This is a genomic window from Maribacter sp. 4G9, assembly GCF_002742265.1.
Classification (GTDB): Bacteria; Bacteroidota; Bacteroidia; order Flavobacteriales; family Flavobacteriaceae; genus Maribacter.
Genome location: NZ_MDGL01000065.1, coordinates 1 through 57671 on the forward strand (window position 1 = coordinate 1; position 57671 = coordinate 57671).

At 42.1% G+C, this 57671-nt stretch carries 47 protein-coding genes and 1 pseudogene (1 of these 48 running past the window's edge); 13 read left to right on the top strand and 35 right to left on the bottom strand.

Annotation, left to right across the window (positions count from 1 at the left end; all coding sequences use genetic code 11):
• The 3 genes and pseudogenes from BFP75_RS08990 to BFP75_RS09000 all read left to right on the top strand — a co-directional run.
• Positions 1-173 (top strand): annotated as a pseudogene (locus BFP75_RS08990) (IS5 family transposase); the annotation flags it as partial.
• A 304-nt stretch (positions 174-477) separates the two neighbouring features.
• Positions 478-2352 (top strand): thrombospondin type 3 repeat-containing protein, encoded by a 1875-nt coding sequence (locus BFP75_RS08995; protein ID WP_099544907.1) that lies wholly within the window; start codon positions 478-480, stop codon positions 2350-2352.
• A 121-nt stretch (positions 2353-2473) separates the two neighbouring features.
• Positions 2474-3340, top strand: a complete 867-nt coding sequence (locus BFP75_RS09000) for a DUF808 domain-containing protein (RefSeq protein ID WP_099544908.1) — start codon at positions 2474-2476, stop codon at positions 3338-3340.
• A gap of 12 nt (positions 3341-3352) precedes the next feature.
• Here BFP75_RS09000 and BFP75_RS09005 read toward each other — a convergent pair whose 3' ends face one another.
• The 10 genes from BFP75_RS09005 to BFP75_RS09050 all read right to left on the bottom strand — a co-directional run bounded on the left by BFP75_RS09005 (position 3353) and on the right by BFP75_RS09050 (position 16657).
• The gene (locus BFP75_RS09005; protein WP_099544909.1) at positions 3353-4198 is read right to left on the bottom strand and encodes an MORN repeat-containing protein; all 846 of its coding nucleotides are present in this window, start codon (positions 4196-4198) and stop codon (positions 3353-3355) included.
• A 33-nt stretch (positions 4199-4231) separates the two neighbouring features.
• Positions 4232-5062 carry a DUF2490 domain-containing protein gene (locus BFP75_RS09010; protein ID WP_099544910.1) on the bottom strand — a complete coding sequence of 277 codons (831 nt, stop codon included), beginning with the start codon at positions 5060-5062 and terminating at the stop codon, positions 4232-4234.
• Between the two features lie 2 nt (positions 5063-5064).
• A complete protein-coding gene (locus BFP75_RS09015) occupies positions 5065-6978 on the bottom strand; it encodes a hypothetical protein (protein WP_099544911.1) in 1914 nt (637 codons plus the stop codon).
• Between the two features lie 94 nt (positions 6979-7072).
• Complete coding sequence (locus BFP75_RS09020; protein ID WP_099544912.1) at positions 7073-8347, bottom strand: aminotransferase class V-fold PLP-dependent enzyme; 1275 nt, start codon at positions 8345-8347, stop codon at positions 7073-7075.
• Between the two features lie 31 nt (positions 8348-8378).
• Positions 8379-11372, bottom strand: a complete 2994-nt coding sequence (locus BFP75_RS09025) for a WD40/YVTN/BNR-like repeat-containing protein (protein WP_099544913.1) — start codon at positions 11370-11372, stop codon at positions 8379-8381.
• Between the two features lie 149 nt (positions 11373-11521).
• Complete coding sequence (locus BFP75_RS09030; protein WP_099544914.1) at positions 11522-12805, bottom strand: prolyl oligopeptidase family serine peptidase; 1284 nt, start codon at positions 12803-12805, stop codon at positions 11522-11524.
• Between the two features lie 84 nt (positions 12806-12889).
• Positions 12890-13738 (bottom strand): aminotransferase class IV, encoded by an 849-nt coding sequence (locus BFP75_RS09035; RefSeq protein ID WP_099544915.1) that lies wholly within the window; start codon positions 13736-13738, stop codon positions 12890-12892.
• A 4-nt stretch (positions 13739-13742) separates the two neighbouring features.
• A complete protein-coding gene (locus BFP75_RS09040) occupies positions 13743-14930 on the bottom strand; it encodes a PQQ-dependent sugar dehydrogenase (protein ID WP_099544916.1) in 1188 nt (395 codons plus the stop codon).
• Positions 14931-15204: 274 nt separating this feature from the next.
• On the bottom strand, positions 15205-15876 hold the full coding sequence (locus tag BFP75_RS09045; protein ID WP_099544917.1) for an FAD-binding oxidoreductase: 672 nt from the start codon (positions 15874-15876) through the stop codon (positions 15205-15207).
• Positions 15877-16027: 151 nt separating this feature from the next.
• Complete coding sequence (locus tag BFP75_RS09050; protein ID WP_099545027.1) at positions 16028-16657, bottom strand: SDR family oxidoreductase; 630 nt, start codon at positions 16655-16657, stop codon at positions 16028-16030.
• A gap of 204 nt (positions 16658-16861) precedes the next feature.
• Here BFP75_RS09050 and BFP75_RS09055 point away from each other — a divergent pair, with 204 nt between their 5' ends.
• On the top strand, positions 16862-17146 hold the full coding sequence (locus BFP75_RS09055; protein ID WP_099544918.1) for a hypothetical protein: 285 nt from the start codon (positions 16862-16864) through the stop codon (positions 17144-17146).
• A 69-nt stretch (positions 17147-17215) separates the two neighbouring features.
• Here the strand turns inward: BFP75_RS09055 and BFP75_RS09060 are convergent, their stop codons facing one another.
• Positions 17216-17632, bottom strand: a complete 417-nt coding sequence (locus BFP75_RS09060) for an OsmC family peroxiredoxin (protein ID WP_099544919.1) — start codon at positions 17630-17632, stop codon at positions 17216-17218.
• A 37-nt stretch (positions 17633-17669) separates the two neighbouring features.
• On the bottom strand, positions 17670-18785 hold the full coding sequence (locus BFP75_RS09065; protein ID WP_099544920.1) for an alkene reductase: 1116 nt from the start codon (positions 18783-18785) through the stop codon (positions 17670-17672).
• A gap of 274 nt (positions 18786-19059) precedes the next feature.
• On the opposite strand from BFP75_RS09065, the gene BFP75_RS09070 reads away from it, so the two are divergent.
• Entirely contained in the window at positions 19060-21237 is a 2178-nt protein-coding gene (locus tag BFP75_RS09070; RefSeq protein ID WP_099544921.1) for a DUF5916 domain-containing protein, read from the top strand.
• A 3-nt stretch (positions 21238-21240) separates the two neighbouring features.
• Here the strand turns inward: BFP75_RS09070 and BFP75_RS09075 are convergent, their stop codons facing one another.
• Complete coding sequence (locus BFP75_RS09075; protein ID WP_099544922.1) at positions 21241-22488, bottom strand: NAD(P)/FAD-dependent oxidoreductase; 1248 nt, start codon at positions 22486-22488, stop codon at positions 21241-21243.
• A gap of 63 nt (positions 22489-22551) precedes the next feature.
• The gene (locus tag BFP75_RS09080; RefSeq protein WP_099544923.1) at positions 22552-24105 is read right to left on the bottom strand and encodes a DEAD/DEAH box helicase; all 1554 of its coding nucleotides are present in this window, start codon (positions 24103-24105) and stop codon (positions 22552-22554) included.
• Between the two features lie 210 nt (positions 24106-24315).
• Between BFP75_RS09080 and BFP75_RS09085 the strand changes: the two genes are divergently transcribed.
• The gene (locus BFP75_RS09085; RefSeq protein ID WP_099544924.1) at positions 24316-24924 is read left to right on the top strand and encodes a pseudouridine synthase; all 609 of its coding nucleotides are present in this window, start codon (positions 24316-24318) and stop codon (positions 24922-24924) included.
• Here BFP75_RS09085 and BFP75_RS09090 read toward each other — a convergent pair.
• The 3 genes from BFP75_RS09090 to BFP75_RS09100 all read right to left on the bottom strand — a co-directional run bounded on the left by BFP75_RS09090 (position 24895) and on the right by BFP75_RS09100 (position 28147).
• Positions 24895-25821 carry an EamA family transporter gene (locus BFP75_RS09090; RefSeq protein WP_099544925.1) on the bottom strand — a complete coding sequence of 309 codons (927 nt, stop codon included), beginning with the start codon at positions 25819-25821 and terminating at the stop codon, positions 24895-24897. The genes BFP75_RS09085 and BFP75_RS09090 overlap by 30 nt on opposite strands.
• An 18-nt stretch (positions 25822-25839) precedes the next feature.
• A complete protein-coding gene (locus tag BFP75_RS09095) occupies positions 25840-26298 on the bottom strand; it encodes a cold-shock protein (protein ID WP_099544926.1) in 459 nt (152 codons plus the stop codon).
• Between the two features lie 1057 nt (positions 26299-27355).
• Positions 27356-28147 (bottom strand): hypothetical protein, encoded by a 792-nt coding sequence (locus BFP75_RS09100; protein WP_099544927.1) that lies wholly within the window; start codon positions 28145-28147, stop codon positions 27356-27358.
• A gap of 163 nt (positions 28148-28310) precedes the next feature.
• Here BFP75_RS09100 and BFP75_RS09105 point away from each other — a divergent pair, with 163 nt between their 5' ends.
• A complete protein-coding gene (locus BFP75_RS09105; RefSeq protein ID WP_099544928.1) occupies positions 28311-28940 on the top strand; it encodes a GntR family transcriptional regulator in 630 nt (209 codons plus the stop codon).
• A 97-nt stretch (positions 28941-29037) separates the two neighbouring features.
• Here the strand turns inward: BFP75_RS09105 and BFP75_RS09110 are convergent, their stop codons facing one another.
• Positions 29038-29640, bottom strand: coding sequence for a hypothetical protein (locus BFP75_RS09110; RefSeq protein ID WP_099544929.1), 603 nt, complete (start codon positions 29638-29640; stop codon positions 29038-29040).
• 4 nt (positions 29641-29644) lie between these two features.
• The gene (locus BFP75_RS09115) at positions 29645-30133 is read right to left on the bottom strand and encodes an RNA polymerase sigma factor (protein WP_099544930.1); all 489 of its coding nucleotides are present in this window, start codon (positions 30131-30133) and stop codon (positions 29645-29647) included.
• A 140-nt stretch (positions 30134-30273) separates the two neighbouring features.
• On the opposite strand from BFP75_RS09115, the gene BFP75_RS21785 reads away from it, so the two are divergent.
• Positions 30274-30411 (top strand): hypothetical protein, encoded by a 138-nt coding sequence (locus BFP75_RS21785; RefSeq protein ID WP_165776564.1) that lies wholly within the window; start codon positions 30274-30276, stop codon positions 30409-30411.
• 5 nt (positions 30412-30416) lie between these two features.
• Here the strand turns inward: BFP75_RS21785 and BFP75_RS09120 are convergent, their stop codons facing one another.
• From BFP75_RS09120 to BFP75_RS09130, 3 genes are read right to left on the bottom strand one after another with little or no spacing between them, the layout of a single operon-like run.
• Positions 30417-31553 (bottom strand): amidohydrolase family protein, encoded by a 1137-nt coding sequence (locus BFP75_RS09120; protein WP_240531749.1) that lies wholly within the window; start codon positions 31551-31553, stop codon positions 30417-30419.
• The gene (locus tag BFP75_RS09125) at positions 31519-32136 is read right to left on the bottom strand and encodes an NTP transferase domain-containing protein (RefSeq protein WP_123803368.1); all 618 of its coding nucleotides are present in this window, start codon (positions 32134-32136) and stop codon (positions 31519-31521) included. The genes BFP75_RS09120 and BFP75_RS09125 overlap by 35 nt, the downstream gene beginning before the upstream one ends.
• A complete protein-coding gene (locus BFP75_RS09130) occupies positions 32133-33140 on the bottom strand; it encodes an XdhC family protein (RefSeq protein WP_099544932.1) in 1008 nt (335 codons plus the stop codon). Before BFP75_RS09130 ends, BFP75_RS09125 begins: the two co-directional genes overlap by 4 nt.
• A gap of 175 nt (positions 33141-33315) precedes the next feature.
• Here BFP75_RS09130 and BFP75_RS09135 point away from each other — a divergent pair, with 175 nt between their 5' ends.
• Positions 33316-34407: a vWA domain-containing protein gene (locus tag BFP75_RS09135; RefSeq protein WP_099544933.1), complete on the top strand. Its 1092-nt coding sequence runs from the start codon at positions 33316-33318 to the stop codon at positions 34405-34407.
• Positions 34408-34609: 202 nt separating this feature from the next.
• Positions 34610-35446, top strand: a complete 837-nt coding sequence (locus tag BFP75_RS09140; RefSeq protein ID WP_099545031.1) for a flagellar motor protein MotB — start codon at positions 34610-34612, stop codon at positions 35444-35446.
• Between the two features lie 345 nt (positions 35447-35791).
• Here BFP75_RS09140 and BFP75_RS09145 read toward each other — a convergent pair whose 3' ends face one another.
• From BFP75_RS09145 to BFP75_RS09155, 3 genes are all read right to left on the bottom strand, one after another.
• Positions 35792-37258, bottom strand: coding sequence for a M14 metallopeptidase family protein (locus BFP75_RS09145; protein WP_099545033.1), 1467 nt, complete (start codon positions 37256-37258; stop codon positions 35792-35794).
• Positions 37259-37437: 179 nt separating this feature from the next.
• Positions 37438-38091: an N-acetylmuramoyl-L-alanine amidase gene (locus tag BFP75_RS09150; protein WP_099544934.1), complete on the bottom strand. Its 654-nt coding sequence runs from the start codon at positions 38089-38091 to the stop codon at positions 37438-37440.
• Positions 38088-38519, bottom strand: coding sequence for a 3D domain-containing protein (locus BFP75_RS09155; protein WP_099544935.1), 432 nt, complete (start codon positions 38517-38519; stop codon positions 38088-38090). The genes BFP75_RS09150 and BFP75_RS09155 overlap by 4 nt, the downstream gene beginning before the upstream one ends.
• A gap of 97 nt (positions 38520-38616) precedes the next feature.
• Between BFP75_RS09155 and BFP75_RS09160 the strand changes: the two genes are divergently transcribed.
• The gene (locus BFP75_RS09160; RefSeq protein ID WP_099545035.1) at positions 38617-39951 is read left to right on the top strand and encodes a serine hydrolase domain-containing protein; all 1335 of its coding nucleotides are present in this window, start codon (positions 38617-38619) and stop codon (positions 39949-39951) included.
• Between the two features lie 238 nt (positions 39952-40189).
• Here the strand turns inward: BFP75_RS09160 and BFP75_RS09165 are convergent, their stop codons facing one another.
• Positions 40190-41032: a 1,4-dihydroxy-2-naphthoyl-CoA synthase gene (locus BFP75_RS09165; RefSeq protein ID WP_099544936.1), complete on the bottom strand. Its 843-nt coding sequence runs from the start codon at positions 41030-41032 to the stop codon at positions 40190-40192.
• A gap of 147 nt (positions 41033-41179) precedes the next feature.
• On the opposite strand from BFP75_RS09165, the gene BFP75_RS09170 reads away from it, so the two are divergent.
• Complete coding sequence (locus tag BFP75_RS09170; RefSeq protein WP_099544937.1) at positions 41180-41908, top strand: phosphatase PAP2 family protein; 729 nt, start codon at positions 41180-41182, stop codon at positions 41906-41908.
• On the opposite strand, the gene BFP75_RS09175 is transcribed toward BFP75_RS09170, so the two are convergent.
• The 5 genes from BFP75_RS09175 to BFP75_RS09195 form a co-directional block, all read right to left on the bottom strand.
• Positions 41905-43155, bottom strand: a complete 1251-nt coding sequence (locus tag BFP75_RS09175; protein ID WP_099544938.1) for a glycosyltransferase — start codon at positions 43153-43155, stop codon at positions 41905-41907. The genes BFP75_RS09170 and BFP75_RS09175 overlap by 4 nt on opposite strands.
• Positions 43156-43177: 22 nt before the next feature.
• The gene (locus tag BFP75_RS09180; RefSeq protein ID WP_099544939.1) at positions 43178-45379 is read right to left on the bottom strand and encodes a hypothetical protein; all 2202 of its coding nucleotides are present in this window, start codon (positions 45377-45379) and stop codon (positions 43178-43180) included.
• 244 nt (positions 45380-45623) lie between these two features.
• A complete protein-coding gene (locus tag BFP75_RS09185; protein ID WP_099544940.1) occupies positions 45624-47135 on the bottom strand; it encodes a DEAD/DEAH box helicase in 1512 nt (503 codons plus the stop codon).
• Positions 47136-47260: 125 nt separating this feature from the next.
• Positions 47261-48190 carry a 2-hydroxyacid dehydrogenase gene (locus BFP75_RS09190; protein ID WP_099544942.1) on the bottom strand — a complete coding sequence of 310 codons (930 nt, stop codon included), beginning with the start codon at positions 48188-48190 and terminating at the stop codon, positions 47261-47263.
• Between the two features lie 11 nt (positions 48191-48201).
• Positions 48202-48711, bottom strand: a complete 510-nt coding sequence (locus BFP75_RS09195; RefSeq protein ID WP_099544944.1) for a DUF6155 family protein — start codon at positions 48709-48711, stop codon at positions 48202-48204.
• 174 nt (positions 48712-48885) lie between these two features.
• On the opposite strand from BFP75_RS09195, the gene BFP75_RS09200 reads away from it, so the two are divergent.
• Complete coding sequence (locus BFP75_RS09200) at positions 48886-49749, top strand: RNA polymerase sigma factor RpoD/SigA (RefSeq protein WP_099544945.1); 864 nt, start codon at positions 48886-48888, stop codon at positions 49747-49749.
• A 620-nt stretch (positions 49750-50369) separates the two neighbouring features.
• On the opposite strand, the gene BFP75_RS09205 is transcribed toward BFP75_RS09200, so the two are convergent.
• The 4 genes in view from BFP75_RS09205 to BFP75_RS09220 are tightly spaced (at most 2 nt apart) and all read right to left on the bottom strand, a layout consistent with a single transcriptional unit that may run on beyond the window.
• Positions 50370-51587, bottom strand: a complete 1218-nt coding sequence (locus BFP75_RS09205; protein ID WP_099544947.1) for a YaiO family outer membrane beta-barrel protein — start codon at positions 51585-51587, stop codon at positions 50370-50372.
• Positions 51584-53968 (bottom strand): sulfatase-like hydrolase/transferase, encoded by a 2385-nt coding sequence (locus BFP75_RS09210; protein WP_099544949.1) that lies wholly within the window; start codon positions 53966-53968, stop codon positions 51584-51586. Before BFP75_RS09210 ends, BFP75_RS09205 begins: the two co-directional genes overlap by 4 nt.
• A 2-nt stretch (positions 53969-53970) precedes the next feature.
• Positions 53971-55401: a glycosyltransferase family 2 protein gene (locus tag BFP75_RS09215; RefSeq protein WP_099544951.1), complete on the bottom strand. Its 1431-nt coding sequence runs from the start codon at positions 55399-55401 to the stop codon at positions 53971-53973.
• On the bottom strand, positions 55394-57671 hold the 3' portion of the coding sequence (locus tag BFP75_RS09220) for a HEAT repeat domain-containing protein (RefSeq protein ID WP_099544952.1). It continues 209 nt past the right edge of the window; the window shows 2278 of its 2487 coding nt (coding positions 210-2487); the start codon falls outside the window, past its right edge — the gene reads right to left on this strand; its stop codon occupies positions 55394-55396. The genes BFP75_RS09215 and BFP75_RS09220 overlap by 8 nt, the downstream gene beginning before the upstream one ends.

The window sequence follows — 57671 nt, forward strand, 5'->3', positions numbered from 1 at the left end:
ACCTATACGATGAAAGATATGCCGTGGAAAGGGCGAATGCATGGATGGACAGCTACCGTTCCCTGCTCAACAGGTTCGATACGACCACCGAAAGCTGGAAAGGATTCAACTATTTGGCATTCATTGCGATAGCGTTGAAAAAATTCAAGAAAAAGAAAAAAATAAAAGTTTAAACCACTTCATTACATACTTTAGTTCATACACTTTATTGGCTTGCCATACCCAAAAGTTTTCTAAAGTAGCCAAAATTATTCGATGGCTGAACGGCAAAACTTGGTAGTTTTACTTTTGAGTATACATTAGGAAATTACTTTAACAATTTTGTTATCTAGGCCGTCTTAAAAGAATTACTTTCTAAATTGAATGGGAACCTTAAACCACAGTTCTGGCCTTACTCACTTCCCTTTTGAAGTACTTACCAACATTATTTTTGCTATACCCCTTTCATTTTGGAACTTTAGGGTCGAAAGTACATGCATGCGGAAAATTTTATTAAAAAAGAAACATGATAATCCAAGTAAGCAAAGACATATTTTGTTTTTTGCAAGCTTCCTATTGTTCTTAGGCCAGATAATGGCCCAAACGACCTTTGCAGATAATTTTTCATCTATATCCTACTCCAACAGTGATGGAAATACCCCTTGGGCGACCGATTGGACCGAATCAGGCGACAGTAATCTTGGTCCAACGGCACAATATATCCGTATTCAGAGTCAACAACTCTATATGTATTGGCTTTGGACCGAAGAAATTCGGAGAACGGTTAATCTTACGGGAGCTACCTCCGCAATACTGAGCTTTGATTACACCAGCAATAGTTTGGGAGGAACCAGACAACTTGGCGTCTATATTTCCAGTACAGGCGGTGCCCCTTACACCCAAATAGGAACGCTTTCTGGCAATGGTACATTTACCCAAGATATATCGGCCTATATTTCGGCAAATACCGTCATTCGCTTTGCAAAATCTAATGCCAACTGGAATTCCGATGACAACGCCAGTATTGACAATGTTCTGATAAGTGCTATAATACCTGTGGATACGGACGGTGATGGTATAGAGGATGTGGCCGATCTTGATAATGACAATGATGGTATTTTGGATTGGGACGAATGTACGTTTGTAGCGACCACCACGCAGAATTTTACAGCTTCGGGTGGGACTTCCGTTACCAATACCGCCACCTCCGGATTCGGTAGTATGTACATAGATTTTATCTCCATTGATAATTCCTTTAACCTTACCGTAAACGGAACCAATATTGCCACGGAATTTCAGTTTCAGCCTGGGGCTCCCGGTAATTTTGCCCGGTTCGATACGGGTTTTACCTACGGGCAAGCAGGTGTCCCGCAGCTTTGGTCCATGACCGGTACATTAGCCAACCCCATGTTGCGGGTCATTGTGGATGCCGATGGCAACTTGAAGCTTTTTGGGGCGCAATCTCCGGGAGGTACATTGCTACCCTTGACCTTGGACACCCCACCAGTAACCGTTCCTTGGAATCCTTCAGGAACGAATACGATTACCATTGGACAGTTGGTAACCGGTCCTACGAATATGAACGGTCAACTCAGGTTTAGTGGGGAATGTGATACGGATGGCGATGGTATTTTTAACCGATTTGACTTGGATAGCGATAACGATGGTATCTACGACGCGGTGGAAGCTGGACATGGGCAGGCCCATACTAACGGAGTGGTCAATGGTGCCATTGGTACGGACGGGATTCCCAACTTGGTTCAGACCGATCCCAACGGAGGAAGTGTTAATTACACCTATAGCGATAGTGATGGCGATGGAATTTTGGACTCCATAGCATTGGATTCCGATAACGATGGCTGTAACGATGTCCTGGAAGCCGGATTTACGGATGATAATACGGACGGGCTATTAGGTCCCAATCCCGTTACTACAGATGTTAATGGTGTGGTAACATCAGGAACGGACGGTTATACGGTTCCAGCGGATGGTAACTCGGATGCCGTTTTTGATTATAGGCAGGCCGGAGCACCACCCAGTATAACCACACAACCTACGAATACCATAATTTGTCCCGGATGTAGCGGTAGTTTATCGGTATCGGCCACAAATGCCGACCTCTATCAATGGCAACGATTTATAGGAGGTGTTTGGACGGATATTAGCGATAATGCCATGTTCAGTGGGGCAAATTCGGCGACCTTAAACATTTCCAACCCTACTCCTTCGCAAAACGGGGAACAATACCGTGTGGTCATGGACAACTTGGCGTATACATGTGCACAGACCACTAGTACTATAGCCAACCTACAAATTCAGGTAAATACCATCATTACCAACAGACGCATAACCTACAGGGTTCAAAAGAACTGATCAAGTTAATACCGAACTATCTCGATTTAAATCGCCCTTCTAAGAACTATCCGTTCATTTTTTCACCTATTACAGCCCAAAAAGTCAACTTCTTCATCTATTTTTGCCCAAAAATTAACGTATGGCATCTGGATTTTTTGCAGTATTGGATGATGTAGCTACCCTATTGGATGACGTAGCATCTATGAGTAAAATAGCGACCAAGAAGACTGCGGGAATTTTAGGGGACGATTTGGCCGTAAATGCTGAAAAGGCTTCAGGATTTGTATCCAAGCGAGAAATACCTGTACTGTGGGCCATTACGAAGGGTTCCCTGCTCAACAAAATTATCATCCTCCCCATAGCCTTCTTGCTAAGTGCCTTTTTGCCCGTAGCCGTTACGATTATCCTGATACTTGGAGGGCTTTATTTGGCCTACGAAGGTGCCGAGAAAATATATGAGTTCTTTTTTCCGCATACACATGATGTACCTACCCTAAAAGAGGAGGCACCAAGTAAAAAAGATATCCTGGAGTTGGAAAAGGAGAAAATAAAGTCCGCCATATTAACGGATTTTATTTTGTCCGTAGAGATAGTCATTATCGCCTTGGGCACGGTCATCAAAGAGCCGCTTACCACGCAGATTATAGTTGTTTCCGTTGTTGCGCTTTTAGCTACTGTGGGGGTTTACGGAATCGTAGCCTTGATCGTACGTATGGATGAGTTTGGGGTGCGACTTATCAATTTGAATGAACAGGACAATAGTTTTTCCGATAAAGTAGGTAGGTTTTTTGTAAACGCCCTTCCAGTAGTCATCAAGTCGCTCGCGGTCATTGGAACGATTGCGCTTTTATTGGTTTCCGGTGGAATCTTTGTGCATAACGTCCCTTTTTTACACGACGTGCTGCCCAATGTTCCATCCATATTGTTAGAATTCGCTATGGGACTTGTCGTTGGTTTTATAGTATTGCTACTGGTCAATGCAATAAAGAAACTTTTTAAAAAGTAGGTTTATTGCCGCTTACCTATCGTTGATTTCCACCAACTTATCCTCATTCCACTCCCCGCTGGCCACCACATCGCCTTCAGAATCGAAAAATTTACCGGAACCACTTCGTTTGTCCTCCTTCCACTGACCCGCATATTTTTCTCCATTCGGCCAAAAATAGGTGCCAAAACCGCTACGAAAATCGTTCTCGAACTCGCCGGAATAATATTCACCGTCTGGCCAATAAAAAGTACCCTGTCCATGGCGCTGATTGTTCTTCCAATTTCCCTCATACCTGCTACCGGTATCCAATAGCGCAATACCATAACCTTGGGCCTTTCCGTCCTTTACCTGACCAATGTAATGTAACTGGTTTCCCTTCCTGCTCTTAAAGGTTAGGTATTCACCAAAGGATTTTTGCTGGAGCTGCCTTTTGACACGCTCCAGTTGAAGCTTGGTCTTTTGAAGATCAAAGCTGAGGGAATCGAATTGTCGTATTTGGGCTTCTTCGGATAGGATATCGGTTTTTAGACTGTCGGTATTTAGTTGGCTACTATCCTTTAATAAATTGGGGTTCTTGTTTTGATTGAGCAGCTTTTCCGCTAGTGCGATACGCAAGGGAATGCCCATTTTAATTTCCTTGTTCCTATTGATGGAATCGCTATAGGATTTAATGGCAGACTCATAATCTCCCTGCAACAACAAGGAATCCATTTGGGCCAAGCGCTCAAAATCCTCCAGATTGTCCATAATGACTTCCTTTTCTTCCTGTAATTGGCTGATTTGATTATGTAGTTGGACCGATTTATAGAGCAACAGCATAAAACCCAAAAGTGGAAGGGCCATGGCCACGAAAAAGAGTACTTTTTTAGACTTCATAGTCAATTCGTTTGGTATAAAAGTACTTACGTTCTAATCCGTCATATGGATTTCGGGAAGTTTGTTTTTTATACGTCTGAAATCCGGGGAAAAGTACATATGGAACCGCAAGGTCCAACCTTGTTTATAATCACCGGCGTTTATGCGGTCCTGTCCCTGGGAATACATGAGTCCGGCCGCAAAAGTAAGCCTTGGCGTGGCAATGTAGCCCAAGGTAGTGGTCAATCGCAGGTCTTCCATGGGGCTGGCCACAACGGCCTTACCACTTTGCATGATGAGTTCCGCTTCTGGGGAAATGTAATAGGTCTTGGGTTTTAATTTTGTATCGTTCAAGGGAATTTTAGCACGGAACATATAACGCCATCGATTCCTGAAAATATAGTCGCTATTTTCCGAAAACCCTTGGGTCCATCGATGCTCGATCCGTATCCTGTGGTACAGCATCGCCGAATATAAGGGCATGGCAAACTGATATTGATGCCAAATACGCCACTCGGGAACTACATTTCTGTCCGTGGATTCCTCATCGGTATTGAAATTGATGCGCACTACCCCACCCAAACTAAAATTGGTTTTCTTATCATAGATATAGCCGATGGCGTGTCGGTTATAAATTTGTGCCATCTGCCCAATGAAAGGCGTATTCACAGTTTCCTCAAACCTGAAATGGGTCTGTGCGTCCCAGAAAAAACGCTTGCCGATCCTAATGTTCCCGTAGGTGTTGAACCACACCTTGGATACGGGCTCCTTATATTTTGACGCTTCGGGAAGTACAACGGGTTCCGATTCCTGTCCGTAGGCAAAGGAAAACATCGCCAAGACAAAAACAAAATATCCCAAAAAAAAGAAATTACCTTGCCTCATGCCTATTCTACTATGGGGATTTGTTGTTGGAACAACTTCAAGACCTCTTGCGCGGTGCGTGCCCTTTTAAGTTTTCGTTCCAATTTTCGGGTTTCCTCGTTTCTCAAATCGACCAATCTGTTATGGGTGTAGATAATTTGTTCCCGTATCACAACAAACTGTTCACAATCCTCTGTTTCCGATAAACTCTTGATAAAATGGGGGATTAAAATGCCCGTATAGGCCTCCACGATGCGCTTTTTAACCTCTTCCTCCATGACCGTCGCCATGAAAGGATTCCAGATATCATCCGTATAGAGCGATTTAACTTCTTCCATCTTATCTGGAAAGTTGGACACAAGGGTAATCAGGGAGTTTAGGTCTTCAAGGCAGGATTTTAGATTTTGGCCAAAATCCAATTTTTCACTTGGGTTGGAGATTTCTGCATAGGTGGCCAGTTTCCGATTGGCGATTTCACCCAAATTTTTGTAGGCCTCCCCATAATCTACCAGAAGCATGGGCGATAGGGTGTCGATTTGTGCTTCGATACCGGTATTTATGGAAATAAGGTCGTTTTCCAATTCTTTTAAAGATTGTATCTGGACATCATCCGATAACTTATCGGATAGTTGGGACATGATATATTCCATACTTTCATAAGCGTAAAGACTTATTTGCTCCAGGGTCGTAAGACTACTCCCCGCAAAGTTGAAACCATCCGCATCGGGTAGTTGAAATGGTTCTTTGTAGCCCATTACTTGTATGCTTTTATCCGGTTTACCACCCGGAAAAATTCGGCCTTCCAAAGTGGTTGGCTCAACAAACTCAAAAATTTGATTTTGGTAGAGTTTCGCATAAATTTTCATCGGATCAAGGAATTCCGATTCAATTTTCTCGGAAACGGAATACAAATAATTTGCATCTGTATCCGTTCTTCTTATAATATTGAGGTGATTATTGGAACGTATGGTTTTTGATAGTTCAGAGGCCTTTTTTAAATGTATGGATGTCCTTTCCAAGGTCCTTTTTTGTAGGCTGTCCAAGGCAAATAATGGAACCTTCACCTTTATATTCGTACCAAAGGAGTGAGAACCCAGATTGGTAAGTATGCCATTGATTTTTTGGTATTCTTCCCTGTTTTTGGACAACAAGCTTATGGTGTTGCCCTGACCCACCTTATCCTGTAAGTTATATCGTAAAAGCAATAGGAATCGGTCGTCCAGGGGAATTGTTTCGTACTGGGTTGCTTCCGTATCAAAGACCAGGATTTGTTCACCCGTGGTATCAATATCAATTTTTTTCAAAAACCCTTCTTCAAAATGCCAAACTTCATCCACTTCCAAGGCATTGCTTCCATAGCTAGTCCATGCGTCGTGCGCAAGGCCATTTCTTAAAAACCTACCCACCAGGGCACTACTATCGCTTTCAATCTTGAAGCTTTGTTGGGGAACACCCTTTTCAAAATTGAATTCACTTATAAAGCGGATCTTTGTTACTTCAGAATTTTCCACTTCCTGAATGCTTATCTCCCAAGCCCCATTGGGCACACCTTCCAATAAAACGCCACTGGCGGTTTCCTGGGTTCCACTGACCAATATCCGGTATTCAAAGTCCACGACCTCGCTCTTACTGTCCGAAGTGTATTTGCCAAATTGAAATTGCCACGGCCCATGCGCCAAAGCTTTATTAAAACTGCCCCGGATCGTAAAGGAAGAGTCTTGCTCTTTCAATAAGGTCTCCAAATTGGACTTTTGAAATAAAAAGGCGCCGTCCAAGACAGTATCCGTTTCCAAAACAGCATATTGATAACGTGCATTGCCCGTATATCTCCCTATTTGAAACGGGCCTTCATATTCGCTTCTTTCCTGTGCAAACAGCACCAACTGAAAAAATAATACGAAAAGGAATGTGAACCCTTTGAATCTAAACCTATACATGCGGCAAAAATAGCATTTAAGAAAGACTTACGGATTATAAAAAGGTATTGGGTTCAAATTGAGCCTTTTGGGGTCAAAAAATCGTGCGAAAGGATTAGCCTAGGCTTTCCAAAACCTGTAATGCACGGTCTATTTCTTCTTTGGAATTATAGATATGGACGGAATGGCGGATCATTTTTTCACCGACCGACCTAGGTTGTAACCGTTCCTGTTCCCACATGGTTTTTTGCAAATCTGGCCCTGATATTCCAGCAACGCCGTAGGTAGTGATGCCTGCGGCCATTTCTTCGTTGGTAGAGGAATAAATCGTCACATGGGATAGTTGTTTTAATCCATCACGTAAGTACATGCCCAATTCCTTGATACGCCCCAACCAATTTTCCGCACCAATGGTATTGAAGAAATCGACCGCTGCCTCATAGCCGGCTAGAAGTCCGGCGTTACCCGTTCCGTTTTGCATCAATCGGAAGCCATGGTCCTCTTGATTGTCCCAGTTGTAACTGGCAATGGTAGACCAAATATTTTCGGCCACCTCCTTGTTTATATATAAAAGCCCACTACCAGCAGGGGCCAGCATCCATTTGTGCAAACTGGAATAATAGGCGTCGCAACCAATGTCCTTGACATCCACGGGAATTTGCCCCACACATTGGGCTCCATCCAAAACCGTGAAAATGCCCCTGTTTTTAGCTTCTTGGCATATATCCTTTACGGGCATGACCGTACCGAATCCAGATACCATATGGGGAATAGCAATTACCTTGGTTTTTTTGGTTACATGTTTGAATATAGCGTCCACAATTTCTTGTGGGTCGTTTGCAGGTTCGGGCAAGGTGGCTTGTTTGTAGACACAGCCCTTGCGCTTTGCCAGCAATTGCCAAGCTCCAAAGCCTCCACCGTGTTCCTGATTGGTATTTATGAGCTCATCCCCTTTTTTGAGGTGTAGCCCCATACCCACGTAGTTCATGCCAAAGGTTGCATTCTGTATCAATGAAATTTCCTTGAATTCACAATGGATGATCTGCGCCAGTTTGGTTCTCAATTCCTCGTAAGGAAAATAGCCGCTCAAAAGCTTGGGACCGGAATTGTTTTTATAATCGATGGTAGCAGCCTCCACATTATAGTGCAACATGTGATGCATCATTTTATCCAAAACGTAACCCGGTGTTGGACCCATGGTACCGTTATTGAAATAGGTCTGACCTTCCTTTAGCGGGAATTGTTTTCGAATCGATTTCCAATAGGCCTCATCATAAAAATCCGTTTTTAAAACATCAAGTGACCATTCCTTTTTGGAGTCGAACGACATTAGTGGAGCCGAAAGAACGGCCATGGCCCCCTGCCTGAGAAATTTTCTTCGATGCGACATAAAACTTCGGTTGGTTAGTTTTGGTATTCCATTATAAATCGACTTGGCGTTTGGTCTGATTGAATAGCTCCTGCAATTCCTTAAATCGTTCTATTTCCTCGTTACCGGGTTTTTTATCGGACCCGCCGATGATATTGGAGAGGTAGGAAATTTGCGCTACCATCATTTGCTGGGGATAGGCTCCTTCATCATTTTTGATTGTTTTCAGTACATTTTCCAATTTTTCCTTTTCTTCCTTGTTCTTGGTTTCCTTTATTTTCTTCTCTAAGTCCGACTGAAATTTTCTGGCCTCGGATAAAAGCTGATTGACCTGGTTTTGAAGTGCCAATTGTTCCTTTATGGTTTCCAAGGAAATACCTTCTTGTTCTAATCTTGGATCCATCAGGATTTGAAAAGGCTGTTCTAAGGTTTTCCCATCAACGGTCAATTTAGCCGTATAGGAACCAGGGGGAACCATAGGACCGTTTTTGTAGCTACGGCTCTTGTTGCTGCTCCATGCGCCTTTTTCCCGCAAGTCCCATTCGAAACGGTTGATGCCCTTTTTCGTTTCCAACTTGGTATCCACATACACAAATACCATACTTAGCCCCATATCTTCCACCTGTTCCTTGGTCGATTTTAATTGGGTGGAATCGCTGACAATCTTAGAAACCGATTTCCCTTCGGCATTGAAAATCTCCAAGGAAACCCCACTTTTAAGTTCCTTGGGCAAATAATAGTCGATGCTTACGCTTGTTGAAGGATAATTTGGAAAATCCCCAGAACCCCAAGGCGTTCTATATCTATAGGTATTTTCTGGTTTAAAAAGTACTGGTTCCTCGGCTAAAGCGTTTATTTTTGAATCCCTGAGGGCACTTATATTGTCCAAAATCCAGAATCCACGTCCCATGGTACTTAAAACCAAATCGCCCCGGTTTATAATAATATCCGTTATTGGGGTCACAGGTAAGTTCTGCTGAAACGCCTTCCAAGTTTCGCCGTCGTTGAAGGATATGAACATGCCAAATTCGGTTCCGGCATACAGTAATCCTTCCGTTTTTGGGTCCTCCCTAAGGACCCTTGCGCTATAATCCGATGGTATTCCGTTACTTTCCGTACTGATCAAGGTCCAATTTTTACCATAATCATCGGTTTTATATATGTAAGGCGTAGTATCGCCCAATAGATGTCGGTCTACCGTAATATAGGCTTTGGCCGGGTCAAATTGCGAAGGTTCTACAGATTCCACCCTACCCCCTTTGGGCATTTTTTTTGGAGTGACATTGGCCCAGGTCTGTCCGCCATCTTGGGTGACGGAAATAACACCATCATTGGACCCTGTCCAAATAAGACCGGGTTTGATTTTTGATTCCCTTATAGAATAGAGTGTGCTATAATACTCTTCCCCTGTGATATCACGGGTAATGGGACTACCTGAAATCACTTGCTTATCATCTTCGTTGGCCGTTAGATCTGGGGAAATGGTTTGCCATATTTGACCGTTGTTCCTTGTTTTATATAGGTACTGGGAACCCATGTAGACTACGTCCGGATCATGGGGAGAGACGTGAATGGGCGCTACCCGTTGAAACCTGTATTTTAAGTCTTTGGGATTGTGCCCGTAAATGTTTGAGGCCCCAATGGAATACTCCCGATCCGTTCCAGTAATCTTATTAAATACGCTAAACCGACCTTTACAGTTGTTATATACCACATTAGGGTCACCCGGTTTTGGGATGGCAGGACCGGTTTCACAGCCGCCCACATCCATCATGATCTGTGTACCTTGCGGACCACTGGCTGTCGGTGCCGAACTCGGGATAGCTATGGTGGTGTTATCCTGCTGCGCCCCATAGACCCAATAGGGATATTGGTCGTCTACGGCCACTTGATAGATTTCCGCCGTGGGCTGATTGAACTGTGTTGACCAAGTCTTTCCACCATTGTGTGATATATTGGCTCCTCCGTCATTACATTGTATGAGCAAATCCGGATTATTGGGATTCAGCCAAATGTCATGGTTATCACCGTGTGGTACGCTCATGCGTTTCCATGTCTTACCGCCATCCGTCGATTTTAACAAGGGATTGGCGTTGGAATAAACAATATCCGGATTGGTTGGATCCAATTCTATATTGGTATAGTAAAAGGGCCTATTGACCAAGCCTTCATTACTGGAAGTTTGGGTGAAGGTTTTTCCTTGGTCTACCGATTTATAGACGCCACCTTCCTTTCCAGGTGCTTCAATAACAGCGTACAGAATACTGGAGTCCGTAGGGGAAACGGCCAAGTCTATTTTTCCTATGAGGCCTTTGGGCAACCCGTCTTTCAATTTAACCCAATCCTTGCCGCCGTTGACAGATTTGTAAATACCTCCTTCTTTATTTTCACCTCCGGAGATAATTGTCCAAGGTGTTCTTTGCGCCTTCCATGCGGCCGCATAGACCACATTGGGATTACCGGGTAAAAGCTCCAAATCGGCAAAACCTGTTTCATTGGAAATAAAAAGCACCTTTTCCCAAGTGTTTCCACCATCCATAGTTTTATAAATACCACGTTCTTCATTGGGCTTAAAGGCATTGCCTATCGCCGCGACCCATACAATGTTACTGTTGGCGGGGTCTATTTCAACGGCTCCAATCTGACCTACATTTTCCAACCCGATATGCGTCCAGGTTTTTCCAGCATCGATGGACTTGTAGACACCTTTTCCACTGATGATATTGCTTCGGATACCATCGGAACCTGTTCCAACATACACAATATTGGGATCGTTGGAAGCCACCTCTATGGCTCCAATGGAGGGTGTTTTAAAATATCCGTCTGACACATTGTTCCAAGTAGTACCGTAATCATCGGTTTTCCAGACACCGGCCCCGGAAGCACCAAGATAAAAAGTACCCGGAAGTAAAGGTGTTCCAGTGACAGTTGTTACCCTTCCGCCCCTGTTGGGACCAATGGTACGGTACTGAAACGCATCAAAGTCTTGACCTAAAACTGAAAAACCCAGAAGTAGATATATGGTGGATATGAGTAGTTTTTTCATGAATATTGATAAATGAATGTTGGTTTCTCTAAAATTAAGCAATACCATAGTTTTACCCATTACCCAAGGCCTATTTTTTGCATTATCGTAATTCTTGGGGTATTGTGATGTAAAGGTCAGGGTAATCTACCCTGATTTCCATTATAGTGCTATTTATGCTGCTGGGCCAGCCATTCCATAATGGTTAACGGCCTATCATTAATTAATACTGGCCTTCCATTATAATCAAAATCGGCATCATTGTCATGGGAATAAATCCAGGACCAATGTCCCGGAAAATGATAATCCTCTCCTCCATACATCCCATTCAAGTCAATGACATGGTTGTAAAGAGAAAGATGAACGTTGGGGGCTCCTACTTCAATTAGTCTTTCGTATAACGGAATTACCGTTTCTTCAGGAATGGTGGTGGTGTCATCTTTGGAATGTACGAACCATATGGGAATATTTTTAATGCTGTTCAACTGTTCATCGGATATATATTCATTGTGATAGGCCAGAGCACTGATATATCCGGCGGCAAAATAATCGGGATGGTTCAATAGGAGTTTAAGGCTCATGTATCCTCCGTTGGAACAGCCTCCAATATATAATCTATCGGAATCTATTTTCGGATTGTTCTTTACAAATTCCTTGATCAAGGCCATCAAGGCTTCGTTATAAATATCATTGGTGTCCCCCCGTGTATATTCCCCGGATGCACTTTGCATCCAAAAGGTTGGTGTCTGTGGAGCCAATACATAAGCTCCCTTGAAAATCTCCTGGATTTCTTTGGAGGCATAATTGGTCGCTTTATTGGCAATTAGTGGAATACTTGGGTCAGTACCTCCTTCGCCGCCACCATGTAGCCAAATGATCAAGGGAAAACTTCCATCTCCTTCCGGCGTAAAGCTTGCATAGGTTAGATCTATGTTTTTATGGCTGAAGCTTCCGTTTAATTCGAAAATATCCAAATCGGGGATTATTCTTCTTCCTTCTTTGTTCCATGTAGTTCCCGAAGGCACATAGGTAACATTTAATTCATAGTCTATCCATTGGTTGCTGGACCTTCCATTACTGCTACGATAGTATTTAATAGGTGAACTTAATGCATCATTGGGCGCCACCAATAAAACAAGGGTGGTAAATAATCCATTTTCATCGCGGTCCCCATCTGCATTTGATGGATAGGCATAGAGTACCTTTCTTATTCCTTCGGCCTCACCAGATCGCATTTCTACATTTTCCTTACTGCGTTCGACCTTTACCTCAAAATCGTTATGGCTCAGCCTATCTTCAGTGTTCGGTTTTGGTACAATAACCTTATTGACACCGGGCCCCCAATCATAGGCGTCTATAACTACGGTATAGGTACCATCCGCAGTACTTTGTGCAGACGTTGATAAAAATGGTACAATCAGCAGGGCAAAGAGAATAAAGTAAAGTCGTTTCATACTAAAGTTGGTTTGATCGTTCAAAGTAATCGATTCTCTCGAATATACAAAACCATTTTGCCAAGCGATCATTGAACGCTTAATTCAATTCCCTTTTAAGCGATGAAAAGCTTCCTGTAACTTTTTGGTAACGGGACCAACAGTATAATCAGAATAATAAAAATGATCATTGATCTGCTGTATGGAAGCAATTTGGGTGCTGGTACCTGTGAGAAAGGCCTCGTCCATATTGTAAATTTCATGCTCGGGTATAGCCTCTTCCTTTAGTTCCAAGCCTAGTTCTCCACAAAGTTGAATTGCTACCAATCTCGTAATGCCATTTAAAATGAACTCGTTCGCGGGATGTGTATAGACCACATTATCCTTCACAAAAAAAACATTACAATGCGACGCTTCCGTAATCACACCGTTACGACATAGCACCGTTTCATAACACGCATGCTGCATGGCCTCCTCATTGAGCATAACGTTTCCCAAAAGCGAGGTCATCTTGATATCGCATCGGGACCACCTAAAATCTTCTCGGGTAATTACCTTGGCATGTATCTTATTAATATCTGGTAGCACCTTGGGCAAGGCATACATGAAAACCGTAGGTTGAATGTCCTTTGGAAATGAATGTTGCCTGGGAGCTACCCCACGCGTGATTTGGATATATAGGAAACAATCCTTTCCTATTAATCCGGTAGCCTGTAAAAGGTGATTGATTTCCTTTGGAATCTGACTGACGGTATACCGAATTCCGATTTTGGTAAGTCCCTCTTCAAGCCGACTCAGATGCGCCTCTTGATAGAAAAAGGATCCATTTATTTGTGCCATGGCCTCATAGATACCATCACCAAAAATAAACCCTCTGTCAAAGACCGAAACTTGGGCTTTTTCAGAGGGTAAAATTTCTCCGTTCAGATAGACTTTATCAGGATAATTCGACATTTTTTTACTTTGAGGCTACTTGAGTATCGGAATAGGTCACCCTATAGATGGCGTCACCATAGTCATCAGATATCAACAAAGACCCATCTTTCATCCAAAGCAGGTCTACCGGTCTGCCTGTTACTTTCTGGGTCTCGTCATTCAACCAGCCATCAATGAAGGGCTCCGTACTCTTTACTTCGCCATTTTCTATATCGGCCAGCATTATTCTATAACCTACTTTTTTACTTCGGTTCCATGAACCGTGCTCGGCGATAAATGCTTTTCCATTATAGGTGGAAGGAAACATATTTCCCGATTTAAATTTAACGGCCAAAGGTGCTACATGTGCTCCCAAAGCTTTTGCCGGTGGCACAAAATCCGAACAAGGACGTTGATCTCCGAATTCAGGGTCCTTTACGGTTCCTCCATGGCAGAAAGGATAACCAAAATGCTGACCGGCCTCAGTAATATGGTTCAATTCACAAGGAGGAATATCGTCGCCCAACATATCCCTACCATTGTCCGTAAACCACATTTCGCCATTGTCGTCCCATGTAAAGCCTACTGAATTACGTACGCCGTGGGCATAAATTTCGCGATTGCTGCCATCTGGATCCATTCTGGTAATCGTTGCAAAACGTTCATCTTGCGTAGGATTACAAATGTTGCATGGTGCACCTACAGGTACATATAATTTCTCATCAGGTCCAAAAGCAATATATTTCCATCCGTGATGAAATTCCGTTGGGTAATCGTCGTACACCAATTCCTTGTTTAGTGAATCCCCTAACTGACCTTCTATATTCGGGTATTTCCATAGACTTCCTACTTGGGCAACATACAGGTCACCGTTCCGCATGGCGATTCCGTTTGGAACTTCCATCGTATCAAGCACCATGACTGTTTCTGCATTATAATCCCCATCTTTGTCCTGTATGGCGTACACGGTGTTCTCATTTCTTGTGCCCACGAAAAGTGTTCCACTATCTCCCATGGCCATGGAACGTGCATCATCCACTCCCCTAGCATATACCTTTATGTCAAAACCATCAGGTAGGTTAAGATCCAATAAGGCCAAGTCCGTACTATCCATGGGTACTTCCTCTTTGACATCAACAGTTTCCTCCTTCTTGGTTTCCTTACAGGAAAATATACTGAGTACGAATATAACAGCACAGGTAATCTTTAAAATTGATATTTTGTTTTTCATTGTTTTTCAGTTTGCAGCTAAGATACTGAAGCATCCTTACAAATTGAAAAATTTTCATCCATTGACATTGAACTGGAAAAGGAATTAGCTTTCCGGTAAGGGTTTAAAAACCAAAAGCTAAAACCTGTATGGATTTTAGCTTTTAGTATTTGTTTTATGAAATGGCTAAACCTTCAAATTGCCTAATTCAAAAAATTATTCATTCTCACCGGTTACTGTTTCCACATGCTATTATTAAAACATGAATTGTTTTTCCGATGCGATTATCCTGCTTTTAATCAAAATCTTCTGTAATAATATCCTTTTTTGGAACATCCAATTCCAACAAGGCATTATATACACTATCCATCATGGGAGGTGGTCCACAGAGGTAAAACTTTTTATCAAGATTCTCGGTATGGTTTTTTATAAATTCCTTGTCAATATTCCCATGGGGAAACTTGCCGCTATGCTCATCGGAAAGTATATTGATAAAATCTTTTCCCAGCCACCTTTCAAAATCTGATTGAAGGATAATGTCCCGTTCACGTTGATTACCAAAAATCAATCTATTGCCCTCTAAATTTCCTTTTTTGGCCAAATCCTTAATAATCGCAATAAATGGCGTAACTCCTGCCCCACCGGCCAAGAAAACTCCAGGTCCTTGATAGGAAATAGCTCCCCATGAATCACTTATCAAAAGTGTGTCCCCTTGTTCTAAAGTTTGTAATTGATCGGTCACCCCATCGTGATTTGGATATACTTTAATGGTGAACTGTAAGAACCCATCATCCGGTAAACTGGTAAAGGTAAACGGTCTTTTCTCTTCCTTCCATTTGGGTTGGTCAATAGACATTTCGCAAGCTTGACCTGGGGTAAAATCATAGTCCGAGGGCCTGTCCGTTTGTATTTGAAGTACATTATGTCTTATGAATCCTATATCTTGAATTTTTATTTTATGTGCCATTTCATATTGTCTTTTTCTGTTTGTTCTATTTTTTTTTATTCTATAAATGAAACCCTCATCGAGGGACTTGTTATGGTAAATTAAATACCTTTACCAGAGGAAATGTCTAAAAATCAAACTATTGACCTAATTTTAAACGTATAAAAATCATTTAAGAAACGGAATCCAAAGCCTTTCCAATCAAGGTCTCACCTTCCAAAATTTCAAACGTTTCGTTAGTTCCTGCATCTTCATGTAAGGAATGAACTAGGGTTTGGGCAACGTCATCACGGGTAATGGAACCCTGTTCTTCAAAATGCTTTTTTAAGTTGATTTTACCTGTGCCTTTTTCATTTGTCAATGACCCAGGCCGAACGATCATATACTTTAAATCGCTCTGTTTGAGGTATTCATCCGCATTGTGTTTTGCTTGTAGATACTCTTTTAGGTCTTCGGCTGCCTCCGGATTGTCAGCTCCCATAGAACTTAGCATCACAAATCTTTTTACGTTCGCTTTTTTGGAAACATCGATTAAGCTTTTAGCGCCCTCTTGATCCACAGCGACCACTTTTTTTCCACCTGATCCTGCAGCAAATATCACCTTATCAATGTTCTTGACAGTATGCGAAAGATCTTCTTCCAAATCGCCTAAAACGGTATCTATTCCTTCATTTTCAAATTGCGCCAATTGTTCTTCCTTTCGAACCATCGCAACGGGATTAAAATATTGAGATGATTTTAATAAGTGAATCACCTTTTTTCCCGTGGTACCATTAGCGCCTGCTACTAAAATATTTTCCATAATGTATATCTTTTTCATTTGTAGTAAGATAGTTGGAAAGAAGGACGAACCTTACCCTATATAGAGTAATTATTAGCTCTAATCCCAATACAATTTAATGCATGCCAGTATTTTGAATACAGCCTATTTATGTTGGATTTAGGTCAATCCTAGGAGTATAAAACCGCTACCTTATCGGAGCATTATTAATCTAAAATTTAGAATATGAGTAATCAGAAAGAGAAAACCTATAATTCAGCTATTACAAAAGAGGATTTAAACGCTTTGGGAGAAAAAACAAAAAATTCGAGAACCGATCAAGGTGATGACCAACAATTACAGGAAAGAGAAAAAGATGTGGATTTTGCAGGTTCGGATTTGGATGTTCCGGGACGGAATCTACCAAAAGACAAAACCAAGAAAACGGTTAAGGACGAAGAAAATCAATTGTATAGCCAAGGAGGTTCAGGTAATGAGGATTTAGAACGGAACAGGGACCATATTAAATAGGCTTTTGAATTTACCATATAAAAAAGCAGCCATCTAGGCTGCTTTTTCTCTATAATGTGTTTTTTATTTCTACGCTAAACTGGCATTTAGTTCAATTTCTGTATCCAAAAGTTTGGAAATGGGACAAATATCCTTTGCCTTTGTAGCAATCTCTATAAATTCCGAAGCTTCAATTTCCGGTACATCACCCTTTAAGTCCAAGGTCACTTTTACAATCTCACCATCCTTAAAAGATACCTTTGCACTAACGTCAAGCGTATTGGGCGTATAATCCGCTTCCCCGAGCAAAAAACTCAATTGCATGGCAAAGCATCCGGCGTGTGCCGCTCCAATAAGTTCTTCCGGATTAGTACCTTTTCCATCCTCAAATCTCGTATTGAAGGAATATTGGGTATTTTCCAATACGGTACTATCCGTCGTTAATGTTCCGTGTCCTTCTTTTCCACTTCCTTTCCATTGTGCTTTCGCATTTCGTGTAAAATTCATTCTATCTTTTTTTTATTATCACTAATTAATTAAATCTTTACTGAACCGACTCTTCTTGCTTGTGGATTTCATAGTCTATATAACCCGTTTTACCCGGTGTGTAAAAAGTGTCTGCATCCCAGTCGGCCAGTTCCCAATCATTTTTAAACCGTTCGACTAAATCGGGGTTGGATACATACAATTTCCCAAAAGAGACCAAGTCTGCATTTCCACTTTCTATGACTTTATTTCCCGATTCCTGGTCAAAACCGCCGTTTATCATTAAAGTGCCATTATACAATGGTCTAAAATGTTCCGCTATGTTCTCAATTGCATATGGAATTTCTGAAACATCGGTAAAGGGTTCGGAGAGATGTATATAAGCAAGGTCATATTCATCATCCAATTTTTTAATGATATACTCAAAAGTTGGAATGGTTTCCTCATCCATGGTCATTCCAAACATTCCATTTAACGACGGGTTAAAACGTGCGCCAATCTTGGATTCGGGAATAACCTTTTTGACTTCATCCAATAATTCAAAAAAGAATCGCGCCCTTTTCTCGATACTGCCGCCATATTCATCCGTTCTCGTGTTGGAGGTTGCATTAAAAAATTGATGAAAAAGATACCCGTTTGACGAGTGAATTTCAATTCCATCGAATCCTGCCTTTACAGCATTTTGGGCAGCATTTTTAAAATCCTGGATTGTTCTGGCAATATCTTCTTTGGTCATGGCCTTAGGGGTTACCGTATCCTTAAAACCTTCAGGAGTATAGGATTGTGCTTCTGGGTTAATTGCCGAAGGCGCCAGTGGCAAATCTCCATCATGAAAATCAGGATGGGACATTCTACCCACATGCCACAACTGAATGAAGATGGTACCATTTTTTTCATGAACGGCCCGGGTTACCTGTTTCCAACCCTCTACCTGAGCTTCAGTGTGTATTCCGGGTGTATTTATGTAGCCTACCGCTTCTTCGGAGACTTGTGATCCTTCGGTAATTATGAGTCCGGACGAAGCTCTTTGCTTATAATAAATATTGTGAAGTCCCTTTTCAGGTTTTTTATTTTCATTGGCGGCCCGGCTACGGGTCATTGGTGCCATTACTACCCTGTTTCTCAAGGATAGATTTCTTTCTTTATAGGGCTCTAATAGCGCTTGTTTTTTCATACATTTTTTTTGTTTTAACAAAGTTCCATGGAATAGCGGAATATCCTTAGCTCTTATGGCTAAAATAGTATCTGTAACAAAATCGGTTTTGGGGAATTTCTAGGAAAGACATTTTCTTTGCGCAGTAGGTATCACCTATTCAAATCTACTATGCTTGTTTCAAAGCTACTTGTAATCACTTGGGAGAAGTTTACATGAATTTTAGCTTATTTTTTGTCCAATGGAAAAGTATCCTTTAAAAATTTAAGTAAGTTGCAGCTCCAACTTAAACTCAATGAATATTAACATATGCGCTATTGTGTGCTTTCTTTTATGTGCCCATATTTTGCAAGCACAAAAAAAGAACGGTAATTACCGTTTGCACATTAAAAAGACGAATTTTCCCGTAGAAATTAATGGAATTGGAGATGACAGGGCCTGGCAGGATGCCGAAGTCGCCAAGGATTTCTACAGGGTGCTCCCCATGGACGATGGTTTGGCCAATGAACAATCTGCCATAAAAATGACCTATGACGACAAGCATCTATACCTTTTGGCCACTTTTTACAATGCCACGGAAGCCAAATATTTTGTAGAATCCCTTCGCAGGGATTTTTCCTTTGGGAGGAACGATAACTTTTTGCTCTTTTTGGATCCGTTCAACAATCAGACGACAGGGTTTTCATTTGGGTCCAATGCCTATGGCGCACAATGGGACGGCACCATGTTCGATGGTTCCAGAATCGATTTGAACTGGGACAGCAAATGGATATCCGAGGTCACCCGTGATGACGACAAATGGGTTTTTGAAATGGCGGTTCCCTTTAAATCCATTCGCTATGAAGCGGGCGTTACCGAGTGGGGCATTAATTTTAGTCGGTTAGATCTAAAATCAAGCGAAAAGTCGAGCTGGACCCCTATTCCAAGACAATTTCCCACAGCGGCCCTTGCCTATACGGGAACCTTGGTTTGGGATGCCCCACCTCCTGCCCCGGGCACCAACTTTTCCATTATACCCTATGTATTGGGAGAGGTTAATAGAGATTTGGAGGCCAATGAAGATAGCAAGACCAATGGTAAATTTGGAGGCGATGTAAAGTTTAGCCTCACATCTTCCCTGAATCTAGACCTTACCGTAAATCCCGATTTTTCACAGGTCGAGGTAGACCGACAGGTGACCAACTTGGACCGATTTGAGCTTTTCTTCCCCGAAAGACGACAGTTTTTTCTGGAGAACGGCGACCTTTTTGCAAATTTTGGGTATGAGACCATACGTCCCTTCTTTTCCCGAAGAATCGGACTAGGAGTGCCCATACAGGCCGGGGCCCGTGTCAGCGGTAACCTAAATGAAAAATGGCGGATGGGGCTCATGGATATGCAGACCGCATCCGTGGATGAAACCGGTTTGCCCAGTCAGAATTTTGGAGTACTTTCCTTACAGCGCAAAGTCTTTGGACGAAGTAATATAGGGCTTATGGTCGTAAACAAGCAGTCTATTAATTATCCGTCGGAAAACGACTCCATCAATCAGCAATTTGCAAAATACAATCGGAACTTGGGCATGGAGTACAACTTGGCGTCCTCCAATAACATTTGGAACGGAAAGGCCTTTATCCTAAAGTCCCTTGCCCCAGATGAAAGTGGTAGAGGGATTGCCCAAGGGGCCCACCTACAATATAGTAGCAGAAAATGGCTCTGGAGGGTGCAGCAGGAATGGGTAAGTAACGATTATACGGCAGAGGTTGGATTTGTACCGAGGACAAACTATGTGAATTTTTCCGGTAAACTGGGACACTTGTTCTTTGCAAAAGGCGGACCCTTAGTAAGCCATGGACCGGAATTGAACGTCACGTGGTTTTTTAATGAAGCATTCAGGGAAACGGACCACCTTGCCTATGTGCTATATCGTTTTGATTTTAGGAACCGAAGCAATGCCTTCTTCTTTATATCCGATGATTATGTAGAACTATTGGATCCCTTTGACCCCACCCGATTGGGCATTGCAGAATTGGCGCTGGGCACTGAACACCAATGGAACGCCTTTGGTTGGGAATACCAATCCAAACCCCAGAGCCTATTTACCTATTCCTTGGGCGGACGTTTGGGGGGCTATTATCAGGATGGTAATCGCACCAGCTTAACTAGCGAACTTGGATACCGGTTTCAACCTTATGTGAGTTTAAGCGCGAATCTGAACTACAATCACATCGACCTCCCCGCACCTTGGAACACCAATGAATTTTGGTTGATCGGAGCTGAAGCGGACATCACTTTTACCAATAAAATCTTTTTTGCAAATTTGGTCCAGTACAATGAACAGACCGGCAATATGAACTTGAATTCCAGGTTTCAGTGGCGCTATAGTCCGGCTTCAGATTTATTCTTGGTATATACGAACAACTATTTTGTAACCCCTTTTGAAACAAGGAACTGGGGATTAACACTAAAGTTTACATACTGGTTGAACAACTGATGCCTATCGCCTTTCAATAACTTCCAAAACACCTTTAGCCGCCATTTCCCCAGAAATCATAGCGGCGTTCAAGGAGCCATTTAATAGATAGTCACCCGCTAAAAAGATGTTTTCCGTTATTCGGGTTTCAGAAGGCATTAATGAATACCTAATATCCGCTAACTTAGGTAAAGCCTTCTTAATTCTATAGTGTTTTAGATAGCGATCGGTAGTAATTCCACAGAATTTTTCCAAGTCCTCCTTTACCCGCTGTACCAATTGATATTCGGTTAAATCATGCTCTTTTACAACGGTAACGGAAAGTAGTTCCGCTACTCCATTTTGGGCCGTTTCCAGCGCCGTATGGTAAAAGATATTATTTATCAATGCCTCTTGGTCTGCAATCAAACCAATGAGTGGTTTATTGATTTTTCTGTGCTTTGTCGTGAAGTATAACGTATCCGATGTATGCCAATCCAAATGCTGCTTGCGTAAATTTGGCACCAGCGGCGAAGCATCGGTAGCGATAATCTTATAATCGAAAAATGCCGTTTTACCATCGGATAAGGTGATTTTTTCATCCGTACAACTTTCTACGGGACAATCAAAAATGAATTTTGTGGCCTTTAATTTTTGTTGCAATTGATTGGGTATGGCACCAATACCTGCCTTGGGCAATACGGCCAGTCCTGCACCGAACATTTTATAAACGAACTGAAACATCCTTGAGGAGGTAGCCAAATGAGGTTCCAAAAAGATACCGGAAAAAAAAGGTTTGAAAAATTGGTTGATTATTTCTTCGGAAAAATTAAGGGATTTTAGATACTCAATTGTAGAAGTTTCCGGTTCCTCAAAAATTCCCTCCACCGTTTTTTCCTTTAACAATGCATTTAATTTCAACACTTTTAGCTTATCTCCAAAAGTACCGATACCGGAGGCCAGTGTAGGGAACAATAGAATAAGGTTGCGAAGTGGATCACCTATAATGGCACTTTTACCCTTATGGAACACTTGGGCTCCCGGCAAAAATTTTTGTAATTCCAGCTGTCCATAATCCAAATACTTTTGGGCCATTGGGTAGGCATCCAACAACACCTGAAAACCGTGGTCTAACTGATATCCTTCCAGAATATCCGTTTTTACGCGTCCGCCAATACTATCCGATGCCTCAAAAATTGTAGGAGCAAATCCCTCCTTTTCCAAGGTAATGGCTGCAACCAAACCGCTGATTCCTGCACCAATTATGGCGATTTTAGTAAATTTCTTTTCCATAGGGTAAAGATAGGAAACGAAAAGTGCCTACTTAAGAAGCTTATTATAAAAATATATCGATGATTAATCCTCAGGCGGATGCCCGTAAATATCCTCGTAAACGGAATCAAAATTTTCCCGTAAATAAGCATTCAATTTCTTTTGATAATCGTCCTTTAACCAGCTTAGGAAATTATGGGTGCTTTTACTGATACACTTCGCATACACATGAATGCGGTTGTCTATATCCTCCTTCAACAATTTGGCCAAGGCAAGGGCATCGTAAACATCCTCACTATTTTCAATACAGATATAAGCATGCTGCTCAATCGACCTTTCCAAAACAACCTTTGAAGATTCACCCGCAAACGTTGCCTGTTCATAGGTCTCCCTGATATCGAAATAGGTTTCCTTGGAGTTTTTGAACTCCTCCTTGAGGTCGTCTGACAGGTCATGCTTAAAATCCGCCTCGATGTCCTCATCATCACGGATCCTGTCCATATAATAATTGGGCGATTTAAAAATCGCCTCCCAATCCAAGTCGGCACCCCAAGGTCCAAATCGGTATATATTGTTACCTAAATCAATGACCGTAAATTTCGATTTGTTGTTCAAAACCCTAGAACCCCTACCGATCATCTGATAATATAGGGTCAAGGATTTGGTGGCCCGGTTAAGGATAATACTTTCAATGGTGGGTTCGTCAAAACCGGTGGTTAAAATACTTACCGATGTCAATATGGCGTTAGGTGTTTCCTTGAACCATTTTAGGATTTGTTTCCGCTGTTTTTTTGTGGCCGTATTATCCAAATGCATGATGGGCAACCCGGCATTCCTGAAGGTATAATATACCTGAATGGAAGTTTCGATACCATTATTGAAAATCAGTGTTTTTTTATCTTTTGAGTGCTTGGTATAAGCTTCCAAAAGCTTGTTGAGCATGGCAGGACTCGTATAGAGGTCTGCCGAGGATTTTACGGTATAATCCCCATTGGATCCGACTTCCAATGAGGTTAGGCCCATATCATATTGATAGGTTTCGGCCTTGGCCAAAAAGTCGTTTTCAATAAGGTTTTCAATGGATTCCCCCGGGATGAGCTCATCATAATTCCCGTTCATTGGGGTTTCCTTGTTGGAGCTCAGAGGTGTCGCAGTTACTCCAAGGATAAAGGAACTTTCAAAAAACTTGAATAACTTGGTAAAGGAATTGTAGTGGGCCTCATCGATAATCACCAGCCCCACATCGGAAATATCCAATTTATCATCATTAAGCCTATTGTTCAAGGTTTCCACCATGGCCACATAACAGCTGTACTTTTCCTGATCGTCTAGATTGGCCTTGCTGTTCACTACTTTGTTCACCACCCCAAAACTGGTAAGCATGTCCGAAGTTTGGTTGCAAAGCTCCACCCTATGGGTCATGACCAAAACCTTTTTAGTATGGTTCTTTAGGTACTGACGAACAATTTCGGAGAAAATGACGGTCTTACCGCCTCCTGTAGGTAATTGATATAATAAGTGGTAATCGTCACGTTCGTTATCAAACTTTTCAAAAATCTGTTGGATGGCACCCTGTTGATAACTATAAAGCTCTTTATCTGTCTTTTTTTCCTGCAGTTCGTATACGGTCTCTTGCATGTAATCCTTTTTCCTTGAAGGGTGCAAAGGTAACACCTTCAAGGGCCTAATACTAATTCATGCGATAAAAAGGGTATCTTTCCGACCAATGAAACCCTCATAGAGGATATTTGTTAGGCAATCTAAAGGCTTCCATAAAAGTGAATTTTCAAATAAAGGACAATTGACCTTAAATTTAATGAATGAACTTATGAAGCTATCGCATCCCTAATGAAAAACCATACACATTTTAAAATCTTCAAACCTTTTGGAATACTTAGTCAGATGACCTCTGGTGAAGAAAGGCAATTGCGAAAAAAAAGATTCCTGACAGAACTTTATGACTTTCCCCAAGAAATCATGCCCATTGGTCGTTTGGATGAAAAATCGGAAGGATTGCTTTTGATGACTACCGATGGCAAATTGACCGATTATATCAACAATGCGGGGATTGAAAAGGAATATTGGGTACAGCTGGACGGTATCATTGACCAAAAAGCTTTAGAAAAACTTGAAGCCGGCGTTACTATCGGAATTTTTGGGAAGAATTATATGGCCAAACCCTATATAATCGAAAAAATGGAAGAGGCCCCTACCCTGCCCGAAGCGAGTCCCAAACTTCGCATCGGACTTCATAGACCAACTTCATGGATCAAGATTGTTTTAACCGAGGGCAAATTTCGACAGATACGCAAAATGACCGCAGCCGTTGGATATCCTACGGTTAGATTGGTACGGGTGCGTGTTGGCCCTATTGCAATAAAGGGGTTAAAAGAAGGCTCCGTACAAGAGCTACCTGATTTACCTACTCTATTGTTTGGAGGTGAATCTAGAAAATAGTGTCAGCCTTTTCTTCGTATTGATAAAATACACGCCCGTGAGCAGCACCAGAGCGGCAATAGCGGATTGAAAGGTTATTTGCTCGTTTAAAAAATACCATCCTAAAACCATGGCGATTACGGGATTTACATAGGAAGAGGTAGCTACCTTTTCTGGGGATACCACTTTTAGCAAATAATTAAATGCAGTGAAGGCGACAATACTCCCAAATAAGACCAAAAGTATCATGGACCATAGTACGGGCACCGTCCAATTTAAGGGCGAAATCCACTCCTCGCCTATAACAGCACTGATTACAAAAAGTAAAATACCCCCGGTAACCATCTGATACCCCGTATTTACGAAGTAATTGGGCGGTAAGTCCGCCTTGCCAACGAAAAGACTTCCATAGGCCCAACTGAGCATGCAAAAGAAAATAAGGACCATTCCAAGAAATGCTCCTTCTTGGGAAATAATCTGTTTCTGACTCACCAAAAGATAGATTCCTATCATACCCAGTCCCACACCTACCAAGGACATGGGTTGTATGCGCTTACCTTGAAGTATCCTCATTAGTAGTAGTACCACAAGGGGTTGTGCTGAAATTTCAAGTGCGGCAAATCCACTATCAACGTATTTTAGAGCCCATACCACCACGCCATTTCCAAATGTAAGAAAGAGAAAACCGGCTATTACGGCGTTGAAAAGCTGTTTTCTGGTAACTCTAAGGGGTATTTTTAAAAATTTGGCAATCAAGAAAATAAGACAACCCGCAGTAACAAACCGAATACCGGCCAACATAAAAGCCGGCAACTCGGTTACCGCAATCTTGTTTAATAAATAGGTAGAACCCCAGATGACATAGATAGAGAAGAACGCCAATAGTATGAGAAGTGTATTACGTTTTGCCAAGGTCATCTGAAGAAATAAGCCATATTAAAGCCTCTTGACCCTTACTGCGTTCATTCCCTTCATTCCCTTTTCAAGCTCGAAGGAAACCTTATCGTTTTCAAAAATCTCATCGATCAGCCCGCTTACATGCACGAAGTACTTCTCATTATTTTCGGAATCAATGATAAATCCAAACCCTTTTGAAGAATCAAAGAAAGAAACCTTACCATTTCTAACGGGATCAAATTCCTCTTCATCGCCTTCCTCTTTTTTGGGAATTCCCAATATAATGTCCTCTACCTCAATTTCCACCTTCATTGAAGGATCTGGTGGAGAATCGACCAGGTTCCCATTATAGTCAACATAGGCGAGCGGAATACCAGTAGATCCCTTTTCCTTGGAAGCTTGTTTCCGTGCGTCTTTCTTCTTTTGCTTATCTTCCCGTTTCTTTAGTCTTTTTTTTACTTTCTCAGTTTTATTAAAAGTTTGCTGTGATTTTGCCATTCGTAATTTTAATGTTTCTAATTTATTTTAAATACATAAAGAACAGATGTTCAAGTTTGACTTTTACGAAATGACATGGACGAGGGCTAGCACAAAAGATTCGTTTTTGTCGGAGCAAGATTCTACTCTTTTCTTTATGTAAAGGACAAAGATACTGTATGTTTAATAAAGTACGATTTGCTTTCCAAATTATTTGATAATTGCCGATAAAAATTGATTTAGGAAATTATATTAATTTTAACATTTTTATAAATAACTCATAATCAAATAGTTATTGATTATTATTTTATATTTAGTACCTTTTATTACATAGTACTGTAACAAATAGAATGCCTTATCGTCTTCTAGATATAACAATTACTTGTTAATAGTTAGAATTTAAATCATCATCAATCAATCAACCCGATGCATATCGGGACAAAAAACGAACAACATGAGAACTTTTATCAGACAATCACCCACGGAAGCCAGAAGACATTCATTCTTCAGCAATTTCAGAAACAGTAAACGCGTGCAATGGGCCGAAGTTAGAAACCACACGTATTAAGGAGCTAGTAACTAGTAGTTAGTAGTTAGTAGTTAGTAGTTAGTAGTTAGTAGTTAGAAATTAATTCATCAATTCATCATCAATTAATCAACCCGATGCATATCGGGACAAAAAACGAACAACATGAGAACTTTTATCAGACAATCACCAACGGAAGCCAGAAGACATTCATTCTTCAGCAATTTCAGAAACAGTAAACGAGTGCAGTGGGCCGAGGTTAGAAACCACACGCATTAAGGAGCTAGCAACTAGTAGTTAGTAGTTAGAAATTCATTCAATTCATCATCAATTAATCAACCCGATGCATTTCGGGACAATAAAAACGAACAACATGAGAACTTTTATCAAACATTCAATAACCGAAGCAAAAGGACTGACCAAAGGTAAAGTACGTTGGGTAGCTGCCAAGGAGGTAATGGCCTTGATATAGGGAAATCAAGAAAACAAAAAAGGATAAGACCTCATCAATCTTATCCTTTTCTATTATATCAAGTTCTGTTGTAAGCTACCTTAATCACGCAAGGTAATCTCCTCTTCTACTCCATTCGGATAGGTTATAGTAGCAACATTATCACACGTACTATCGCCAAAGTCAACATTTACGGTAAGACCATTTTTGGAAACCGACATGTCCCCAGCGGCTATATATCCACAGGAAACACTGCTGGTCAAGGGAGCGTTCACGGTTACGTTATACGTATTTCCATCATAAACAACGGTCCAGGTTCCAGCAATACTGTAAGTTGTCGAATCAAGTGAATCACCAAAAGTCAGGGTAAATGACCTGGTACCTGCGTCGGAAATTTCGGAGCCATCCGCCATTTCAACCGTAAGATCACTTGTTACCTCAAAAGAGACGCTACCCGTCTCACCATTGGTACTTAACTGATAAGATCTAGTGCCGTTGATTTTGATTTCGCCTACGTAAAAATCGACATAGCTAGCGGAAAATGAACCTTGCTCGCCGTCGGTGTCATAGGTTACCGTCAAGGTGCCGTTAATGTTCTCGGTACCATTCAGGACACAATTGTTAAATGTGGCCACATATCCCGTATCCGTATACTGGGCACTATAACACTCGTTCACCATGGTTTTCCCCGTGCTACTTCCATTGTTGTAAAGTTCGAACAGGGCGACATCGATTCCGCCAGTAATTTCGTCTGTTTCCAGTACGGCCTCAATTTCCGCTTGGGAAAGGACAATGTTGGTATCTTTATCGGTATCCTTGCTACAGCTATAGGCAAAGACCATTACAGTGGCCATAAGGCTTACATTTTTTATTGTGCTTTTCAAAATATTCATATATCTATGATTGTGGGTTACAGCATTAAAACGTGAATCCGCACTAATTATTTTGGCTACCGTGGATTTGAAGGATGCATTTCAGCGAATTTTTGGCAAGTACGGCACAATATTGAATCCCTCTTCATAGTTAAAATCATATACGATATATTATATTTGAAAAATGATCCAAAAAATCAATCTTAGGGACCAGGTGAGGGATTATCTTCTTTCCGAAATGAAACAAGGGAAGCTGACCATTGGTAAAACCATCAACCTGGCGTCACTTTCAAGGGAATTGGGAGTAAGTGTGACCCCAATCCGAGAGGCTTTGACCCAATTGCAACAATCGCATATCATCAAGGCCGTACCCAATAGAGGCTTTATCATAGCGGAATTGGACGTAAAGGAGGCCGAAGACCTTTATGGACTTGTGGCCAGCCTGGAGGTGATGGCCATTGAGAATTCCGAATTCAATGAAGACCATATAGAAGCGCTTAAGAATCAGCAACATGTTTTTGAAAACGCCCAAGATGCCATAAGCCGTATTCAGGCCGATTTGGAGTTCCATCACCTTTTGACAAAAGGCTATGAAAACGATTTGGCCTTAAAAATCCTGCAAGACCTACGAACCCGAATTTTCTTTTACGAACGTGCCTTTACGGCAGATGATTCCTTTTACAATAAATCAGACAATCAACATGATGCCATCATCTCAGCCATTGAAGAGGATAACGTTCCCACCGCCTCCCTCCTATTGAAGATGAACTGGATGTTGATCCTGAACTATATCCAAAAAAAGCTTACGGAGTAAACTACCTCGGGGCAAGCCCACGAGGCATTCGCAGGAAACAAATTTTTAATTTCGAGGCAAGCCTCGGAGTATTAAACCCTTTGGCGGTGCCAATAAATCATTCCTCCAAGTCCCTCAAAAGCGTTTCGGCAGAATTTGTTAGTTTTTTATAGCTTCTGTAACCCCAGCGGCTTACGAATACCATTAGAAGTAATACAAATACTATGGCCATTCCCTGTTCAGGTCTAAGTTGCGAAAGAATCAAAGTCTTGTCCCTGAGTAGCTTTAAGGCAAGGGCCGGCGTGAACAGTACGGATAAAAAGCTAACAAAAATCGCAATTTGTTGCAGTTGTAATAGCCTGTTTTTTTCCTTGGTATATCTGATTAGGTTTTCCTTATAAGATCCCTGCAGAATATCCAAGTTTCTTATCCTTTTCAGGGCACGCAATACCAAAGTAGGGAGCACTGTTAAAAAAGCGATGGTTAAAACACCGGAAAGCTTAAGATACAATGTATCCAATTTCCCAAAATTAAGCACTATAAAACCTGTCAGGATATAACATATGACAGCCCCTACGGTCTCGTAATTAGTGAGTTTACTGAATTTGTTCCGATAATTGTTCCGGGTCATTTTTACAATGATTTCGTTCGTTAATTTTTTTTGATTTTCCAATTCCTGGCTCATGGCCACCCAATTGGCCTGTAGTTCCTCTAATTCCATCTTCCTAAGATTTAACCATGTTCTTTCTAAGTTTTTCCTTGATGCGGGATATCCTGGTTCCAACATTGGACGGATTTAAACCAGTGATTTCAGCAATTTCCTGATAGGGTTTTTCCTCGAGAAGCAAAAGCATGATGCCCCGTTCCAAAGTGTTCAGTTGTTTTATATGCCGATGAAGTAACCGGAGTCGTTCCTCCAAAACCTCGTCCTTATTTTCCGAAGCGTGTAATAGGGAGTCCGAAATAGGTTCGGTATGGGGATTCCGTTTTGACTTTTTTAAATGGGTTATGGCCGTATTCATCGCTACCCTATACATCCAGGTCGTGATTTTGGATTCATTTCTAAATGTGTCAAAATACTTCCATAATTGATACACCACATCCTGAAACAAATCCTCCCGATCTTGTTCGTTATTGGTGTAGATAGCGGTGACCTTGTAGAGAAGTCCCTGGTGTTCCCGTATCAAATCCGCAAATTCGTCACTATTCCGCATGCAAGTTTCGATTCATTTTCCTATAAGTACCCACAGTGTCAAAAAAATCACATGAAACGGTAAATTTTTTTTTTACAATAGATTTAAATTGCTGGTCCGCAACAAATAATAGCTGCTGCCGTTTATTAAAAAAACTAGCCATGCAGTATTTGAACAAAGAAATAGAGGCCCTGACAAAAAAAAAGAAATCGGCCTCCTTGGTAAAAAGGGAAATATCCTGTGGTGTTTTTCAAGATGTGGAAAATCTGCCACAAAAAGACCTTGAAGCCCATCCTTAGCAGACCTATTTGAATAAGGACCTGTCCAAACCTGGTATAAGGTTCAGGGCATTTTCATAATAAACTTTCCTAAGCACTTCATCCGGAAGGTCAAGACCGTACATGGCCCAAAAGGCATGGTACTTTTTATAATACGGAAAATATTCGTCGTTACTTTCCAGCACTCTAAAATACGTGGGGAATTCATCCGGGTTCCAACTGTCCTTTCCAAAAAGTATCCTATCCTGATATTTTATAAAGAACTCCCTGGCATGCTGCGGTTGCCGGCCTAATTCCGCTATCACGGCCGATATTCCCACGTTCATATTGGGCATTTCATCTAACAATTCGCTCAGTTTCCCCAAATTGTTCGCGTGCCATCCCATATGGGCATTGATGAATTTTGTCTTGGGATGCTTTTTAAATACATTGTGCTGTTCCTGAATGATCTGTTCCCAAGGAGCGGGATCGGTATAGGACCTTTTTCTTCTGGGATGCGTTTTTAATTCCAGCCATCGTTCGTTGTCACTGTCCATATCGTCCCAAAATGATTTGGGGTCCGCAGCATGTATCAAGACCGGTACGCCCATTTCCGCACATTTGGCCCAGATAGGGTCCAAACGCGGGTCATCAATGGCCAATCGCTTTCCGGAAGCATCGGCATTGCGAAGGCCAAGACTTTTAAAGACTTTGAGTCCCTTTGCGCCATTCCGTATATCCTGTTCCAATTGTGCAGCGGCCTTTTTACCCCAATCATTGCCATCAACGCCCTCAAAGTCTACATTGGCGAACACCACAAACCTATTGGGATGGCTTTTTTGGATATTCTCCACTTTTTCCCTGAGACTTTCACCGGAACCTCCACTAAGATTCACCATAATCCCCTCGTTCAAGGACTCCATATCCTTTAACAGGCTGCCAAGTTTTTGAACGGACATGTCTCTTTGGTGGCTATGTACATCGATGAATTTGAATTTGGCCCGTTTTATTTCCTTTCCTGGAACGACTAAGGTCGATTTGGGGTTGTACTCCTCAAAGCTCATATCTTGCCCATAAAATTCTTGGGGCAGGGCACTACAGAAAATTGCGATTGCAACGAATGTATACTGGATTTTCATAAAATTCTCTTTATTGGTGGTGGTTTTGATTGTAAATGTCTTCATAATCTTCGGGGGTATCAATATCGGCTAAAAAACCTTTGGCCTCCATACCCAAGATAGAGGTCTTATACTTTTCAAGTATTACCCTGGCACCAAAATCGGAATTCAAATTCAAAAGTTCCGGATATATGCTTGGGCTAAAAACAGCGGGTACCCCCATTCGTTTCTCGTACTTGCTGGCAACAATGGCGACGTCCTGAGTGGTAAATTCCAGCAACAATCGGCCTAAATACTCCTTTGTGACCAAGGGCTGATCGGCAAGACAGATAAGGATGCCCTTTGGTGGGACATCGGACGCTAGAATATGGCGGACTCCAACCGAAATACTGTTTCCCAATCCGTTTTTCCAAGTTGGGTTTTCGAAGATTTCCGTACTATTTGCATCAATCTGCAATCGTTCTTTTATTTTTGATGCGTTGGCTCCCAATACTACACTAATTTTTGTTGGCTTTATTTCCTCTAGGGTACTCAGTACATGTTGCAAGAGAAAAGATCCTTTCCAGGGCAACAGTAGTTTTATATCCTTCATTCGGCTGGATTGCCCCGCTGCCAAAACTACGACCGCTATTTCTTTGGGATGTGTCAATTATGGATGCCTTCTTTCTTGTTCTTTAACATCATAGGCTCCTGATTGCGAATAACGGCAAGAATCTCGGAAAGTATGGCAATTGCGATTTCTTCCGGTGCTTCGGCACCAATATTGATTCCTGCCGGACCGTGTATATTTTCGAAAAAGCCGTAATCCTCATCGGGATATAAATCGATATACTCATTGAACAATTTTTCGCGTCTTTTGGAAGGTCCCAATAGTCCAAAATACATGGGCTTGCAATTTTTGACGGCATGCAGGTACTTTAAATCGTTCACATAACTATGGGTCATTAGCACCAAGGCGGTTTGTTCGTCAATTTTTTGAACGGGCAGATCCATGGGTTCCACGTTCCAAAGTTCATCGATACCGGGGAAATCGGCTAAGGTCTTCTCCTCGGCCGGCACCACGCTGACCGATACCTCCCACCCCATCTCCAGGGCGATTTTAGATAGTTTTACCGCATCGTGCTCACCGCCCACAATGGCCAATTTATAACAAGGTGCCAAGTTCTGTTCGTATTTTGAAAGTCCCGAATCCTTCACTGTAGTACCTAAGGGTATAGCCTTTCCATCGAATAAGAATACAGAACCTATGTTGGCGTATTCGCCATATTCCTTGATGAAGTAGGAAACAATTTTAAACGGCGCCCTTGATTTTATCGCCGTGTCAAAATCCTCCAAAAGTGCCGCGTTGGGTTGGAATGGCTCTATTAAAATATACAGGATACCCTCACATCCCAAACGAAACCTACCGTCATAGGTCATCATTTTGGGCACCCCAGTTTTAAAAACGCTCGCTGCCTGAAAAAGCACTTCCTTCTCCACACATCCACCACTGACCGCTCCTACCATGCTACCGCTCTCACTGATCAGCATACGCACCCCGGGTCTTCTATACGAAGATCCATCCAAGGCAACCACACTTGCCAATACCGTTTTAAGGCCCTGTGCCCGTAAGTGGTGATACTCCCGGAATATTTTTTTCAGCTCGTGCGTCATCCTAAGGTTTTTGTGGGTATACTTTTACCCACATATTAGTGAAAATTACCTATTCCCTTCTGTTTTTTAAAGGCTTCCTAGTTTCTTTAACAATCTTTAACATAATTTTTTTAGTCACTCATAATTTATAGACGGAAAGACCGTTCTGCTTGTTGAACTCAAAATGTACAACTATATGAATTTGTTCTTTAGAATCTTTGGAATTTTATGCGCGATTTTCCTTTTTGTTTCCTGCGGAAATGCCGATGATGATGTAAACCTGGACCTAAATTTTGGCGATGGCCTTGGAAAAGGAGTACCTGTAGATGATTGTTTAGGATTGGATGAAGGCGAATTGGTGTTATCCATCCAGGATCAATATACGACCCTACCCGGTAAGGTCTCCATCTTTTTTAGGGTTTCTGACACCAACGGAAATCCAGTGCCCGGTTTAACGGCAGAGCAATTTACCATTTACGAGCAAGGTAGGAACGACGATTGTTTCAATACGATTTCCACGTCGGAATCCTTTGCGCGAATTTCCCCAAATTCACAGATTTTCTCCAATAACGCCCTTTTGGTGCTGGATTTGAGCAACAGTGTTTTGGAGAGCAGTCTACAAGAGCTTAAAATGGCCAGTGCCAGTTTTGTGGACAACGTTATGCCCGATGCCGAATCGGATTCTTTTAAAATGGCGATTTATTGGTTCGATGGTGAAAACGAACTTCACCTGTTGAACGAACTTACTTCCTCCAAGAATGAATTGATCACTTCCATCAATGGAATTACCGATGACATTAGTACTGATCCTTCCACGGATTTGTACGGAGCGGTAATCAAATCTACCGATATCGCTACGGACATCGTCAATAAAACAACGGCAGGAGAAAAAATTGGTGCCGCTTCCGTAGTTATTTTTACGGATGGTACGGATCAAGCCTCCAGATTTACCGAAGAGGCCGCGCTTAAAAAAGTGAACGATGCCAATTCCAACATTTCTTTTTTCAGTATTGGATTAGGTAGTGAAATAGACACCCAAGTCCTTATGGACATAGGGAAGACTTCCAGCGTATTTGCGAGTAACAAGGACGATTTGGAAGATACCTTTAACGAGATTTCCGAAAAGGTTTCGGAGCGGGCGAACAGCTTCTATCTTTTCGAATACTGTAGCCCAAAACGGGATGGTAGTGGTGAAAACAACTTGGCCATTGAGGTGAATACAGGTACCAGGCAAGGTGCTGTACAGACCAAGTTCAACGCCAATGGATTTACCGGCGGTTGCGAGTAAAAAATATACCGATTGATTTAAAAAGAGGCATTTATTGCCTCTTTTTTTTTACCCAATTATATCGCCCTAAACCTTTTTATATCAACAATTTAAAGCCTCTATAGAAGTGTTGACTTCCAAAACAATGCTATTCCAAAAAATCCATTCCAGAAAAATTCCCGTAGATGTTAGTGAAAGATTATTAACTAAATATACGCTTGAAATGAAAAAATTATCAATAATCGGAGTAGCATCCATCGTACTTTTATCTTCTTGTGTTTCTAAAAAGAAATATGTGGCATTAGAGGACAACTTGGCGCAGACCCAAAGTAGGCTGACCAAGACTCAAGTCGAAAAAGAGGAGTTGGAAACAAAAATGTCCAAAATTGAGGCCCGTGTAGAAGAGTACAATTCCAAAATAAATTCCCTAAAGGAAATCAACGATAGTCAATATACCACTGTAGACGATGTTGCCGTAATGAGCAACAATACCAAGGCGAACATGAGAAAGACACTGGAAAATGTTGACCCCGCCAAACTTGCCGAGGCAAAGACCTTACAGGATTCCATGAACCTAGCGGTTTCGTATAAATTGAAACAATCCATTGCGGACGAAGGGGAAGATGTGGATGTGAGTATAGACAAGACCGTAGTAATGATTAATATTTCGGACGAATTGTTGTTCAATACGGCTGGATATAGGGTTAGTAGCAAAGCGGACAATGTTCTTAAAAAATTGGCCGATGTCATAAATTCCGAACCCAGCATGGAGGTCATGGTAGAAGGCCATACGGATTCCAGAACCATCAACACTCCCTTGTTTGAGGACAACTGGGACCTTAGTGTCAAGAGGGCGACTTCCATTGTTCGTGAACTACAGAACGAATACAATGTAAATCCAAAACAGTTGATCGCTGCCGGTAGAAGTAGCTATCTTCCTTTGGTAGAAAACGATAGTAAGGAAAATATGGCCAAAAACAGAAGGACAAAAATCGTTATCCTTCCTAATTTGGACAAATTCTTCGCTTTGATGGATGCCGATACGGCCAGCATTGACTAAAAAATGTTAGAATGCATTTTATTAAGGGTGGCTTTGGCCACCCTTTTTTATTTCAATAAAGTAAAGTAGGGTTTTGTGGTCTAATAATTGTTTATATATTATAACGACCCCAAAGTTTACAATACTTATCATCCTAAAGGCTATGCGAAAGTTTAATTCAAAAAATAAAAGTCATGGATGTACTCAAAGAAATTTATTTGAAAAGTGCCTTGGGCATTTTACCAAACCCTGTTAAAAGCCTGGTTTTACTAATCTTTACGGTAATTGTAGCCATTTTGTTCACCATGTTATATTTCTTGTTGAAACACGGACACTATTTAAATGTACAATTTGGTTATTAGATTCCTATCTAAAAATCATGGCATTGGGAATACTGATGTCCTCGGCGTTTAGGTCAATCAAAAAGCCGTTGATGATCGCATAGGCATACTTTCCATCCTTTCTAAGAAAAAAAGTGGGATTGATACCCGGTTGTAGTTGTAAATCCGGTGCCTTAAAATTCTCGCCCACCAAATGTAAGGGCATAGGCGAATTCAATTGTTTCAACGGAATATTGGAAACCTTTACGTACCCAAAACCTTCGGATAACAATTTTTTGGCATCCAACTTTTTCGCCTCCTCCAAGTTGGCAAACGTTTGACCATACACCTTAGCAGCAACAATTTCATGCCCTGTGGCATCCAAGGTCTCGTAAGCATAATAGGTAGATAAATCGCCTTGATCCCAAATCCTGCTGCTATACCAAAAATTCTCATGGTCCTCATAATCCACCTCCACCTGATTGATGCCCACATCCAAAATATAGGACTCACTCATCAGGTTATAGGTCGCCCCAACAATCTTTAGGTCGAACAGCATCCGGTCGTTTTCAGGTATTTTTTCATATTCCGAGATTTCAATTTCCTTAAAATTTTCCTTGGCAATGGTATATATGGCCGACAAAATGGAGACATAGTTCAATTTTCGGATTTCCTGCTTTTCCGGGTCTTCAGGATACCCACCCGATTCAATCAAAATAGTGCTGGTACCCCATTTTTGGATGTTGTCGCCAAAAGCCCTAGGTTCAAAAGCATCGTTATATCGTCCTACTTGTCCTGGAGCATATTTTTGAAGGATGTTGTTCATGAAAACGATGATTTTCATGGCATTTCCACGCACCTCGTTAATATCCTTTTCATAATTGAAAGCTGGTGCGAGATAGGAAATGGTTGCGGGCTTGTCCGTCCGTTCTGCATTGTAATAGGTGCTTTGATCGTGCAGATTGAACCCAAAATCCGCCTCCAAACTATCCCGTACCCTTTTCAATGTCTGACTTTCTGGAGACTGTAAGCGCAGGGCATCCCTATTGATATCGATTCCCAAAAGGTTACGACGTTGAAAGAGTTCCGCCCCATCGGGATTGAGCATGGGCAAAAAATGGATGGTCAGGTTGGAAAGCATAGCTTCCTTTTCTTCCTGAAAATCGGGACTATTCAAAAAATTGAGAATATCAAAGATTGCCTGGGTTGCCGTGGGCTCGTCCCCATGCATCTGGGACCACAAAAAAACATCGGTTTCACCGCTACCAATACTGACCAAGGAAAGCGATTTTCCACCTATGGAGGTTCCGACCCTATTCACCTTGAACTTTGGATTCCTTCTGAATTTCTCCAACAAAGGCTGTAAATCGGCATGCTTTATTCTCCTTTTCCCAAGCGTTGGCTCCTTATATTTTTCATAGGTCTCGTACAATTGTTCGGTAATATCCTGCGCATGGCTGGTAAAAATTGTCAGGATTAAGAAAGCAATGATCACACAATGAAATCTTTTCATCTGTTTAATTCTATAGTTTTTCATAGGTCAGCTGTAATTCGCCAATATCTATCTCGGTGGGTATCAAGATTTGTACTGGCTCATTTCATTCGTTTGAAATTAGGTTAATAGCTTGGTTTTTAAATATTTCCTTTTGTAGAGGTATTTAACTTTCCATATAAAACCCCTCGATGAGGGTTTCATTTGGGGATGGATTTAAAGTTCAGGTCCTTAACGGCATTTCTAACGTTTTGCATAAAATCGGTTCCCGGGTCGGTCTTTTGGGTTCTATAACCTTCATCCTGCTCCAACCATAGGGGATGGTCCTCAAATTTTGTGTACTCGTAATGACCTATCAAATAGTCGATATCATACTTATCGGCCAAATAACGGACCAGCCAAATATTGGATTTTAACTGTGCCTTGGTCAAGGGTTGGCCGGTATCCCCGCCCACATTTTCCACGCCAATAGCGCAATGGTTCAATCCTATGACATGTCTGGCCATGGTAGTTTCCGGCATCAATCTAAAAATGGTACCATCTCGGTCCACCATAAATTGAGAGGAGACGTTTAGGGCTCCGGCAGCGTTAATATCGGGTCTGGAATTGGGCAAGGTTGGAGGGTCAAAAGCGTTGAAGGACGCTTCAAAAGTGGGAATCACGGTCCAATGCAGCACGATCATTTTCGGAACAATATCCGGGGTATCCTTTTCCAAACCATAACGGTCCTTCATATAATCCAAAGTCAATATCCGTCGCTCGGTATCAAAGGTAATAGGTTTATCCACTATTGTGCGGGTCACTGCACAGGATGCAAGGCATACAAAAATGGCAACTGTTTTTATAAACTTCATTTTTGATTTTCGTTTAGGGTTTCCTTTACTTTTTTTACCGCATATTGAATTTCTACCTTTCGTCGTCCCCACTCCTTGGCCTTTTTACGGTCCTCCCCCATGTAAATATCGATTCTATTGCGCCATCTGGGATGCATTTTATCCTTTACGATATAGATACCCTCAAAAGTATCGATTTTCACCAAGGTATTATGCCTCAATCCTTTTCTTAAAAGATCCCGTGATACGGCAATCCACTTCACCCCGGGTTTAATGGAGTCGCCCCAGGCCGTTATCTCTGGATGCTCAAAAGATGTCTGTCCAGGGAAGGAATTATAGGCCGTGGCCGTGACCGTCAAGGGCATCCAATCATAACTGTCTTCAATCCTAGATCGCTCCTCGCAACCGATGATAGAAAAAATCACCAATATCCCCAGAATTCGATACATGACCTTCAATTAAAAAATGGAATATACTAATAATCCCTTTTTGTCAATATATATGATATCATCCTTTTTCTCTAAATTAGAAGCCAATAGATTCCGTATGAAGAAACTTACCTGGGCCTTTGCCCTCGTGTTGGTGGTACTTTTGGTGTTCGGCTACCTTAACTACCCCAAACTGAACCTTATCTCTGGATACGCCTCAAAAAACTTGGCTTCCAATGTCTTTCTTGCCCAAAGGGACGCCTATTTCGTGAATGTGGTAGACCACGATATGCCACTGATAAATCTGGCAACTGCGGAAGCCGATTCGGAAAACAAATCCGCCAGTGCTTCCGTATACGGACTCATGGAACGGATATCGGTCTACAAAGAAGGGCTGGGGGCCGTTCTGACCAATACCGAGCATCAAAAACACAACTTTTCCATAGTTCCGGAACGACACCAAAAAAGGGACACCTTACCATTTCCATACGGAAATCAGGGGGTCAAGGATACGCTGATGGCCAATGTGGATTATGATGCGCTGGAATTTACCTTAACTAGGGCCATGCAGGATTCCGTTCAAAAGACCAGAAGTTTACTGGTGGTCTATAAAAACCAAATTATTGGGGAAAAATATACTGACGAATTTAACAAGGACACTAAAATTTTGGGCTGGTCAATGACCAAAAGTATTCTGGGAACCCTGTACGGTATTTTGGAATTTGAAAATGGGGTTTCTTTGGAGTATCGCCCTTTTGAAGTGCTTTATAATACAGATGGGCCAAAATCCAAGATAACATTGAACCATTTACTGCGGATGCAAAGCGGATTGGCCTGGGACGAGGATTACTTTAAAATTTCCGACGTGACCAAAATGTTGTTCCTTGATTCCGATATGACCCTGGCACAAGCCAATAATGTGGTCATCGCCCCACCCACGGAAATATGGAACTATTCCTCAGGCACCAGTAACCTGCTTTCGGGAATTTTGAGAAAACAGTTCGCAACGCATCAGGAATACTTGAATTTTCCCTACGCCAAACTGATTGATAGAATTGGCATGCACTCCATGCTGATAGAAACCGATTTAGAAGGAAATTTTGTAGGTTCCTCCTACGGATGGGCAACCACGCGGGATTGGGCCAAATTTGGACTGCTCTACCTACACAGAGGCGATTGGAACGGTGACCGAATTTTTTCCGACAGTTGGGTGGACTACATCACCAAACCCACTGAACATTCGAACGGTACCTACGGCGCGCACTTTTGGTTGAATGCGGAAGGAAAATATCCCGATCTGCCCCGGGATCTCTATTCCGCCAATGGATTCCAAGGGCAACGTGTGTTTATCATTCCCTCTAAAGACATGGTAATCGTACGGACCGGACTCGAGGAACAAACGGACGAGCAGTTCAATACCTTGATTTCCGATATCCTAAAAACTATCCGATAGGCCTAATTTTCAAAACTAATTGTACGATTTTTCGACCAAACTACAATTTGTAAGCGGTTGACCACAAATTTGCCTTGGGAGACAACAATAGTTTCCCCAAACCCACCTTCCTAACTACTTTTACAGTGTTACAAAAACGAATAAATTTTTTTCATTTTCATATAGTGTTCTCGTAAAAGAGTCCGGTCTTTGTTGATCGGGCTCTTTTTAGTTTGCGGCAATTTGCTCAAAAAGTCAATCAAGGCAGCCAATTGTTCTTCCCAAAGTTGGGCTTTCTTTTTTCCAAAAAGGCGTTCCTGCCTTCTTTCGCTTCTTCGGTCATATAGGCCAGACGGGTAGCTTCACCTGCAAATACCTGTTGTCCTACCATGCCGTCATCCGTAAGGTTCATGGCGAATTTGAGCATTTTGATGGACGTAGGTGATTTTTGTAAAATCTCCTGTGCCCATTCATAGGCCGTATCTTCAAGCTTTGAATGGGTTACCACCGCATTGACCATACCCATTTCAAAAGCTTCTTGCGCGGAATAGTTCCTTCCTAAAAAGAATATCTCACGGGCCTTTTTTTGACCTACCATCTTGGCCAAATAAGCGGAACCATATCCGGCATCAAAACTGGTAACATCCGCATCGGTCTGCTTGAAAATGGCGTGTTCTTTACTGGCCAAGGTCATATCGCAGACCACATGTAGGCTATGTCCACCGCCCACGGCCCAACCGGGAACTACCGCAATGACCACTTTTGGCATAAACCGGATCATGCGCTGTACTTCCAGAATATTGAGTCGGTGTTGGCCGTCTTCGCCTACATAGCCCTTTTCGCCCCTGGCCTTTTGGTCGCCGCCGCTACAAAAGGACCAAATACCATCCTTGGTAGAAGGACCTTCCGCAGAAAGCAATACTACCCCAATGGAAGTGTCCTCCTGGGCATCGTAAAAAGCTTTGATCAATTCACTGGTGGTATGGGGCCTAAAGGCATTTCTAACATTGGGTCGGTTGAACGCAATGCGTGCCACCCCATCGCTTTTTTTATAGGTAATATCCTCAAATTCCAGAGCGGTTTTCCACTGGGCTACTTGCATTTCTAATCAATTTAATTTATAGGTATAAAGATAGCTGTTCCTAGGGAAGTGTACCAAAAGGAAATGAAATGAGTTAGAAACCTTGCCATCATTGCCCTTCAAAATCCATTTTAAAACTTAAATTTAGGGTATATTACAAAATTGCCTATGAAGAAAGCGGTTTATAGCATTATAAAGTTCATACGGACGTTCCTATCCGAAAAATTTCATAATGAGGACTCCCGTTTGCCCTATTTCATTACCGTTTTCATTTCACTGGCCATCGTGGTAGGCGGAATCAATCTGTTCATAGAACTTACGGAAACCCTAAAAACCGAGACCCTTGCCCGATACGACACGGCCATTACCGATTATATCATCTCTTTCCGGAATCCTTCGTTAACCACATTTTTCAAGTTCGTAACGGATATTGGGGATGTCACCGGATATTTGATCGTTTTGGTTCTTTTTGTCATTATTTCCTGGCGCATTATCAAAAGCTGGAAATATGTGCTTCAATCCGTTATAGTTTTATTGCTTGCTACCCTTTCCAATATGGCACTTAAGCGGTTTGTGGACCGTGCCAGGCCGGGCATAGAACATTTGGTCACCGTAGAAAGCTTGAGCTATCCTAGTGGCCATGCCATGGGCGCCATGGCCTTTTTTGGGTTTTTGATTTACCTGATATCCAAATTAAGGATTCATAAGGGCTTACGGTATTTTATAATGTTCCTGTTTGCCTTGTTGATTATTATCATTGGCATCAGTAGGATATATCTTGGGGTCCATTATCCCTCGGATGTGGTGGGCGGCTTTATCGCCGGATTTATCTGGGTGGTTTTCTGTGTCCTGATCTTTGATGTGATACAGATTTTTAGAAGGGACCCGGAAGTTTAAGATTTTGAATTCCTATTCTTCTCCTCGATCCATTTGGACAAGTACTTGGTACTTTGTACCGTATGGTGCTCCAGGATCCTGCCCATAATATTTTGGGCGCGATGGGTTTCCAAATCTAATAACAATTGGGTAATCCTATCCATAACTCCTTTTTCCAAAGAGAACCGATTATAAAGTGCATCAATGATTTTTAGACCATTCTCCTGTGCCTTTTGCCACATCGTTTTGTCAGAATATAGTTCGATGGCCTGCCTGACAAAATCCTCTTTGTCATCACAAATAAAACCGTTCCAGTCCATAGCTCCGTGCATGCCTTCCGCTCCTATCGCCGTGGTAATACTTGGTGTGCCGTTCAGCATGGCATCCATCAATTTGCCCTTGATGCCTGCACCAAATCGGAGCGGGGCCAGACAGACCCGTGCCAGTTTCATTACTTCCGATACACTGCTGGCCCTTCCCCGCACATAAAATCCCTTTTTTGGATTGTGAAGTTTGTGTATGGCATCGGGGAGGTACGCTCCGTACACATAACATTTCGCGTCCGAAATTCGCTCCCGGATTTTCGGCCAGATATCCTGTTCCAAATACGCTATGGCGTCCACATTGGGCGAATGCCTACCCCCACCAATGAACATAAAGTCCCTACGTTCCTCAAATTGGGGCCAATCCGGTTGTTGGGAAATTTTATCGTACATAAAGGGTAGATGCCATACGATAGAGGTGTCAAGCCCCACCGATTTTCGTAAAAGCTCCATTTCAAAGCTGGAGATGACCAAGCTAAGGTCGCTGCGCAACATACTCGCCAGTTCCCTTTTGGTCTTATCGTCTGCCAGCCAACGTGCTTCGGTGAAGGGAATACCCTTTTTAAAACAACGTTCCCTAACATGCCGCAACGAATGTAAGTCCTCGGAATCCAAAATTCGTAAAGCATTTGGACACTGCTCGGCCACACGCCACCCAAACTGTTCCTGGGTGAGAAAACGGTCGAACAAAACGATATTTGGATCTAGGTTTTTGATGAAGGTATCAAAGGAAGAACTGTTCAATTGTACGGAATGGACGGCAATCCCCATAGCCTCCAAATCTGTCGAATGTTCCATTTTAGTAGCCGATGAGACGAAAATAGTCTCATATTCATACCTAATGAACATTTCAAGCAATTGCATCATACGGACTCCGGCAGCCGTAGCCGTGGGCTCTGGCCATGTGAGCCCGATTACCAATAATTTTTTGGATTTCAGTTCCATTGATATCCTAGAGAGTTTCCCTTCAATACAAGGGGTTGTACCCAATATCGTCCACCACTACGACACCTTTGGGACTTTGGTCAAATAGCAAACGAATTCTGTTTACGGCTTTCGGGTCAAACCCCGATGCTTTTTTTTCAAACTTCGTTATCGGGATATGAAAGGTTTGTAATTGCACTTCCCAAGCGTCGCCGATCATATCCTTATCCAAAAACTCGAACTTGGTGAATTTCGATTTTAGCGGGGGCATGATATTTTTGACATCACTTATTTTAATGGTGGCCGTGTGGCCCATACTATCCTCCAACACCAGGCTGAAATCATAACCAAATTTTTTGTCCCCAACAATATCGGTAGCTTCCTTGGTTTCTTCGGTATCGGATTTCAACCATTTTGGGTCGTCACTACCAATGGTAAGCTGTAGGCTTTGTATGGTATCCCTCCAGAATAAGGAAGCCGACTTTATTTCATAGGATGGCCTTGTATCGGCCAAGGCACTGTCGGCCACATTCCAACCCAATAGCACTGCATTATTGTCCTGTTCCCCCTTATCTCTTGTCACCAGACCTTGCTCCTTCCAAAGGTCTAGCAGATGGCCTTCCACCGTAATACTATCGGATACGGTCGTAATATCGATATCCTCTTCAAAATCGACCAGCTTTACAAAATCAGAAGTTTCAAAATGGGTCATTACATATTCATCGGGCAACCAATCCTTGGCGAATGCCGAGTTTTTAAAAATGGGCAGGTAGGTGTCGTTCCCTTTTACGACGGACTCCGCAAAGGCACTGATGTACACTTGGGCCACCTGCTGCTGTTCTTCAGCCTTCAAAAGCGGTTTTAGGTTCAACAACCACTTCATGGGCGCACCAAAATCAGATTTTCCCCATGTGGAATTGAACTGCCCGTGATTGGCATGGTGGACATATACCCCGGCTTTAAACCGACTCACGGAATCCGTAAACTGCAACCTCCGATACGGCCGTAGACCCCAAAAACTGGCTTCATCCGAATCATAGGAACCCTGTAGGCTCAGATAGTTGACATCCTTTAAAACTATCTTACGATCATACCTATAGTCCGTAGGCGCAATGGATACAATGCCCTTGATGTTGAAATTAAAATCGAAGGGCACCTTGGCATTGTCTGGAAAAAAGGGGAGTCGGTTATAACCCCCTGCTATGGTTACGGCCTCCCCTCCCCTGGAGTGCCCCATAAGGATGATCTGGTCCATATCGACTTTGCCAGAAAGCGGGTGTTCCACCGCTCCGTTCCATGCTTGCCATTGTTCCAAATGCTTTAATAGCAACCAGGCCCTAACGGGCATTTCCTTGCCCCTAAAATCGCCGGACCAATGCCCGTTGACAAAGTTCTCATCGATAGAGATGGTAATTATGCCCCTACTGGCCAAAAGGTTGCCCAGATAGCCATAGCCATCGTCTGAATAATCGATCATGCTATGATTGCCATGAACAATCAGTGCCAATGGAAAAGGGCCATCGCCCTTGGGCATATATACCCTCCCGTTTAACGGAAACTCCGTAACGCCAAAGCCCCAAAATTGCTCCCGCCATTCTTTCTTTTTCCCTTTCCATTCCGGCAATAAAAGGGAAGCGTCCACGGTTACCGTCTTAAACCTGACACCGCCTCCATATTCCTTTCGTTTTGTATCGTTGCCACTGCCGTAGGTAAAGGCATCTACTTGGAAATTACCTTCGGATGCCGGATTTTCAACACCAACTTCTTTTAAGGTTTGATCCCCTTTTCCCATGGAAAACTTGGGGAAATCATTTTGGTAAGGTTCCGTTCCCGTATTTGCCAAAAAATAAACACCATAGCCCAGACCTATAATACCCATGGAAACCATCAAAAGGGAGAACAAGGATTTCGTCCTTAAAAACCACCAAAGGCAAACTACCGCAAGTAAGGCGGTACCTGCAAGGGCGTAATACAGGACATTTGGCCAGCCAAAACCGAACAATTTGAGGGAAACCAGGGTGGAAAGCCCACTGAGAACGGCCACTATATAAAAGGCATCCACACCCTTGAACAGAAACCGTATCAGTTGGAACAACAGATAGAAGAGTATCTGAACCACAATTCCGGTAAAAATGGCCAAGAACATCATCAATATGGGTGAAAGACCGGTTAAAAAATGGTAGCCATAAATCCCGGTGAGAATTATGGTGGGGATAAAAGTGAGGAGAAGCTGACGGTTTTTCATTCTAATTGGTTGGAGTTTCTTTACACCCTTAAATTAACCAACTCCCTTCAATTATGAACTGTTTTGGGCGATTTTTAGGAATACCCTAAATTCTTTGTCCTTTTACAATAGCATATCAATAATTTAAAGCTGAAAAACCTAGGAATACAACAGGTTCGTTTAGAAATCCTAAACTTTGAAATGTAGGAAACAAGCCCATTAAACGACCAAAGGAAAGCCGAGATAAATGCTGTAACTAGTGGGATTACATTTTGGCGGCGAACATCTTGGATATTTTTGACCGAAGCTTGCGTTCGTAGTCCTCCTCCAACCACTCTTTGTAATTCTTGGTATTGTTCATAATGCAATAGGAATATTGCCGCACCCGATACCGGATTTCCTCCTTCAATTTTTTGGCAAGGATACGGGCATCAAAAACGTCCTCCGCATTTTCAACACAGATCTTGGCATGCTGCTCAATACTTTTTTCCAGCACCAATTTGGATTTTTCGCCATTGGCAAAACTCTTCTTGTATTCTTCCTTAATGTCGAATTCGATATTTTCGGATTTTGAAAATTCGTCCCTCAGTTCCTGCGGCATTTCATAAACGAACTCCCGCTCGATTTCCTCATCGTTTTTGATATTCTCGAGAAAGAAATCCGGGAAATGGAAAATTTCCTGCCAATCTATCTTGGCGTCCCACATACCAAAACGGGCAATATTGTTACCCATATCTATAACATTGAACTCTTCTTTATGCGGCAAATATCTGGAGCCCCTACCGATCATTTGAAAATAAAGGGTCAACGAGCGGGTTGCCCTGTTCAATATGATGGTCTCAACGGATGGCTCATCAAAACCCGTAGTAAGAATACTCACGGAGGTTAGTATGGCATCTGGGGTTTCCCGGAACCATTTAAGGATTTCCCTCCGCTCCGAAGCATTGTTCTTATTGTCCAAATGCATGATGTTGTAACCGGCCTTTTTAAAGAGGTCGTACACATATCTGGACGTGTTGATGCCATTGTTGAAAATCAGTGTTTTGGTCCCTTTTGCAATCTCTTGGTAGGCATTCATCAGTTTGCCCAGCATACTATGGTTGCCATAAAGCTCGTCCGAGGACTTTACAGTATAATCCCCATTGATACCCAACTTTAAGCTTTGGAGGCTCACGTCATAATTGAACATATTGGCCTTTGCCAAAAACTTCTTACCGATCAGGGATTCTATGGACTCCCCAATGATCAACTTTTTGTAGTTGTCTTTCATGGGAAGTTTAATATTGGAGCTCAAAGGGGTGGCGGTGACACCAAGAATTACGGATTTATCAAAGTATTTGAATAGTTTTCTAAAGGAATTGTAATGGGCCTCGTCAATAATGACCAGCCCTATATTATTGATTTCTACCTTATCCTCCTGTAGCCGGTTGTTCAAGGTCTCCACCATCGCCACAAAACACTTGAAATCGTCTTGGTCCCTTAACTCCTTTACATCGCAATTGATGATTTTATTGTGTACACCAAAACCGCTCAGCATTTTCGAAGTTTGGTGGCTAAGTTCTATGCGATGCGTAAGCACAACGACCTTTTTCCCTGTTTTTTCTATGTACCTTCTAGCTATTTCTGAAAAAATGACGGTCTTGCCTCCACCGGTTGGCAACTGGTACAAGAGATTGGAATTGTCAGGATTATCCTCAAGATATTCGAATATTTTCTTAAGGTCTTCCTCCTGATAACCGTACAATGTTTTTTCAGTTGTGTCTTTTGCGGATTTCAAAAAGGCAAGAAAATTTTAGTTAGGTTAAAATTTCGAAACCTTAAAATTAGAGGATTTTTATCGGTAATTAAAATATAAATTCCGCACGGGCCTTTATTCCATAAAGAATTTATGAACGATACATGTTAATAGCCTTTCTTTCTATTTACAGTGTTTATGAGTTCCTTTCCTTTTCTAAGTCGCTCATAATTTTCCAGAATTTGGGGCACTACGGAATCGGTATCGGATACGCTTGCATAATGCGGGGTCATGAATATTTTAGGGTGCGTCCAAAAGGGATGATCCTTGGGCAGTGGTTCTTGGTGGTAAACATCCAGACAAGCACCGGAAATATGTTCCTTGTCCAAAGCTTCCAGCAAATCGCGGTCTACTACATGTCCGCCCCTGGCCACATTGATTACATAGGCATTCTTTGGTAATTTTGAAAACACATCATTGTTGAGGATTCCTTCCGTTTCTGGGGTCAAGGGCAACAGACAGACCAATATTTCCGTGATTGAAAGAAAGGCTTCCAGTTCACTTTGCCCCGCGAACGTTTCCACATTTTCCAAATTCTTTTTGCTTCTGGACCATCCCTGAACGGTAAACCCGAATTTTACCAAATCATTTGCCGTCAATGCACCCAATTCCCCAAGGCCCATGATTCCTACCCTTACATCCTTAATCCTTCTATAAATCCTGGGGTTCCATTCGCTCGCTACCTGTTGCAGTTTATAGGTATTGAAATTTTTTAGCTCCGCAAGGATTACGGCAAGTACATGTTCAGACATGTCGCTGGCCAAATACGGGTCAACTACCCTGGTAATGGGAACAGTGGATGGGGCCATCGCATCCTCGAAAATATAATCCACCCCGGCCCCGGCTGAGGCAATGCATTTTAAATTGCGGTATGGGGCCAAACTTCCTTGGGGATGTTTCCAAATTAGGGCCATGGATATTTTTTCCTTGGGATGGTCTTCCAAATAACTATACACTTCGATCGATGGATTCCGTTCCTTTAGGGCCTTTTTCCAAGCCTCAATTTTTGCGTCCTGTCTAATGATTACTATCGCCATAATGTTTTGATTTAGTCCAATATATCCAAGGCCTTTGAAAATTCTTCCCCATAGAGCCAATTCTTGGCCTGTGTATGATTATAAATCGTAATGATTCGCTCCTTAAATTCCTCCAAAATACCATGTTGGGAAATAAAAGTAGTCATCTCCGAAAAGGAATTCAGCATACTTTTATAAAAGGCGTCCGGAACGTTGCGCTCCATTGAAAACGATTGCGCAATTTCCAGGTTAAAGCACATTAGATCCGCTACCATGGCACTGTCCACGCCCAGTTTTATAAAATGTTTGATATACTTTTGGGCGACCGACCGCCTAGCCTTGGGACGTTTTCTTTTGACAGGAAAATACTCGTTGGAAATTTTGGTCCTGGCCTCCTGTATCAACTTGTCCTCCTTGGGGTTAAAGGCAAAATCGTAGTAGGTCTTTACCGAAGGAAACTTGTCATACAGTTCCATGATCTGCCCCTCAAGCTCCTTTTTCTTTAATCCGGACAAATACGTTTTCAACGCCCTTTTGCTCATAATAGGTCAATTACATCAAAAATAAGCTTTGTTGGAACAACGACCTAAATCCTTGATAATTTACGGTATAGCTAACAAATTTTGGAAAACATTATAGGTTTCCCTTTGGAAAAGACGTAATAAAAATGTATAATGAGAACTTGGACAAAAATTAAATAATAAATACACACATATATGAGGCAACTAAAGATTATCAAGCAAGTAACCAATCGCGAATCAAAATCATTGGACAAATACTTGCAGGATATCAGTAAGATTGATTTAATAACAGCCAACGAGGAGGTAGAACTTGCCCAAAGAATACGTGAAGGCGATCAGGTGGCACTTGAGAAATTGACGACCGCAAACCTACGTTTTGTGGTATCCGTAGCAAAACAATACCAGAACCAAGGTTTAAAATTGCCCGATTTGATCAACGAAGGAAACTTAGGCTTGGTTAAAGCCGCCAAGCGATTTGACGAAACCCGTGGGTTCAAATTTATTTCCTATGCCGTTTGGTGGATCAGACAATCAATTTTACAGGCCTTGGCGGAACAGTCCAGGGTGGTTAGGTTGCCTTTGAACAAAATAGGTTCCATCAATAAGATAAAAAAGACCTTTTCCTATTTGGAACAGACGCATGAGCGCCCACCTTCTGCAGAGGAAATCGCCAAGGAATTAGAGATGACCGTAACGGAGGTCAAACAATCCTTAAAGAATTCCGGAAGACATGTATCCATGGATGCCCCGTTACGTGAAGGTGAGGATTCCAACCTGTATGACGTGCTAAGATCCGGGGAGTCCCCAAGACCGGACAACCATTTATTACAACAATCCTTAAATACGGAAATCAATAGGGCCTTGGAAACCCTTTCCCCCAGGGAGGCTGACGTTGTCAAACTCTATTACGGTATTGGCGACCAACAATCCATGACACTTGCCGAGATTGGTCATACGTTTGATTTGACCAGGGAACGCGTACGACAAATCAGGGAAAAAGCAATCAGAAAATTACGCCATAATTCAAGAAGCAAACTTTTAAAGACCTATCTGGGGTAAATCTCCAAAATAGTCTCATGCCCCATGGGCCATGGGAAAAGTACCCGTCATATGCCTATGCAATATAGTTATGACCCTGCAGTAGTGCATTATAGTTTACCCTTGGTTTATGACAATAAAAAAACGCCCTTAAAAAATAAAGGCGCTTTTTTTATAGTACACAATATACACTAAGAATATGTTAGCTTGTTGATGTTAGAGTCTACAAGAATATTGTTTAAACTTTCAATAAAATTATGATAGGACGCATTGTCGTTGCCTTGATTTGCCATACTGTTTTATTTTAAGGTTAAGGGGTTTTCAATTACATATAATCCAATTCCGCTAATTCATTAAGGCTAAGAATTTCATTTAGTTCCTGAAGAAAAACCAAGTATTCTTCACCGTAGGTATCGTAAAGCATGTTTGGGGTTTTTTAGGTTTATAATTTCGATTTGGTTACTCTTTAAGTATGGTCTAAAAGTAGCTGCTACTCCCTTTTTTGACAATTAATTGTGGTAAACCCGTCCATTTATGTTGTAAAAAATACTGTTGCTATAGGTCTGTTGTTTTTATGTTGTCGCAAACCCCCATTCTACTTGGGCTGGAACACATTCCGTTCGTCGATTATTTATAATGGTTCAACGGAATTTCACCTGATATGCGATCCCTGCGGTAACCGATACAAAGAAATTTCCAGAGCTAAAGGCCAATTCTTGTCGGTTTACTCCCAGATTGGCCTTGTATTGATTATTCCCCTTTTTGTTAGTAAACTGATATTCCAATCGTAGCCTTTGCGATTCCAGGTACAGCAACGTTTCCGCCAATAACTGTCCGTTGACGATGAATTGGTTCAATTCCGTATCAAAGCCATATACCAGGTTTACGCCCCAATAATTGTTTCCATCCTTCAGGTATTTACGAACCAACAAATTTCCGGAAATACCAAGGCCTTTTCTGGCATCGGGCACCATATAAGGTCTAAGGACGGCATAATAATTCCCCCGATACAGTCCAAACGTTCCCGTAAGGATGGTGGCCGCATCATTTTCGAAAACCAAATGCCGGAAACCTAAAGAAGCTTCCATGGCCTTAGGCAACTCTTTTACCAACTCCCCTCCCATTCTGTGTTTCGGAAAAATAGGGTCCCCGGAATATCCATAGTTCAAGTAGCCGCTCAAGGATTTTGAAAATCTAGGATAGGCATCCACTTCTGCCTGTACTCCATTGATGTTAAACCTACGGTTATAATTAAGCCTAGGTATAAGAACCCCCCATTTCGTCTTTTTTTGATATTCCAAGGCACCGTAGTACATTGGGTCCAATTCCCTGTCAAAGACCTCGGCCTCTGTATAGAAGGTGAAGGCTTGGGTACTTTCATCTTCCAGTTTTGTGTCCTTTAGCCTATTCTGTAAAAGTTGTTGGTCCCCTATTTGTTGCTCGATCTCCTGCTTGAGTACCGCCAGTTCTTGGTTTTCTGGCAAATACATTAAGGCTTTGTTTGCCAGGCCCAAGGCGATAAGGTAGTTTTTGGCATACTGCTCGTTCTTAATGGAACCGATCCAAGCCTCTGAATTTTTTCGTTCCTTACTCGTAACCCTGTTGAATTCCAATCTAGCAGCATCGTATTCTTCGTCCCAACTGTAGGTTTTTGCCAGTAAGTTCCGAACATCAGCATAATCCGGATATTTGGCAAGGATCCTTTTTAGGGTATCCCTAGCCGATGCCCTATTGCCTGCAAAGGCCAAATCCCTGGCCGTAAAGAAGGACGCATCCGGATCGCCGGAATAGCTGGTTTCCTGCCCTATGGAATGAAGGGAAATCAACACTAGAAATATTAGAAGTAGCTTTTGTATCATTTTCTTTTAGAACCTATTTCTACGGTTTTTTGCTGCATGGACTGGCCTCCTTCCTCCTCTTCCTTATTAACGATCAGCGCAATGGACCTTTTGAATTTTTCGTCCAAAATTTTATCCTGTACCCCGTTTTTCCGCGATAATCGTTGAATTTCATATGTGCCGCCATTTTGCCCGGACCAGAAATAAGCATCCATTAGGGCACAATAGCCATCCCCGTATTTGGGATACTTTTTAATTACCCGGTTCAGTATTTCTATAGCCTTATCATAGTTACCCTTCCATGCATGTATTCTACCAACAAGAATTTCAGTATCTGCGTGCCTGGGAATTTCGCTCAGAATATATTCACATAACAATAAGGCCCTACCATAATCCTTTTGGAACGCCAAGCGCTTTGCGTTTGAATAGGCATTGTCAAAATCCTTTCCGTTAAAGACACTTTCTATCCAAATCATTTCTTCCTTTGAAAATTTGGGTTTTCTATCCTCGATCAGCGACAAGGATCGTGGTATGATCCTGTTCTTTGTGGTAACATAACGATTGATGGATTTAAAGTTTTCAAACTTTTGTTCGATGGCTTCCACATCGGTCTTATTCCCATCCTCCAATTCCTTTAGGTTCAAATCTTGGTCCAATTGATACATTTCTCCATCTGAATAGAAAAAATCGTCCACGATAAAATCATGCATTTTGTAGGCACTCCTCAATAAGGGTATCTGTCTATCGCCCTTCTTGATGAACTGTTTTACCAAATCGCCTCCTAGGAAACCCAATTGACCCGGAACCTTAACGGGTCGATTTGCCGAAAGCAAAGCGAGCAGGCTGGGCGCTATATCCGCATGGGAAGCCACTTTTTCAATCTCGCCAGGCGATTTCAATAAGGGACTGAAAATCAACAAAGGAACCCGATATTTGGCCAAGGGGTTGTCCTGTGAAATTTCAGAGAGCTGGTGGCTTCCAGTTAATATATAGATGGTATTGGAAAAATGTGGAGACGAACGCTCCATTTCCATGAATTCAGCCAAAGCTTCATCGGCATAGACAAAACTGGAAAATAATGCTTCATTACGTCTTACAAATCTTTGGGCCGAACCATCCAAATTGGATTTTTCCGCAATTTGGGCCACCCTATCCCTGTATTTGTCAAAATTAGGTATGTGGAAGGGGGCTTTGGTGCTCAAGGTCATAAATACATCGAGCTTTGGTCCATGGAACTCCTTTGCATTTTTATGGAAATTGGAAAACAACGCACCATCTGGGTATCCTAGCGTAATACCTGCCGCGTCCTCCTCCTGTAGGCTGAATTCATTTCCGAAGTTGTTTCGGTCAAAAATCAGGTCCACTTTTTCCTCTTCCAAAAACCGATCCATATTGAACAATGCCGTATTTCCCCCATAACTAAAACTTGTTGCATAGCCATTGTCCTTTAAAACACTGTACAAGGTGTTTCTGTAGGTGAAATCTGGAAGTGTCGTAAATCCGGATTCCCCAAAGGGCAAAGAACCAATGACCGTTGGAAAGGAGGCATGACTTTCACCTGTATTGCTCAAAAAATTCTTCCAGCTCAACGACCGTAGTTTCAATTCCTGTAAATGGGGCATAAAATTCGTGAAGCGTCCGTTTACAAAATCATTTCCCAAACCGTCTACCAGGATAATCTTAATATGCGGTAGGGAATCCATGGTACGAAAATAGGCGGAGAGCCCTGTTTCCTTTTGAAATGGCCTTAACAACGGATATTCCTCCGCACCTTCGTAACTGTTCCATTGCAGGAGGCGCTCGGTAAGGTGTTCTGCCAAATACTGGGTCTTGTTTTCGTTGACTGGCTTTTTATCTGAATATAAGGTGGCAAGGAAAATACTGAAAAACACTATTGTAAGCGGATACATTCTACTGATAACCGTGTACAGGGACGCAATGTATTTGTAACAAATAAAGCAGACGGCCCCTGTAATGAGGGATGCCATGGAAGCCTGCAATAGGGAAAAGCGTATTTCCTTAGTGCTAAACAATCCAAAAATATCCGAACCCAAAGGTTCAAAATTCTGAATGTAATAGGTAATGAGAACGGCCTCCAGTACCAACAAAAAGGGTATGGTGATTTTAACTGTGCTAAGACCAAGGCCCGGTTTTTTGTTCTCCAGGAGATTGAAAATAAAAGCCAAAAAAAGTGAAATGACCGAAGCAAACCCCAAATGGTGCAATAGGTATAGGAAGAAACTACTATTGAAAATACTGTCCAATACACCCATAGAGTATAGCATCGTGTTTTGGTAGATGGAAAGAACGGCCAAACCAACAAAGAAGGTCAGTACCACAGGAATAAAATCCCGCAGTTTACGCTCTTTACTTTCGATATGTTCATCCCTGTATTCCAACATGGTCAACTAGCTTTTGCAAATCCTTTTCGGACCTGGGATCCCCAACCCGACTTGATCTTGAACAATTTTTTATAATTACCCCGTACCGCGGACCATACCACCAATGGATGAAAGGTTACAGGTTCTATGATGGCACAAAACATCAAAATGAGGATATCCTTTGTTTTCTTATACTCATTATAGGAATACACGTCCCAAAGTATGGCGTAAAAGGAAAACATAATTGAAAAAACGTAAACGGCCGCAGTAATTGCCAAGAAGAAATCCCAATTCAAAATGCCCAACCAATAAAAAAGTATAATGGTAAAAAAGCCGAAAAACTCCAGTAGCGGGGCCATCCATTCGTAAAAGAACCAATAGGGGTAACTGAGCATACCCAACCTACCAAACTTAGGATTGAAGAACATGTCCTTATGTTTGAAAAGTGTCTCGAGGTTTCCCCTTGCCCACCGGTCTCTCTGATTGACTAGGATTTTTGGGTCCTCAGGCACTTCAGTCCAACATAAGGGGTCTGGGATATATTCCACCGTGTAAGGCAATTTACGCTCATGCATATAGCGACGCATCTTAAATACGATTTCCATATCCTCGCCAACGGTATTGGTATCATACCCACCAACTTCCAAGGCAATTTCACGGTCAAAAAAACCAAAGGCCCCGGAGATGATCAACAAACTGTCTATACGTCCCCATGCCATTCTTCCTAAAATGAAGGAGCGCGTGTATTCCAACAATTGAAAACGGGCAAGCCAATTGGTGGGCAAGCGAATTTCCTCCAATTGCCCCCCTTGGATGATACAGGAATTTGCCACCCTTATGACACCCCCAACGGCAATTACCTGTTTTTCCGACCGTTGGTAGAAAGACTTCACGACATGCAACAACGCATCCGGTAATAATAGACAGTCCACATCGATGCAGCCCACATATTGATTGGTGGAAAGGGCCATCCCCGTGTTCAAGGCATCGGATTTTCCGCCGTTCTCCTTATCAATGACCGTTAACTTTGAAAAGGCCTTATGGGGGGATTTATAGATACCCCTAATAGGCTTGTTCTTCCAATCCGGGTCTATTTCCTGATCTATTTTATAGAGATCATAAGCGTCGATCATTTTTTGCAAGGTATCGTCCTTACTTCCATCGTTGACCACCATTACTTCGTAGTTCACATACCGCAAGGACATGAGCGAGCGTATATTTTCCACAATGGTAAGTCCTTCATTGTAGGCGGGCGCTATAATGGTGATGCTCGGGGCTAAGGGGGAAGCCATCAGCTTGGACATGTCCCCAAAACTATTTTTGTTCCTATAGTGAATGGAGTTTCTGGTGGACAAATATCCCATGATGGAAAACATGGAGAACAGGACCACCGTAAACACGAAGAAAACGATGTTGATATACTCCATCAATATGTCCAGAAACCCGTTAGCCATTCCTTTTGTTATAAAATTTGGTGGACATAGAGCAAAGATGATCGAAGAGGGTATTCCGATCCCCGGTATTTGAAGGCCCCTTGTATTTTCTTTCCTTCGTTTTTTCTATCGTTTCCGTTGGTTCAAAGTTCAATTTGAAGAAATCTGGGTCGTCCTTTTTTATGATTTCCTCAATGGAAATGGAAGCATGATCATCTTGAATCCCGAATGCCAAAGCATCTTCCTCCAAGCGATTCTGCAATGCATGGAGAACCTTCAGCGCGGTCTCCCTTATAAGTTTGTTTTCATCAGAAACCAGGGTATGGAGCAAAGGCAGCTCCTTGGCATCCCCCAATTGTGCTATTTCGTTCAATAAAAATAACCTTGTCTCTAAATCCCCTTTGTATATCAATTCCTCAAAAACACTGTATTCCTTTTCGGATTCTGAAGTATTTGACACCTCCTGCTTTTTGTAAACGGAAACAAAATGGTCCAAAATACTTCCAATTCTCTCTAGAACAGTGGGGGAGCTTTCGGTTTCCATTAAGGATTTCAGGAATGGGATTTCCCTTTCATCGCCCAGTTCCTCAATATTTTCGAGAAGTGCCATTGTTTCCAATTCCTCATGGAATTTTGGTTTGGGGATTATTGCGTCAAGGGATACCCTATTTTCGTTGACTTCCTGCTCCTCAAATTCCACCTTATGGTCCCATGTTTGCTCTTGGAACAGTAGTTCGAAATCCACGGGCCAGTCTATATAATCCAATACTGAATCCTTTTGCCCTTCTACGTGCTCCGAGCTTTTTTCTTCCGATAGGCTCAAATCCGAAAAATCGAGCAAATCCACTGGAGACGCTTCGGAGGTCTTAGCATCTTCTGGAGCAAATACCTCTTCATATTCAACATGCAGGGATAGGATGTCTACAGGCTTCTGCTCTTGAAAGGCTACGACCTGCTCATATTCCACATGCAGCGATGCGATATCCCGGGTCCTTTCTTCCTCCATGGCAAACACCTCTTCAAATACCACGGGTATCGTTGCAATATTCCTTATTGGTTCCCTTTGGGGCTCTACGACGAATGGCAAAAAACTGTAATCAAAGTCCACGGGAATTCTTTCAGGTTTCAATTCCTCAAAGACTACCTTTATATCCACTAAGGATTTCCCATTGGCTTTGGTGGAGACTGACAACGTTTCCGTTTCCGTGTCGATAATCAAGGGTAAAAATGCAATTTCTTCGTCGGTCAGTTCCAAAGCATTGTTGGTATCCAAAATATCAACTCCATCCAGTTCAATCGCTTCCACCCTAAGCTCCAAAGTTTGCTTCTCCAACGGATTTGCATCGGACTTGTGAGATACACCCGATGCTGTATCGGTCAATTCCTGATTGGGCTCCAAAGCGTTCATATTGGATTCTGGGGTATCCTTTTCTTTATGGGATACCTCTGGTACATCGGTTTCAACAACCTCTAGCGTGTTTTGCTCCAATGTTTTTTCAGCTTCCAATATATCGGCTCCGCTTTCAATGTCCTTGGTTGGAAGAATAGCTTCCGGTTTTATGGTGTTTATGGCCCTAACGGCCTTGTTCTTCACCATGAAACTATAGTTTTGGTCTTCTATATTTTCCAAAAATGGAAGGTCGGCCTCACTTCCAATTTCCGCTATGGTATCCAGAATATGCATCCGTATATCCGTACTATTTTTATCAAAAACCGATTTCAACACGGGCAGAGCCTCTGTAAGATTGAATTCCTTGATGCAGTGAATGGCCTCTCGCTTGATATAATTACTTTTATGATTCACCAAAGTAATCAATGAGCTGTTGGCGTCATTTTGGTGGTAATGTTTTATAAGCCTTAGGGCCAAAAGCACTACATGGTTGTTTTTTGAGGTCAACCAAAGCCTAAATGGCGGCGCAATATAATCCTCCTTGTTTCTAACCACATCCAGAAGCTTCAATTGTTGCCATTCTGATATTTTGTATTTGGTATGGTCCAAAAAGAAAGTGATACCCTCCCTTTTAAGGCTTACTACCGCTATTTCGGCTTGTTTTCTTACCGTAGGACGCCTGTCGTTGATAAAACTGGTAATGGGCTTGTAGGCCTCTTCCACGTGCATTTGGGTCAACTCGAATATTCCCTTGGATACGATTTCCCAACGCCAACTTTTTAAGTTTTTAAAGGCATCTTCATGTAATCCCAAATCCTGATAAATATGGAATAATTCCTTTCGCGTAGATCCAGAAACATCTTTTCGTAAATCCATCAGGATTTCGGTAAGTACCTTGCGG

Excerpts from the sequence above, each read along its gene's own strand:
- BFP75_RS09090 (WP_099544925.1), bottom strand. The coding sequence starts at position 25,821 with ATGACCTTGGCAAAACGTAATACACTTCTCATACTATTGGCGTTCTTC.
- BFP75_RS09025 (WP_099544913.1), bottom strand. The coding sequence starts at position 11,372 with ATGAAAAAACTACTCATATCCACCATATATCTACTTCTGGGTTTTTCA.
- BFP75_RS08995 (WP_099544907.1), top strand. The coding sequence starts at position 478 with ATGCGGAAAATTTTATTAAAAAAGAAACATGATAATCCAAGTAAGCAA.
- BFP75_RS09150 (WP_099544934.1), bottom strand. The coding sequence starts at position 38,091 with ATGAAGTTTATAAAAACAGTTGCCATTTTTGTATGCCTTGCATCCTGT.
- BFP75_RS09195 (WP_099544944.1), bottom strand. The coding sequence starts at position 48,711 with ATGAGCAAAAGGGCGTTGAAAACGTATTTGTCCGGATTAAAGAAAAAG.
- BFP75_RS09075 (WP_099544922.1), bottom strand. The coding sequence starts at position 22,488 with ATGGAAAAGAAATTTACTAAAATCGCCATAATTGGTGCAGGAATCAGC.
- BFP75_RS09110 (WP_099544929.1), bottom strand. The coding sequence starts at position 29,640 with ATGGAATTAGAGGAACTACAGGCCAATTGGGTGGCCATGAGCCAGGAA.
- BFP75_RS09030 (WP_099544914.1), bottom strand. The coding sequence starts at position 12,805 with ATGAAACGACTTTACTTTATTCTCTTTGCCCTGCTGATTGTACCATTT.
- BFP75_RS09100 (WP_099544927.1), bottom strand. The coding sequence starts at position 28,147 with ATGAATATTTTGAAAAGCACAATAAAAAATGTAAGCCTTATGGCCACT.
- BFP75_RS09105 (WP_099544928.1), top strand. The coding sequence starts at position 28,311 with ATGATCCAAAAAATCAATCTTAGGGACCAGGTGAGGGATTATCTTCTT.
- BFP75_RS09115 (WP_099544930.1), bottom strand. The coding sequence starts at position 30,133 with ATGCGGAATAGTGACGAATTTGCGGATTTGATACGGGAACACCAGGGA.
- BFP75_RS09005 (WP_099544909.1), bottom strand. The coding sequence starts at position 4,198 with ATGAAGTCTAAAAAAGTACTCTTTTTCGTGGCCATGGCCCTTCCACTT.
- BFP75_RS09145 (WP_099545033.1), bottom strand. The coding sequence starts at position 37,258 with ATGAAAAGATTTCATTGTGTGATCATTGCTTTCTTAATCCTGACAATT.
- BFP75_RS09180 (WP_099544939.1), bottom strand. The coding sequence starts at position 45,379 with ATGAAAAACCGTCAGCTTCTCCTCACTTTTATCCCCACCATAATTCTC.
- BFP75_RS09070 (WP_099544921.1), top strand. The coding sequence starts at position 19,060 with ATGAATATTAACATATGCGCTATTGTGTGCTTTCTTTTATGTGCCCAT.
- BFP75_RS09120 (WP_240531749.1), bottom strand. The coding sequence starts at position 31,553 with ATGAAGACATTTACAATCAAAACCACCACCAATAAAGAGAATTTTATG.
- BFP75_RS09190 (WP_099544942.1), bottom strand. The coding sequence starts at position 48,190 with ATGGCGATAGTAATCATTAGACAGGACGCAAAAATTGAGGCTTGGAAA.
- BFP75_RS09020 (WP_099544912.1), bottom strand. The coding sequence starts at position 8,347 with ATGTCGCATCGAAGAAAATTTCTCAGGCAGGGGGCCATGGCCGTTCTT.
- BFP75_RS09045 (WP_099544917.1), bottom strand. The coding sequence starts at position 15,876 with ATGGCACATAAAATAAAAATTCAAGATATAGGATTCATAAGACATAAT.
- BFP75_RS09215 (WP_099544951.1), bottom strand. The coding sequence starts at position 55,401 with ATGGCTAACGGGTTTCTGGACATATTGATGGAGTATATCAACATCGTT.
- BFP75_RS09140 (WP_099545031.1), top strand. The coding sequence starts at position 34,610 with ATGAAAAAATTATCAATAATCGGAGTAGCATCCATCGTACTTTTATCT.
- BFP75_RS09015 (WP_099544911.1), bottom strand. The coding sequence starts at position 6,978 with ATGTATAGGTTTAGATTCAAAGGGTTCACATTCCTTTTCGTATTATTT.
- BFP75_RS09000 (WP_099544908.1), top strand. The coding sequence starts at position 2,474 with ATGGCATCTGGATTTTTTGCAGTATTGGATGATGTAGCTACCCTATTG.
- BFP75_RS09165 (WP_099544936.1), bottom strand. The coding sequence starts at position 41,032 with ATGCAAGTAGCCCAGTGGAAAACCGCTCTGGAATTTGAGGATATTACC.
- BFP75_RS09130 (WP_099544932.1), bottom strand. The coding sequence starts at position 33,140 with ATGACGCACGAGCTGAAAAAAATATTCCGGGAGTATCACCACTTACGG.
- BFP75_RS09055 (WP_099544918.1), top strand. The coding sequence starts at position 16,862 with ATGAGTAATCAGAAAGAGAAAACCTATAATTCAGCTATTACAAAAGAG.
- BFP75_RS21785 (WP_165776564.1), top strand. The coding sequence starts at position 30,274 with ATGCAGTATTTGAACAAAGAAATAGAGGCCCTGACAAAAAAAAAGAAA.
- BFP75_RS09040 (WP_099544916.1), bottom strand. The coding sequence starts at position 14,930 with ATGAAAAACAAAATATCAATTTTAAAGATTACCTGTGCTGTTATATTC.
- BFP75_RS09010 (WP_099544910.1), bottom strand. The coding sequence starts at position 5,062 with ATGAGGCAAGGTAATTTCTTTTTTTTGGGATATTTTGTTTTTGTCTTG.
- BFP75_RS09210 (WP_099544949.1), bottom strand. The coding sequence starts at position 53,968 with ATGTTGGAATACAGGGATGAACATATCGAAAGTAAAGAGCGTAAACTG.
- BFP75_RS09170 (WP_099544937.1), top strand. The coding sequence starts at position 41,180 with ATGAAGAAAGCGGTTTATAGCATTATAAAGTTCATACGGACGTTCCTA.
- BFP75_RS09135 (WP_099544933.1), top strand. The coding sequence starts at position 33,316 with ATGAATTTGTTCTTTAGAATCTTTGGAATTTTATGCGCGATTTTCCTT.
- BFP75_RS09035 (WP_099544915.1), bottom strand. The coding sequence starts at position 13,738 with ATGTCGAATTATCCTGATAAAGTCTATCTGAACGGAGAAATTTTACCC.
- BFP75_RS09160 (WP_099545035.1), top strand. The coding sequence starts at position 38,617 with ATGAAGAAACTTACCTGGGCCTTTGCCCTCGTGTTGGTGGTACTTTTG.
- BFP75_RS09205 (WP_099544947.1), bottom strand. The coding sequence starts at position 51,587 with ATGATACAAAAGCTACTTCTAATATTTCTAGTGTTGATTTCCCTTCAT.
- BFP75_RS09155 (WP_099544935.1), bottom strand. The coding sequence starts at position 38,519 with ATGTATCGAATTCTGGGGATATTGGTGATTTTTTCTATCATCGGTTGC.
- BFP75_RS09200 (WP_099544945.1), top strand. The coding sequence starts at position 48,886 with ATGAGGCAACTAAAGATTATCAAGCAAGTAACCAATCGCGAATCAAAA.
- BFP75_RS09065 (WP_099544920.1), bottom strand. The coding sequence starts at position 18,785 with ATGAAAAAACAAGCGCTATTAGAGCCCTATAAAGAAAGAAATCTATCC.
- BFP75_RS09095 (WP_099544926.1), bottom strand. The coding sequence starts at position 26,298 with ATGGCAAAATCACAGCAAACTTTTAATAAAACTGAGAAAGTAAAAAAA.
- BFP75_RS09085 (WP_099544924.1), top strand. The coding sequence starts at position 24,316 with ATGAAAAACCATACACATTTTAAAATCTTCAAACCTTTTGGAATACTT.
- BFP75_RS09050 (WP_099545027.1), bottom strand. The coding sequence starts at position 16,657 with ATGGAAAATATTTTAGTAGCAGGCGCTAATGGTACCACGGGAAAAAAG.
- BFP75_RS09080 (WP_099544923.1), bottom strand. The coding sequence starts at position 24,105 with ATGCAAGAGACCGTATACGAACTGCAGGAAAAAAAGACAGATAAAGAG.
- BFP75_RS09175 (WP_099544938.1), bottom strand. The coding sequence starts at position 43,155 with ATGGAACTGAAATCCAAAAAATTATTGGTAATCGGGCTCACATGGCCA.
- BFP75_RS09060 (WP_099544919.1), bottom strand. The coding sequence starts at position 17,632 with ATGAATTTTACACGAAATGCGAAAGCACAATGGAAAGGAAGTGGAAAA.